Below are 57,537 nucleotides of genomic sequence, written 5' to 3'. Positions count from 1 at the left end.
CTTCTTCGGCCTCGGCGCCTCGGCCTCGGTGGCGCTGGACGCGCAGCACAAATTCTTCCGCTTCAACCTCGCCGTCACCGCCCATGCCGACGTGCTGATGCAACGCATGCTCGCCTCGGTGGCCCATACCGGCGATTTGTTCGTGATCATTTCCTACACCGGCCGCACCCGCGAACTGGTGGAAGTGGCACGCGTGGCCCGCGAAAACGGCGCCTCGGTGTTGAGCCTGACGGCAGCCAATTCGCCGCTGGCCAAGACCAGCACCTTGAGCGTGGATATTCCCCTGCCGGAGGACACCGACATTTACATGCCGATGACCTCGCGCATCATCCAGCTCACCGTGCTCGACGTACTCGCCACCGGCGTGACCCTGCGCCGAGGCGTGGATTTCCAGCCGCATTTGCGCAAGATCAAAGAGAGTTTGAACGCCAGCCGGTATCCGAATGAGGATGACCCGGGTTAATCACGCGCTGCTTTTGTAGGAGCGCGCTTGCTCGCGAACCCTGTGAACGGCGATCACCCGGCAAACCGCATCGCCCCCTTCGCGAGCAAGCTCGCTCCTACAGGAGGCGTGCGTGAAGCCTTAGCTCCGCCTCTTCCCCCGGCCCAATCGTCACGCTGTCTTCCCGGCAACTCGCCGCCTGCACTGACACAAACCCCAGCGCCTCATGCCAACCGACATCGGCCAGCGGCCTTGCGCCCGGGTGCCAGACCACGGTGTTGGCGCCGCCGCTGGTGTCGATCTGTAACCGGCGCCGCCACAGGTGATCATCCAGGTCGATGCGCCCTGCCCGCCGGTACACGCGGTGGCAGCCGTTGTCCAAACGCAGTGGGCTGTTTTGCTGGAAGTCGTCGCGCAGTAACAGGTCGTAGCCGTGGGCGCGCTCCAGGCCGCGAATCGCCACTTGCGCCATGTCGCCCACGCGCCAATAGCCGTGCAAGGCATGGCTGAGCTGGCACGGTTCGCTGTCTTGATGCTGTGTGACCAGGCGCAATTTCAGCTCGGCGCCCAGTTCGGCAAACAGCTCCACTTGCCACTCGCACAAGTCCAACCGCCAATGCAGGCGTACGCCAGTGGCGTCGGCTTCGTGGGCTATCAGCTCCCAGTCGCTGAGCCGCGCCCAACCATGGGACGGCCAGCCGCTTTCGGTCGGGTGGCGACTGAACCACGGCCAGCACACCGGCACACCGCCACGAATGGCGCCATGTTTGGGCCAGCGCGCAGCGCACCACAACCAGGGCCGTTGGCCGCGCGGTTGGAAATGCAGCAGCTGCCCGCCCTGCCGGCTGAACACCGCCTCGCAGGTGGGATGGCTGATTAGAAAAAGGTCGCGCTCCTGATGGCGCGTCCAACTGAAAAGGGGCTTGCCGGCGTCAGCCAGCAGCGCGTGCAGAGGGTTGTCCTCTATGCGCATCTGCTCGCTGGCCGCCACAAGTTCCGGGCGCGGCACGATAGGCCTGATGGTTTTCCGGCTCATCGACCGCGCTCAGGCATCACTTCCACCAGTATTCGACTTGCGCACCAAAGTTGGAGCCGTGCAGATCGGTGCCAAAGGCGCCGGTGTCAGACAGTGCCGAACCCGCTGCGACCATGCTCGCCGAGCGCTGTGCCGCTTCGTTCCAGCTTGCGTAGGTGTAGTACAAGCGGAATTCAGGACGGGTGGTGAAGCCCGGGCCCATCGGCGACCACGTCGGGGCGATGGTGAATTTGGTCAGCTTGCGCGTACCGCCAGGGGCTTCAACCTGGTCGCGGCCCAGTTCGGTGACGAACTTGAAGGTGTCGGTAATTGCATACACCGGACGCACGCCAACGGAGAGCCAGTTCTGGTCCTGGCCGTCTTCGCGCTTGTCTTTTTCGTAGACGATTTCGAACTGACCGCCGAAATGTTTGGTCACCTGCCAATCGAAGAATTCCACCACGCGCCAGTTGGTTGCACTGTCGTCCAGCGTCGGATCGCCGGTGTAGCCCAGACCAGTGCCGGGGCCGACGCCGTATTGGAAGGCCAGGGTGTTAACGCCGCCGAGGAATTCTTTCTGTTTGTGCTGCACGGTTACCGAGTAACCGCTGTGGGCGTCGGTGCTGTCGGGCTTGTCGATGTAGCTGACGCCCACTTGCACAGTGCCGTTAGGGTTGGTGTTGAAGCCGTCGACGTTGAAGTCGTGACGGTTGATGTACGGTTCCTGGTCGTAGTTGTCTTTACGCGAGAACACGTAGCTGTACTTCAGGTCACCGATCTGAACTTCGTCGAAGCCGAAACCGGTGGCGCTCTGGTTCCAGTAGTAGAAGTCGGAGATATGGATGTCGTTTCGTTTGTAGAAACGACGACCGGCCCAGAACGAACCGCCATTGAGCGCGGGCATGTTGCTCCACTCGGCGTACATCTGGTTCATGCGGGCGAAGCCGTAGTCGCCAGTGTATTTCGGGGTTTTGTCGTACTGGTTGTAGAGCTGGGCCATGCCCTCAACGCTCAACACCGAACCGTCGTCGAGCTTGAACAGGTCCTGACGCAGGTCCAATTCAGTGTATTGCTCGCATTCGTTACCCAACCGGTATTTGGACTTCGCGCCTTGCAGCTGGAAGCACTGCTGGCCGGAACTGTTTACCGAGGTGCCAATACCGTTACGGGTATAGCCGCTGAACTCCAGGGCCTGGGCCGACCACGGGAACATTGCCAGGGCGCACGGCAGTGCCCAGAGACTTTTTTTCATTGTGCTCATATCCACTCCACTGATTTTTATTGTTGTTGCGCTTCGGATAACGGTTGCGCGTCGGTACATATCAAGGGCCCCGCCTTGCGGTGGGGGTACTGCTTAAATCGGTGTTTGCCCTATCGCGGCTAAAGCCGCTCCTACACGGTTTTGTAGGAGCGGCTTTAGCCGCGATGCTTTCAGCCTTCGCGCGGAATCAACCGCGTCACACGCCCTGCTTTCTCAGCAGGTTGCGACTTTCCCAGCAGCCCCAGGCGCTCTCCGCTTTTGGCGTCGAACAGCAGCACTTTGTCTGGGTCGAATTGCAGCTCTAGGGTGTCGCCCACACGCGGCGCCATGTCCGGTGCCAGGCGGCAGCAGACTTTGGTTTGGTTGAGGTTGACGAACACCAGGGTGTCGGGGCCGGTCGGCTCGATCACTTCCACTTCGGACAAAATGCTCGGCAGGCTGGAGCCGGCCGCAGCCAGGCAAATTTGCTCGGGGCGAATACCCAAAATCACTTCGCGGTTTTCCAGGCCTTCGTCCTGCATGGCCAGCGGCAGCTCGCAACGCGCCTGGCCGGAATCCAGCAGCGCCAGCAGGCGACCGTCGCGACGCTGCAGGCGCAGGGGAATGAAGTTCATGGGCGGCGAACCAATAAAGCTCGCCACGAACAGGTTGGCCGGGTCGTTGTAAATCTGTTGCGGGGTGCCGAATTGCTGCACCACGCCATCTTTCATCACCGCCACTTTGTCGCCCAGGGTCATGGCTTCAATCTGGTCGTGGGTGACGTAAACGGTGGTGGTTTTCAGGCGCTGGTGCATCAGCTTGATTTCGGTGCGCATCTCAACGCGCAGCTTGGCGTCGAGGTTCGACAGCGGTTCGTCGAACAGGTAAATCTTCGGCCGCCGTGCCAGCGCTCGGCCCATGGCCACGCGCTGTTGCTGGCCGCCGGAAAGCTGGCCCGGTTTGCGCGCCAGCAGGTGTTCGATTTGCAGCAGCTTGGCCACGCGGGACACTTCTTCCTCGATGGCCGCCGCGCTCATCTTGCGCATCTTCAACCCGAACGCGATGTTCTCGCGCACGTTCATGGTCGGGTACAGGGCGTACGACTGAAACACCATGGCAATGTCACGGTCTTTCGGGCTCATGCCGCTGATGTCGGCGCCGTCGACGAGAATCTCGCCACCGGTGATATTTTCCAGGCCGGCGATGCAGTTCATCAGGGTCGATTTACCGCAACCCGACGGGCCAACCAGAATCAGAAACTCGCCGGACTCGATCTTCAGTTCGATGTCTTTGAGGGTGTCCGGCAAGCCGCTGCCGTAGGTTTTCTTGACGTTTTTAAGTTCGAGAGTTGCCATGTTTCACCCCTTGACCGCGCCGGCCGTGAGTCCACGCAGGAAGTACTTGCCCGCGACGATGTAGACCAGCAGCGTTGGCAGGCCGGCGATCATCGCCGCCGCCATGTCTACGTTGTATTCCTTGGCCCCGGTGCTGGTGTTCACCAGGTTATTGAGGGCCACCGTGATCGGTTGGGCGTCGCCACTGGCGAACACCACACCAAAGAGAAAGTCGTTCCAGATCTGGGTGAACTGCCAAATGAGGCAGACCATGATGATTGGCACCGACATGGGCAGCAGAATCCGCCCGAAGATGGTGAAGAAGCCGGCGCCGTCCAGGCGCGCGGCCTTGACCAGGGCATCGGGAATCGCCACGTAGAAGTTGCGGAAAAACAGCGTGGTAAAGGCCATGCCGTAGACCACGTGAATCAGCACCAGGCCGGTGGTGGTGTTGGCCAGGCCGAGTTTGCCGAGGGTGAACGAGGCTGGCAGCAGCACGGTCTGGAACGGCAGGAAGCAACCGAACAGCAACAGACCGAAGAACAATTGCGAACCGCGGAAGCGCCACATCGACAGCACGTAGCCGTTCATGGCGCCGATAAAGGTGGAGATCAGCACCGCTGGCACGGTGATTTTCACCGAGTTCCAGAAGTAGCCGCCGACGATGTCCCAGGCCTTGATCCAGCCGATGCCGTCGATCATTTGCGGCCAGCTCAGCAGGTTTCCGGTGCGAATGTCGTCGGGGCTTTTGAAACTGGTCAGCAGCATCACCACCAGCGGCACCAGGTACACGGCGGCGGCGCCGAACAAGGTGACGTAAATCGCCAGGCGGCTGAAGCTGAACGACGTTTTACCGTACGGGCGGGCCATTGGGCTTACAGCAATGGAATCAGTCATGGCGTTTGTTCCGCAGCTCGGAGTACAGGTACGGCACCAGAATGGTCAGGATCGCGCCCAGCATCAGCATGGCGCTGGCTGAACCGATGCCCATCTGGCCGCGGCTGAAGGTGAAGGAATACATGAACATCGCCGGCAGGTCGGACGAGTAACCAGGACCGCCAGCCGTCATGGCCGCCACCAGGTCGAAGCTCTTGATCGAAATGTGCGCCAAAATCATAAAGGCGCTGAAAAACACCGGCCGCAGGCTCGGCAACACGATGCGCAGGTAGATGGTTGGCAGGCTGGCGCCGTCGACCTGAGCCGCGCGAATGATCGATTGGTCCACGCCGCGCAAACCGGCGAGGAACATCGCCATGACAAAGCCGGAGGCCTGCCACACGGCAGCGATCACCAGGCAGTACACCACGCGTTCCTGATCCACCAGCCAGTCGAGGCGGAAGCCTTCCCAGCCCCAGTCACGCAGCATTTTGTCCAGGCCAAGGCCCGGGTTAAGCAGCCATTTCCAGGCAGTACCGGTGACGATCATCGAGAGCGCCATCGGGTACAGGTAAATGGTGCGAATGAAGCCTTCTTTGCGAATGCGCTGGTCCAGCAACACCGCGAGGAACACGCCGAGTATCAGGCTGATGGCGATAAACATGCCGCCAAACAGCACCAGGTTTTTACTCGCGACCCACCAGCGGTCGTTGTCGAGCAGGCGCACGTATTGCTGCACGCCGACCCACTTGTAGCTCGGCATGAAGCTGGAATTGGTAAAGGACAGAATGAACGTCCAGAGGATGTATCCGTAGAAGCCCACCAGAATCAGCAACATGCTTGGCGCGACGACCAGTTTCGGAAGCCAGCGCTGCAAGGTGTCGAACGGTGAGGCCTTGTTAAATACCGCCACGGTGCTCATCGGCATAACCCAGTCTTAGAGAAATTCAGTCCAAACGCTCCCCGCGACGCAGGCATGGCCGTTGTCGAGGGGCTGCCGAGGCAGCAGAACGTTGGAGGTAAAGCTGCCGGCGAACCGGCAGCGGTCAAGCACTTACATGGCGGCCTTGATAGCCGAAGCCATCTGCGCACCGGCCTTGGTTGGGTCGGCGTTCTTGTCGCTCATGAAGTTGGTCACCACATCGAAGATCGCCCCTTGTACCGCCAGGGAGGTCGCCATGTTGTGGGCCATGCTTGGCTTCAGGGTGCCGGCTTTGTCGGCGGCCTTGAAGTCGGCCATAGCGGCCTGGCCACAGCTGTCGAACTTGCTCATGTCAAGGTCGTCACGCACCGGGATCGAGCCTTTGTTCTGGTTGAACACGTACTGGAATTCAGGCTCGAGAATGATCTTCGCCACTTCGTTCTGCGCAGCGATGTTGCCCGGCGTGTTGTTCTTTGCCGAGAGCTTGAACATGGCCAGCGAGTCGATGTTGTAGGTGAAGCTGCCTTGCGTACCTGGGAACGGAACGCACTCGAAGTCGGTGCCGGCTTTCTTGCCCGCCGCGCTCCACTCGCTCTTGGCCCAGTCACCCATGATTTGCATGCCGGCTTTGCCGTTGATGACCTTGGCCGCTTCCAGGTTCCAGTCCTGGCCGGTGCCGTCCGGGTCCATGTAGCCCTGGAGTTTTTTCAGGGCTTTGAACACTTCGGTCATTTTGGCGCTGGTGAGGGTGTCTTCGTCTTGCTCGATGAACGCTTTGGTGTAGCCGTCAGCACCCATGATGCTCAGCACCAGGTCTTCAAAGACGGTGCTGTCTTGCCACGGCTGACCACCGTGAGCCAACGGAATGAAACCGGCGGCCTTGAATTTTTCAGCGGCGGCGAACAGTTCGTCGAGGGTGGTCGGCGCCTTGTCGATGCCGGCTTTTTTCATCGCGACAGGGTTGATCCACAGCCAGTTAACGCGGTGAATGTTCACCGGAACGGCCACGTAGTGATCGTCGTACTTCATGGTATCGGCGACGGTTTTGGACAGCAATTTGTCCCAGTTATTGGCCTTGGACACATCGTCCAGCTCGGTCAGCAAACCGAGGGCGCCCCAGTCTTGCAGGTCAGGGCCTTTGATCTGGGCGGCGGAAGGTGGGTTGCCGGAAACGGCGCGGGTTTTCAGTACGGTCATGGCAGCAGCACCACCACCGCCGGCAACGGCGCTGTCTTTCCAGGTGTAGCCGTCTTTTTCCACCAGTTTGCGCAGCACGTCGATGGCTTTGGCTTCACCGCCAGACGTCCACCAGTGCACCACTTCTACAGTGCCTTTGGACTCTGTAGGGGCATCGGCGGCAAGGGCGCTGAGGGGGAATAGGGAGGCGAGGGAAATAACAGCGGCGAGTCGGTTGATCGCGTTCATCTGAAGTACCTTCTTGTTGTTATACAGGCAAGTCGGAAGCTTGCGTTGCGATGGATTCTAATCAAGCGTTTTAGCTCCTGAGGTAACGAAGGGACGCGTAAATGTCACAGCTCCGTGACAAAACTTTTAGGTTCGTGGCACTAGCCTGGAAAGCTCGGCCAGCGCGGCTGTGAGGCTCGGCGCCAGGCCAATTTGCGGCAGGCAAACTGCCTGATACGCGTGATACAAATCCGGTTTTCCGGCCCAAATAGTGGCCGATGGCACGTTGTGAACATCCAGCTCGTGGTGCCAGCTGCCCTGCTCGCGGTCGATGAAATAAGCCTCGATAAAATCCCAGAACCGCCGGTACCACACTTCATAACGCTGCTCGCCGGTGCGCTTGAGCAGCGCCGCCGCCGTGGCGCTCGCCTCGGCATGCACCCAATGCAAACGCGGGCGCACCACCGGCTTGTTTTGCCAATCGAGCGTGTAGACCAACCCCGGCGCGCCATCGACATTCCAGGCATAGCGGCACGCCGCGTCGAACAAACCCACCGCGTCATGCAGCAGCCAATCGGGCGCTGCGTAGTTGGCGCGTTGCAGCGAAGCTTCCAGGTGCAGCACCAACCGGGCCCATTCAAATGCATGGCCGGGCGTGGTGCCGTATGGGCGAAAACCATCGGCTGGATTGGCCAGGTTGTAATCCAGTTGCGGCTGCCATTGGCGGTCGAAATGTTCGATGACGCCGTAGCCGTTGTCGGCCGCGTGGCCATGAATCAGTCGCTCAACCATCCGCAGCGCGCGCTCTAGCCAGCGGGTTTCGCCGGTGGCGTCGGCCAGGGCGAGGAATGCTTCAGTGCCGTGCATATTGCTGTTGGCACCGCGATACGCTTCTTCGTCAGTCCAGTCGCGAGCGAAGGATTCGCGTAGCGCGCCCTCCTCCTCGCTCCAGAAATGTTCATCAATTATCTGCACCGCCTGCGCCAACAACTGCCCGGCACCGGCAGCGCCCGCTTGCAGCGCTGAGCTGGCGGCCAACGCCACGAACGCATGCAAATAAGCGGCTTTGCCAGTGTTGCCGTCGCGGTGTTCAGCCACCGCAAACCAGCCGCCATGCTCGGCATCGCGCAACGGCCCGAGCAACGCGGCGACGCCGTGCTCGACCAGCTCCAGACACCCCGGAATGCCCTGCACATGGGCCATGGCGAAACTGTGGGTCATGCGCGCCGTGTTCATGGTTTCGGCCACCGCATCGGCCGGCAAACGGCCCTGCGCATCGAGGTTGGCGAAGCCCTGCTCAACCCGAGCGGCCTTGGCAAAACTCAGCAAGCGCAGGCCCTCGGTTTGCAACCAAACATGGTGCGCGGGGGCGTGCAGCCAGCTGGAAAAATTCGCGTCGATGCGGTCGCCGGTCATGGGCGTTCCCTGTGTAAGAGGGTTGGCGTTGAGGTGCGCCAAATTCTACGCAGCGTATGAGCGAGAAATTTCGATTCAGTGCCAAGAAAAGTGTCACGGGTCTGTGACAAATGCCCGCGCTAGAGGCGCTGCGCGGATGTGGGGCGGGAATGTAAGGCGGGGTTGGTAGCTGTGCGGGGATTACGATAAACGCCGTCCGGCGCACCCTCTCCCCTAGCCCCTCTCCCCAAGGGGAGAGGGGAACTGAGCGGCGACTCGCTGGGCTCCCCTCGCCCGTTTACGGGAGAGGGGCTGGGGGAGAGGGCCGGGATCACTGACCCGCAGGCTGACTTTGCGCCGTGGCTTGGGTGACGTTGCTGCCGGCCGGCACGCTGCGCGTGAGCCAGACGTTGCCGCCGATGGTCGAGCCTTTACCCAACGTAATGCGCCCCAGAATGGTGGCGCCGGCGTAAATCACCACGTCGTCTTCCACAATCGGGTGACGCGGCTGACCTTTGTGCAGTTGGCCATTTTCGTCGGCGCTGAAACGCTTGGCGCCCAGGGTCACGGCTTGGTAAATGCGCACGTGGTTGCCGATGATCGCGGTTTCGCCGATCACCACGCCGGTGCCGTGATCAATGAAAAAGCTGTGGCCAATTTGCGCGCCCGGGTGAATGTCGATGCCGGTCGCCGAGTGCGCCAGCTCGGCACTGATACGCGCCAACAATGGCAAACCAGCGCGGTACAAATGGTGCGCCATGCGATGGTGAATCACCGCCAGGATGCCCGGATAGCACAGCAGCACTTCGTCGACGCTGCGGGCCGCCGGGTCGCCTTGGTAGGCAGCGATCACATCGGTGTCGAGCAAGCGGCGAATGCCGGGCAAGGCGCTGGCGAAATCCCGAACGATGGCCACTGCCGCCGCCTCGCCATTGGGCTCTTCGCCGCGTTGGCGCGCCGCGTAAGCGAGCTCCAGGCGCACTTGAATCAGCAGGCAGTTAAGGGCGTTGTCGAGGGTGTGGCCGACGTAGAAATCTTCGCTTTCCTGACGCAGATTGCTCGGCCCCAGCCGCATGGGAAACAGCGCGCCGATCAGGCCTTCGAGAATCTTCGCCATGGCCTGACGCGACGGCAATTCGCGCCCCACCAACTCCCGCGAACGGCCCGTGCTGCTGCGCCACTCGGCGCGCACGGCATGCAGTTCGCCGACGATTTTCTCCAGCTGCCAATTCACCGGTTGGCTGACGGCCTCGGTGGGCGTTGGCGTCAGCTTATCGAGGCCGGCATTGAGCTGTTCAGACATGGCAATCCCAAGGCACGAGGCCGAATTAGACGGGATGGCTACTCTAAGTCGCGGCTCAGATGGCGCCTAAATAATTAATTCGTTTAGGCATAGAACCAAATGAAAGGACCAGCCTTTTTGATTTTCGTAGGAACGAGCTTGCTCGCGAAGCGTTTGATTTTAAAAGCTTCGCGAGCAAGCTCGCTCCTACAAGGGCGGATCGTCGTTCGCTGCGCCATGCCCCTGCGCCATCGCCACGATCACTTTGCGTTTGCCGGTGAAGGTCGAGCGGGCGTGGGCGGCGAGCATGTTGTCGAGCATCAGCACATCGCCGGGTTGCCAGGGGAAACTGATGGCGCAACCGTCTAGCACGCTGCGGATTTCGTCGAGCAGGCTGTCTTCGATCCGGCTGCCGTCACCGTAGTAGACGTTTCGCGGCAGGTCTTCTTCGTCGACGATGTCCAGCAGGTTTTCGCGGATGTCGGCCGCCAGGTTGGAGAGGTGAAACAGGTGCGCCTGGTTGAACCATACGTCCTCCCCTGTCACCGGATGCCGCGCCACGGCTTGGCAAACCTGGCGGGTGCGCAGCTCGCCGTCGTCTTTCCATTCACAGGTGATGGCGTGGCGCGCGCAATAGGCTTCGACCACGGCTGGGTCGTCGCTGTTGAACACTTGCTCCCACGGCACGTCGAGGCCATTGCCGAAATTGCGCACGTACATCAGGCCGTGGCGGTTGAAGCGTTCGTGAATGCGCTGGGGAATGCGGCGGAAAATCTCGCGGCTGTCGGCAATTGGCGTTTCGCCACCCGTCTCGGCGGCGATCATGCTGTAGAACCAGATCTTCATCGGCCATTCACGGGTGTAGGCCTGCTCGTTGTGCAGCGGAATGCGTTGATGGGCCGGGTATTCGGTGGAGGTGTAAACGCCCTGCGTCACGTTGCTGCGCGGCGTGGAGCCGAATTCGTAATTGAGCAGGTCGTGACCAAAGCCGGCGGCGAAGGCGCGGAAACGCTCGGCGTCGCCGACCTCGAAACCGCGAAACAAAATGCCGCCCGCCTTGAGCAAATGGCTGTCCACCAGCGGCCTGATTTGCCCAAGCATTTCCAGCAAATCCAAGCCCGGTGCGGGCGCTTGAATCAGCAATGGCAGCGCACCGCCGCCGCTGAGCAGCGGCCTGATCGTCAGCGCCTGGGCAATGGCGTTCATGCCAGCGCATCCACGGCGGCGGCGAACGCCCGGGCGAAACGCGCGGCCACTTCATCGATCTGTTCGGCGCTGATTATCAGCGGCGGCAGAAAGCGCACCACGCTGCCATGGCGGCCGCCGAGTTCCAGAATCAGCCCGCGTTTGAGGCATTCCGCTTGCACCCGCGAAGCCAGCGCCGTGAATGCGGGCGGATGGCCGAGGTTATCGACGGCGCCGCGCGGGTCGACCAGCTCGACGCCAAGCATCAGGCCACGGCCACGGATGTCGCCCATCTGCGGGAAGTCGCCTTGCAGCGTGCGCAAATGCTCGCTCAGGCGTTCGCCCATGGCCGTGGCGTGGCTGGCGATGTCGTGTTCACGCAGATAGCGCAGCACGGCGGAACCCGCCGCCATGGCCATTTGGTTGCCACGGAAGGTGCCGGCATGGGCGCCGGGCGCCCAGGTGTCGAGCCACTCGCGATACACCACCACAGCCAACGGCAGGCTGCCGCCGATGGCTTTGGACAGCACCACTACATCGGGAAGGATGCCGGCGTGCTCGAAGGCAAACATTTTCCCGGTGCGGGCAAAGCCACTTTGAATTTCATCAACGATCAGGGCGATGCCGGCGCGTTCGGTGATCCGTCGCAGGCCTTGTAGCCACGCAATGTCGGCAGGAATGACACCGCCCTCGCCTTGCACCACTTCAACAATGACGGCGGCCGGCAACAGCACGCCGCCTTCGGGATCGTTGAGCAGGTTTTCCAGATAATGGAGATTGACCTGCACGCCCTGCTCGCCGCCGAGGCCAAACGGGCAACGGTAGTCGTAGGGATACGGCAAAAACTGCACGCCATTGCCGAGCACCGCCCCCAGTGGTTTTTTCGGGCCGTGGTTGCCCATCAGATTCAGCGCGCCGAGGCTCATGCCGTGGTAGCCGCCCTGGAACGACAGAATGCCGCTACGGCCGGTAGCCGTGCGCACCAGCTTCAGCGCGGCCTCCACCGCGTCGGTGCCGGTTGGGCCGCAGAACTGGATTTTCGCCTCGCGGGCTAGGGCCTCGGGCAGCACGGCGAAGAGGTCTTGCACGAACTGGTCTTTGACTGGCGTGGTCAGGTCGAGGGTATGCAGCGGCAGTTCGTCGTTGAGCACCTGGCGAATAGCGTCGATCACCACCGGATGGTTGTGACCCAACGCCAGGGTTCCAGCGCCCGCAAGGCAGTCGATAAAGGTGCGGCCTTCGACGTCTTCCACGTAGATGCCACGGGCGCGCTTGAGCGCCAGTGGGATGCGCCGCGGGTAGCTACGGGCGTTGGATTCCTGGCGCTTTTGCCGCGCCAGCAGTGGGCTTTCTTCGAAGTGGTAAAGCGCTTCTTCCGGGGCGGTTACACGCGAGGCGGCGACTTGCATGGGGTGTGGAACTCCGTGGGTAGGCAGCGACGCAACCAAAGGCGCGCCCGCGCGTTCGGTGGCTGTTGGAAGAAGGGACGTGTGGGTGGGGGGGGAAATTTAGGCGGAAAGGGTTTTCCGCTGGGGAAAAGTGGGCAGGTATTCAGACCTGACTCATCAGTCGAAAAAAACCTCCGTCATCCTCGCGCAGGTCCAGAATTTCCAGTCGTACACCGTGTGAAGTGCGGCGCTATTCGTTACCGCGCGTGCTGATCTGACTCATCACTCGAAAAAAACCTCCGTCATCCTCGCGCACGCGGGGATCCAGAGTCTCAAGCCGTACACCGGTGTGAAGTGCGCAGGTATTCATTACCGCGTGTGCTGAACGTTTTTGTTTCGCGCCTTACGCGCGAGTCCCTTTTTTCAGTCGCCAAAAAAGGAACCAAAAACGCTGCCCCTACCTTGGCCTTCCGCTGCGCTCCAGGTCCCCTCACTCCGTCGCCGCTCCGGGGGCACGGCGAGACGGGCCATCCATGGCCCGACACGCCTTTCGCGGCTCCCGGCCGCTCAACCCCCTCCGCGTCGACTCCATTCGGCCTGCGATGAATGGGGCGGGTAGATCACAAGCCAGATCACAATCAAAAGCCTGTAAAGCGAGATCAACAACATCGCGGCTAAAGCCGCTCCCACAGATCGCATCAGACCCGTGGGAGCGGCTTTAGCCGCGATCCCTGGAAACGGTGTTCTTGGAGCCGGCGGCTCCCTTGAGATCACAAGCCGCGATCCCTGAAAACACCAATCTCAAAACGGCCGACTCCCCGCCAAGCTGATCCGTTTGAGGTTGCGCCGCTCTTTAGCGTCGAAGGCGTTGCGGGCATGCAGGGTGGCTTGGTTGTCCCAGTAGACGATGTCGCCGACTTGCCATTTGTGGGTGTAGTAGAGCGCGGGGTTTTGCAGGTGTTGGCGCAGACGGGCGATCAGTTCTTGGCCTTTTTCGGGGTCGTAGCCGGGAATTTCTACTTCGGTATGGACGCTGAGGAAGAGCAGTTTTTTGCCGCTGTCGGGGTGCACGCGCACCAGCGGATGCTCGGTGCCTTGGATGGGTTCGATGTCGGGCGTTCGATAGGTGACGAAGGTGCCGCCGTAGCCACCGCTTTTCAGGCGTACGAAGGGGTTGTAGTTGATCAGGCGCAGGCCGTCGATTTCGGCTTTGGTGGTTTCCGGCAGCGTTTCGTAAGCCAGGGCCAGGTTGGTCCAACTGGTCTCCCCGCCTTTGCTCGGCACCTCCAGGGCGTAGAGCAACGAGCCGGCTGAGGGCGTTGGCGTCCATTGGTGGTCGCTGTGGGCGGGCAAGGCGAAGTTGCCCAGTTCGCCGCCTTCGGTGTTGGCCACACGAACGATGGCCGGCGCTTTGCCGTCGGCGCCGGAGGACAGTACGGGAATGTCGGCTGGCGGCTGGAATACCGAGCCGAAGTAGCTGGTGAAGTGCAGGTACTGCGGGTCGTCCAGTTGCTGATTTTTGAAGATCAGAATGTGGTGATCGCGCAGGGCTTGTTTCAGCGCCAGCACCTGCTCGGCGGTCAACGGTTGGCGGGCGTCGAGGCCGTGCACTTCGGCGCCCAGCGGGGCGCCTTGCAGTGGCACGATGGCGAAGGCGGGTTCGGTGTGGCGCAACGCGGTGGCGGCGTGGCTCATGGGGCAATTCTCCAGGTGAAAAGGCCCGCCGCGCTCGACGGGCCAGGAACGGGCTCAGGCTTTTTTGATGGTGTGGCTGCGCTGACCGTTAACGCCGTAGGGCACTTCGCCGTGCAGGGTCACGCGGCGCACGATGCGCGACTGGTTGCCGTAGTCGTCGACGGCGTAATGCTGGGTGGAGCGGTTGTCCCAGATGGCCACGTCGCCCACTTGCCAGGTCCAGCGCACGGTGTTTTCCAGGCGCGTGACGTGGCTTTGCAACAGGTTGAACAGGTGCGCCGAGTCTGGCGCGCTGTAGCCTTTGATGCGTTTGACGAAATGCCCGAGCAACAAGCTGCGCTCGCCGCTGACCGGGTGCACGCGCACCACTGGGTGCTCGGTTTCGTAGACGGTGGAGGTGAACACCTGGCGGTAGTGCTCGGCCGCTTCGACCTGGGCGTTGGGCTTGATGGCGGCGTAGTCGTATTCGTTGCTGTGGATGGCCACCAGTTTGTCGGCCAGCTCTTTCAGCTCGCTCGGCAAGTGTTCGTAGGCGGTGGCGGTGTTGGCCCAGGTGGTGTCGCCGCCGTATTCGGGTACGACTACCGAACGCAGAATCGAGGCTTTCGGGTAGGCGTCGACGAAAGTGACGTCGGTGTGCCACGAGCTGGCGCGCGCGCCTTTGGCGGAGTCCAGTTCAAGCAGGTAATGGGTGCCGTCTACCACCGGCACGGTCGGGTGTGCCACGGGTTCGCCGAGCAGTTTGGCGAAGGCTTCCTGGCTGGCGTCGTCGAGATGAGTCTGGCCACGGAAGAAGATGACTTTGTGTTCGACCAGTGCTTGCTGGATGGCGGCGACGGTGTCGGCATCCAGGTCGGCGGACAATTTCACGCCGCGAATTTCGGCGCCGATTCGGCCGGCCACGCGGCGAATGTCCAGGTGCAGGGTGTTGCTCAGGGGAGTGGCCAGTGCTGCATTGCTCATGGGTGGTTCCTCGCTTTCGGCTTGGTTTTTTTGGGGGGCAGGCTCGGGGTTAAAAGTCGTAACGCAGGGTCACGCCGGCAGTGCGCGGCTGACCCACTGACGCGGTGTAGGCGCCGTTCAGGTAGGCAAAGGCGCTCAGGTAATACTCTTTGTCGGTGGCGTTTTTCAGCCACAAGGAGGCGTCGAGCTGGCCGTCGCCGAGGTCGGTGCGCACCCCGGTCGAAAGGTTGACCAGGCCGTAGCCGTCGATTCGCGAGAGGTCGGAGTTGTCCAGCGTGCCTTCGGCTTCGGAGCGGTACGAATAGCTGGCGTTGACGTACGGTTCGAAGCCGCCGTCGGTTTGCCATTTGTATTCACCGTTGATGTTGCCGATCCACTTCGAGGCGCCGACCACGGGCTCGCCGGTGAGATCGCACGTGGCTGGCGCACCGGGTGCCGTGGACACTTCGCCAGGGCATGGGGCGTTTTCGAACGACAGGTAGGTGACGTCGTTGTACGAGCCGTTGACGTTCACGGTCAGGCCGCGCGTCAGCAGCGCGGTGGCTTCGAATTCCACGCCACGGCTGCGCACGCTGCCGGCGTTGGCGAGTACTTGTACGAGGTTGGTGCTGCCGGCCGGTTGATAGAGCGTGGTGGCCTGGTAGCCGTGGATGCCGGTCCAGAACAGGTTGGCGTTCAGCAACAGTCGGCGGTCCAGCAATGTGCTTTTGAAGCCCAACTCGGCATCGTTGGCGCGCTCAGGGCCGACCAGCAAGGAGTCAGCGCCAGCCGTTGGCGCGCTGGCGACAGCCAGGTTCACGCCGCCGGATTTCTCGCCATGGGACAGGCTGGCGTAGCCCAACACTTCGTCGCTGAATTTGTAGCTCAGGCTCAACAGCCCCGATGGCGACGCGTTGTGCAGGCTCAGGTCGCCAGAGTCGTAGGCGCCCAATTGACGGTTGCGCACGGTCAGCCCGGCACCCGTAACAGGCGCCCCGCCCTCTGACGCGAAACGTTCGACCTTGGCTTGTTTCTCTTCATAGGTGCCGCGTAACCCGGCGGTGAAGTCCAGGCGGTCGGTGAGGTGGAAGGTGCCCTGGCCGAACAGCGCGTAGCTGTCGGTAACCACTTTGCCGTTGGCTTTGGTCGACACGTTATTCAGCGCGCCCAAGCTGTTCTGCGGGCTTGGTAGCAGGAAACGGTCGGCGTCGGGGCCGTAGTCGGTGAAGGTTTTGTTGCCCAGGTTCGAATTGAAAACGTAGGCACCGACCACGTAATCGAAGAAGCCGCCGGTGGGCGATGCCAGGCGAAATTCCTGAGAGAACTGGCGGTCGTGAACTTCCACGCCGGTGTTGTTGATGGCCGACACGTCGAGGCTTTCGTCGTTGGCCGGGGTGAAATGCCAATAGCGGTAGGCACTGACCGAGGTGAGCGTGTAGCCGCCATTGAGGTTCCAGTTCGCCTCTACCGAACTGCCGCCCTGGTGCACGCTAACGTTTTGCCGACCATTGATATTCACCACCTGGCGATCACGGTCGTACACCGGCGAGGCGCCGACCAGCGCCGCACGGCTGCGGTACAGCGCCGGCGCGCCGTAGACGACCATGGTGCCGGTGCTGGAATCCTCCTCGTTGTAGTCGTTGATCCAGCGCAGGCTGAAATCGTCGTTGGGCTGGAACAACAACTGCCCGCGCACGCCCTGGCGCTCGCCGCCGTTGAGGTCGTCGCCGTTATAAATGTTGTGGGTGTAACCGTCGTCGCGGGTGCGGTAGGCCGACAGGCGCCCGGCCAGGGTGTCGGTCAGGCCGCCGGATACGGTGCCCTTGCCTTGGAAATAGCCGTTCTCGCCGCCCGACACTTCCACCGTGCGCTCGGGGCTGAAGGTGGGTTTTTTCGTGCTGATATTGAGCACGCCGGCCGTGGTGTTCTTGCCAAACAACGTGCCTTGCGGGCCGCGCAGCAGTTCGATTTGTTCGATGTCGAGCATGTCGAACACGGCCATGCCGGGGCGGCCCAGGTAGACGTTGTCGAGGTAAATGCCGGCGCTGCCTTCCAGGCCGTCACTGGCCGGGTTATTGCCGATGCCGCGCACCGCCACGCTGGATTGGCGCGCATGAATAAAGGCGACGTTGACGCTGGGCAGCACTTGCTGCAAATCCTGCACGCGGTAGATGCGCTGGGTTTCCAGAGTCGCGCCGCTGAGGGTGGTGATCGGTGTGGGCACGTCTTGCGCGTCTTCTTCGCGGCGTCGGGCGGTGACGGTGACTTTCTGCAGGGCCGTATCGCTTTTTGCGGTTTTGCCGGCAGTCGCCGTGGCAGCGGCGCCCTCCTCGCTGGCGGCGGTATCGACGGTTTCGCTGGCCCAGGCACCGGCACTGCTCAGGGCCAACATCAGGGTCAGGGCATAGTCCGGCGTGGCCAAGCGGCTCAGGTTCAGGGGCCGCGCCAGGCGCTGGGTAAACGGGTGACGGGTCGAACGCATCGTGTACATCCTTATTTGCTCGTTTGCCCGAATAGCGGGCAAAACGATCCCCCACCGCGCAATCGCGGTGCTCGAAAAATTGGCTGGGTTAACGGGGCGAGTACGTGGGGCGCGAAGCCTACGTCTGCCGGTTTTTCAGGCCTGGCAACACATGCACAGGCGAGCGGCGCGGTCGTCGCGGGCTAGACGCGAACGGTGATAAAGCGAATTGCAGTGCTGTGTGGCCATGCGGCTCCCCTTGTGCGTCGCCATATTCATATTCGTTTATGTTCTAACCAATACAAACATGCTTTGTTGACGGAATAAGAGCCTGCATTTAAAACCAGCACCCATACAGCAGCAAATGCCTTCGACTTATTTTTTCGATGCCAGGAAAGCATATGGATCTCAGACAACTGCGCTATTTCATAGCCCTACTGGAGCACCGCAGTTTCGTGCGCGCAGCCGATGCCATCGGCATTACGCAGCCGGCGTTCAGCCGCAGCATTCAAGGCTTGGAACAGGAATTCGGCTGCGCCCTGGTGGACCGTGGCAACAAAGACCTGCGCCCCACGCCCGAGGGCCAGGTGGTGTTGCAACACGCGCTGCGCCTGGTGCAAGGCGCCGCCAACCTGAGCAGTGAAATTGAGCAGATGACCAAGCTCGACGCCGGCGATTTGCGCTTCGGCTGCGGCCCGGCGCCGGCCGTGCAGTTGGTGCCGTCGGCGGTGGCGCGGTTTCTTCAGCTCTACCCGCGCGTGAACCTGGGTTTCGAAGTGGATAACTGGGAAAAGCTGGGGCGCAGCCTGGCCCGCGATGAAATCGAGTTTTTCATCGCCGACATCACCCAGTTTGAAGCCGACCCGAATTTCCAGACGCAAGCCATCACGCCGCGCCGGGGCATGTTCTTTTGCCGGCCGGGGCATCCGTTGCTGGCCAAGGAAAGCCTGTCGACCAATGACATGTTCGACTACCCGCTGGCGGCGCCGAAAATTCCCGCTGGCGCGCGCAAATTCATCGCCAACCTGAGCGGGCGCAGTGACTTCGCCCCCAGTGTGACCTGCGAGCATATTCCGGCGCTGGTGCAGATCGTGCGGCACACCGATGCCATCGGCATTGGCACCGAGGAAGCGTTCCATCAGGAGTTGCAACGGGGCGAACTGCTGCCCCTGTATTGGCGCAACCTGCCGACCGATATCGACAGCCTGCAAGCACGCTGCGGCGTGGTCAGCCGCGCCGGTTATCGGCTTTCAGCAGCGGCGCGGGCAATGATCGCCATGCTGGTGGACGTTGACGCCGAGCTGGGCCAGGCGCCGCGTTTTCAGGCAAACGCCTGCGCGTGAGGACTGGCGGTAATGGCATCGACAGCGCCGACGGCGCCGCTGAAAGTGTGCAGGTCGATTTCGCGAACCAGGTACTCGCGGATCAAGCCGCCCAGCACTTGCAGCGGCGGTTGGCACAGGTAGGCGTTCAAGGCATCGGTGGACTGCCAGGTGCCTTGCAGCAGCCACAGTTGTTGATCGGTGAGTGAACGTTGCAGCGAATACGCCAGGCAGCCAGGCTGGCCGCGCGACTGGCTGACCAACTGTTGCAAGCGGCCTTCCAGCTCGGTGCGGGCGCGTGGGGTTTCACTGGCTTTGATAAATACCAACGTGCTGACTTGCTCAGACATGAGTCGTTCTCCTTGAAAGTCAGAAACAGAAGCGCGGGACGCTGGCCGGGCGGCCTTGCGTGATTTCCACGCTTGCCAGATTACGCAGTGGCGCGCCGGGGAGTTATCCGTTTCCTGCTTTCGTTTTGCCTAATCCTGCAAATGTCTGTCGAGCACTGAGCCGCGCTTGCGCAGGCTAAGGCCATGGGGATTACGGCGTTTATCCAATCCTGTCTTATGCTTGCCTAATCCTGCTCAAACACGCCGCGGACGCTAGGCAAACGGCGCTCGCGTGCGCAAGCTGCGCGGCAGGATCGAATCACCCTCGATTCAGGTGCTTGTTTATTGAAGGAGGCCCGTATGGAAACCGAAGTCCAGCAACGCCAACACGAATTGGCGACGTTGATTCAACGCTTCACGCCTGCGCAAGGCCCCTTTCAAACCGCCATCGGGCCGCTGAGCCTGATTCGCATCGACGAGCCCACGCCCATGGCGCGCGGCGTGCACAAACCGGCGTTGTGTATCATTGCCCAGGGCCGCAAAGAAGTGACCCTGGCGGGCGAAAGTTTTGTGTATGACGCGCTGAATTTTCTGGTGGTGTCGGTCACCTTGCCGATCACCGGACGCGTCACCGAAGCCTGCCCGGACAAGCCTTACCTGTGTTTGCGCCTGGACCTCGACCCGGCCGAGATCACCCGCATGATCACCGACGCCGGCCCCGTGGGCTTGCCGGCGCGCCCTGCCAGCCGGGGCATGTATGTCGACCGCATCGACGCCTCGTTGCTCGACACCGTGCTGCGCCTGACCCGCTTGCTGGACACGCCACGGGACATCGCCATGTTGGCGCCCCTGGCCCTGCGGGAAATTTACTACCGCTTGCTGCGCAGTCCGCAAGGCCAGCAATTGATTGAAATCGCAATGGCCGACAGCCAATCCCACCGTATTACCCGCGCCGTCGAATGGCTGAACTGCAACTTCGACCAGCCGCTGCGCATTGAAGACCTGGCGCGCGTGGCCAACCTCAGCGTCTCGGCCCTGCACCATCGCTTCAAAGCCGTCACGGCCATGAGCCCGCTGCAATACCAGAAGCAACTGCGCTTGCAGGAAGCGCAGCGCCTGATGATGAGCGAAGGCTTGGAGGTGGCGGCGGCCGGTTACCGTGTCGGCTATGAAAGCCCGTCGCAGTTCAGCCGCGAATACCGCCGCCTGTTCGGCGCGCCGCCGTTGAAAGACCTGGCGCGTCTGAAAAACATCGCCTAGCTACGGCGCCACTGGCGGTGTGTACTGCAAGGTGGTGCCCAGCGCCCAGAGCAGAAACAGCACCAACGGCGTGTGCACCAGCAATTGCACAAACGAGAAGCCGATCAGGTCACGCGCGCGCAGGCCCAACACGCCCAGCAGCGGCAACATATAGAACGGGTTGATCAGATTCGGCAGCGCCTCGGCGGCGTTGTAAATCTGCACCGCCCAGCCGCGGTGGTATTGCAGATCGTTGGCCACTTGCATCACGTACGGCGCCTCGATAATCCACTTGCCGCCGCCCGAAGGAATAAAGAAACCCAGCACTGCGGAGTAGGTGCCCATCAGCAGCGCGTAGGTGTCGTGCGAGGCAATCTGCACAAAGAAGGTGGAAATGTGGTGCGCCACCGTCTGGCCGTCGCTGCCGTTGACGGTGGTCATCAGCGCGGCGATGGAGCCGTACAGCGGGAACTGAATCAGCACGCCCGTGGTGGTCGGCACCGCGCGCGCCACGGCATCAAGAAAACTGCGCGGCCGCCAATGCAGCAACGCACCGACCATCAGGAACAGCAGGTTGTACGTGTTCAAGCCAGAGATGGCGACGATGGCGGGCTTGCTGGCGAATTCTTGTGCCAGCCAACCGGCGGCCAACAGCACCAGCAGAATAATCAGCAACGGGCTGTGCTCCAGCCACTCGCCGGGGCGGCTTGGCTTCTCCAGCTTGGCGACCGTGAAGCTGGGGTCGATGCCGCACGCTTTGGCATCCCGCGCACTGGTGGCGCTGGGCGCGGTGACGTAAGCGATCACCAGTGACACCACCACCAGCGCCAGCAACAACACGCCGGACTGCCAGAGAAAAATGGTTTCGGTAAACGGAATGACGCCGGTGATCGCCAGAATGGAAGGCGGCAAGCTGGTGGGGTTGGCTTGCAATTGCGCCGCTGACGACGACAGCCCCAACGCCCACACCGCGCCCAACCCCAAATAGGCCGCCGCGCCGGCTGCGCGGTAGTCCATGTGCAATTCTTCGCGACGCGCCAGCGCACGCACCAGCAAGCCGCCGAACACCAGGCTCAGGCCCCAATTGAGCAACGAGGCGGCCATGGAAATCAGCGCCACCCAGGCCACCGCCGAACGCCCGTTTTTCGGCACGCGGGCCAGCACGTCGATCAACCGCGATGCCGGCCCGGAACTGGCCACCACATAGCCACCGATGACCACAAAGGCCATCTGCATGGTGAACGGAATCAAACTCCAGAACCCATCGCCAAACGCTTTCGCCGCCTGTGCCGGCGGCGCGCCCAGGGCCAACACCGCCACGGTAACCAATAGCACCGCCAGGGTGGCGAACACCCAGGAATCCGGGAACCAGCGCTCCGCCCAATTGGAACAGCGCATGGCGAAACGGGCGTAGCGGCTTTCTTCGACTTGAGTATTCACGGCGAACCTCATGTTTGTTGTTTTGGTGGCTGGTTATTGGGTGCCTGTGCGGGCGCGATGCTTTTCCCGCCAGATGCTCTAGGCCGCACAGTGTGGTAGTTCCACGCCGCTGCGTTTAGTTCCACCTGTATGCGTGCGCGCGGGTTTTCTGGCACGCTGGCGCCCTCCTCTGCAGCAAGGCCCACGCCCATGAAAGACGCCGACAACCTCAAGGACTACAAGCAGGTACGCCAACTGGCGATCCGTTCGTTGTTCGAGATCGTTGAGCAGTCGAGCGAGGGCACGGTGATTGTCGATAAAGAGGCGCGCATCGTCTGGATGAACGAGCGCTACGCGCGCCGCTACGGCCAGCCGAATGCCAAAGCGGCGGTCGGCCAGGAAGTGGAAAAAGTCATTCCCGGCAGCCTGATGCGCCAGGTGGCGGAAACCGGCGAGCCGATTTTGTTGGACATGCTCGACACGCCGAACGGCCCGTTGGTGGTGATGCGTTTGCCGATTCACGATGCGGCGGGCAAGGTAATCGGCGCCATTGGTTTCGCCCTGTTCGACCAACTCACCCGCCTGGCGCCGCTGGTCACGCGCTTCACCCAGATTCAGAAAGAACTCGCCTCGACCCGCTCACTGCTGCAAGCGCGGCAGGCGAAGTACAGCTTCTCGAACTTCATCGGCACCAGCGCCCGCAGCCTGGAAGTGAAGCGCCATGCACGGCGGGCAGCCGGCAGCGAAAGTCCGGTGCTGCTGCTGGGCGAAACCGGCACCGGCAAGGAACTGCTCGCCCATGCCATTCACAGCGCCAGCGCGCGGGCTTACAAACCCTTTGTCAGCGTTAACTGCGCGGCCATTCCTGAGACGCTACTGGAAGCGGAATTCTTCGGCACCGCCCCTGGGGCCTTCACCGGCGCCGACCGCAAAGGCCGCTCCGGCAAGTTGCAACTGGCTGAAGGCGGCACGCTGTTTCTCGACGAAATCGGCGACATGCCGTTGGCGCTGCAGAGCAAACTGCTGCGGGTGTTGCAGGAGAAAGAATACGAACCGGTGGGCTCGAACCAGATGTTGCGCAGCGACATCCGCCTGATCGCCGCCACCTCGTTGGACTTGGAAACCGCCGTGGCCGACGGCCGCTTTCGGGCTGACTTGTACTACCGCCTGAACGTGCTGCCGATTCAGGTGCCCGCCTTGCGCGAACGGCTGGATGATTTGCCGGCGCTGTGCGATGCGATTCTCGATGAGCTGCTGTTGCGCGACGGGCGCGGGCATTACGAACTGAGCGCTGACGCGCTGGGATTGCTGGCCAGCCATGCGTGGCCCGGCAATATTCGCGAACTGCGCAACGTGCTGGAGCGGGCGGCGTTGTTGAGTGATGAGCCGCTGCTGACGGCTGCGGCGTTGCGCACGGCGATTGGGCGGTTTAGTCCGGTGCCGGCTGCCCATTCAGCGCCGCGGGCATTGGGCGAGCAGGATTTCTACCGCGCCCGTGCGGCGTTTGAGCGCGAGTTGATAGAACAGAGCCTGGCCGCGCATAACGGCAACGTGATTGAAGCGGCCAAGCGACTGGGGCTGGGGCGGTCGACGTTGTACAAGAAGATGGTGGCGTTGGGGATTGGCGGGAATTAACGCAGATAGGCTCCCCTCTCCCGCTTGCGGGAGAGGGGCTGGGGGAGAGGGCTGCGGCGAACGCTGATGCAGTTCCTTGTTCGGCAACCACGTTGGGCCTGCCCCCTCACCCCAGCCCTCTCCCCGGAGGGGCGAGGGAGCGGATTGCGTAAGCCTTTAAAACGTCAAACCTTCAACAACCGATCGCGCAATTTCTGTATCTCGTCGCGCATCTGCGCTGCCGCTTCGAATTCCAGATCCCGTGCCAGTTGGTACATCTTCTCCTCCAACTGACGAATCCGTTTGTTGATTTCACTCGGCGAACGCAACTCGGCTTCATAACGCGCGCTTTCTTCAGCGGCCTTGGCCATGCCTTTGCGTTTGTTGCTGCGCGAACCCGGCACCACGGCGCCTTCGAGGATGTCTTGCACGTCCTTTTTCACGCCTTTGGGGGTGATGCCGTTGGCCAGGTTGAAGGCGATCTGCTTGTCCCGGCGCCGTTCGGTTTCGCCAATGGCGCGTTCCATGGAACCGGTCATGCGGTCGGCGTACAGAATGGCGCGGCCGTTGAGGTTACGGGCGGCGCGGCCGATGGTCTGGATCAGGGAGCGCTCGGAGCGCAGGAAGCCTTCTTTGTCGGCGTCCAGAATCGCTACCAGCGACACCTCGGGCATGTCCAACCCTTCACGCAGCAGGTTGATGCCCACCAGCACGTCGAACGCACCAATGCGCAGGTCACGGATGATTTCCACCCGCTCGACGGTGTCGATGTCCGAGTGCAGGTAACGCACCCGCACGCCGTGGTCGGAGAGGTAGTCGGTGAGGTCTTCGGCCATGCGTTTGGTCAGGGTGGTGACCAGCACGCGCTCGTCGATGGCGCTGCGTTTTTTAATTTCCGAGAGCAGATCGTCCACTTGCGTGGTGGCCGGGCGCACTTCGATTTGCGGATCGACCAGGCCGGTTGGGCGCACCACCTGTTCGATCACGCGGCCGGCGTGCTCGGCTTCGTAAGGGCCGGGCGTAGCGGAAACGAAGATGGTCTGCGGGCTGATGGTTTCCCACTCGTCAAAGCGCATCGGTCGGTTGTCCAGCGCCGACGGCAGGCGGAAACCGTATTCCACCAGGGTTTCCTTGCGCGAACGGTCGCCTTTGTACATGGCGCCCACCTGCGGCACGCTGACGTGGGACTCGTCGATCACCAGCAAGGCGTTGGCCGGCAGGTAGTCGAACAAGGTCGGCGGCGCCTCGCCTGAGCCGCGACCGGAGAGGTAGCGTGAGTAGTTTTCGATGCCGTTGCAGTAGCCCAGTTCGATGATCATTTCGATATCGAAGCGGGTGCGCTGTTCCAGGCGCTGCGCTTCCACCAGTTTGTTGTTGGCGCGCAGGTAGTCGAGCCGCTCTTTGAGCTCGACCTTGATGTTTTCCACGGCGCTCAGCAGGTTTTCCCGTGGCGTGACGTAGTGGCTTTTCGGGTACAGGGTGTAACGCGGCAACTTGCGCAGCACTTCGCCGGTGAGCGGGTCGAACGAGGCGATGTTTTCGATTTCTTCGTCGAACAGCTCAATGCGGATGGCTTCCAGGTCCGATTCCGCCGGGAAGATGTCGATCACATCGCCGCGCACGCGAAAGGTGGCGCGGGCGAAGTCGATGTCGTTGCGGGTGTATTGCAGGTCGGCGAGACGGCGCAGCAGTTCGCGCTGGTCCATGCGGTCGCCACGGTCCAGGTGCAGGACCATTTTCAGGTACGACTGCGGATCACCCAGGCCATAAATGCACGACACCGTGGTAACGATGATGGCGTCCGAGCGCTCCAGCAGCGCTTTGGTGGCGGACAGGCGCATCTGCTCGATGTGGTCGTTGATCGAGGCGTCTTTCTCGATAAAGGTGTCCGAAGACGGCACATACGCTTCGGGCTGGTAGTAGTCGTAGTAGGAGACGAAGTACTCGACCGAGTTGTTCGGGAAGAAGCTCTTGAACTCGCCGTACAACTGCGCGGCCAGGGTTTTGTTCGGCGCCAGCACCAGCGTCGGGCGCTGCACCTGGGCAATCACGTTGGCGATGCTGAAGGTCTTGCCCGAACCCGTTACGCCCAGCAGCGTTTGATGGGAAAGCCCGGCTTCCAGGCCTTCCACCATTTGTCGAATCGCTTCTGGCTGATCGCCAGCCGGTTGAAAACGGGTCACTAATTGAAACTGCGACATTACCTACCTCGACAAAAGGCTGTGACGCAGCGAAAAACCCTACGTCATACCTGGCGAAATGCGTGTGACGTTATCGCCCCACGCAACCTTGGCCGCTATACTAGCGGCCCACTTGCGCAACCCCTAGCACCGGGGTTGTTTTGGTTTACCACCCTCTTCTTCGAGCTCCCGCATCATGAGTTTGTTCTCTGCCGTCGAAATGGCTCCGCGTGACCCTATCCTTGGTCTCAATGAAGCATTCAACGCCGACACCCGCACCACCAAGGTAAACCTTGGCGTGGGTGTGTACTGCAACGAAGAGGGCCGCATTCCGTTGTTGCGTGCCGTGGCCCAGGCTGAACAGGCGCGTATTGCGGCACACGCACCGCGCGGCTACCTGCCGATCGAAGGCATCGCTGCCTACGACCAGGCCGTGCAAACCCTGATTTTCGGCGCCGACTCGGCGCTGCTCGCCGAAGGCCGTGTGGTCACTACTCAAGCATTGGGCGGCACCGGTGCGCTGAAAATCGGCGCCGATTTCATCAAGCGTCTGCTGCCAAACGCCGTGGTCGCCATCAGCGACCCGAGCTGGGAAAACCACCGCGCGCTGTTCGAATCCGCTGGCTTCCCGGTCCAGAACTACCGCTACTACGACGCCAGCACCCATGGCGTGAACCGTGCCGGTCTGCTCGAAGACCTCAAAGCCCTGCCCGCCCGTTCCGTGGTGGTGCTGCACGCTTGCTGCCACAACCCGACCGGTGTTGATCTGGGCACTGACGATTGGCTGAGCATTCTCGACGTGTTGAAAGAGCGCGAGCACGTGCCCTTCCTCGACATCGCCTACCAGGGTTTCGGCGATGGCATTGAAGAAGACGCCGCCGCCGTTCGCCTGTTCGCTAAATCGGGGCTGACCTTCTTCGTTTCAAGCTCGTTCTCCAAATCGTTCTCGCTGTACGGCGAGCGTGTAGGCGCGTTGTCGATCGTCACCGAGTCGAAAGAGCAAGCTGCCAAGGTGCTGTCACAGGTTAAACGCGTCATCCGCACCAACTACTCCAACCCGCCAACCCACGGCGCCACCGTGGTTGCTTCCGTGCTCAACAGCCCGGAACTGCGCGCGTTGTGGGAAGAAGAACTGGGCGAAATGCGCAGCCGTATTCGCGACATGCGCGTGGCGATGGTCGAGCAACTGGCCGCCCTCGGCGCCAAGCGCGACTTCAGCTTCGTGGCACAGCAACGCGGCATGTTCAGCTACTCCGGTCTTACCGCCGAACAAGTTGAACGCCTGAAAAGCGAATTCGGCATTTACGCCGTGAGCACCGGCCGCATTTGCGTGGCAGCGTTGAACAAAAGCAACCTCAACGCCGTGACCCAGGCCATCGCCGCCGTCCTCTGAAAAACCACCAAGGGAAGCTTGCGCAGGCTTGACTTCCCTTTTTGAATCAGTAGGATACGCACCGTTGCCGCAAGGCAGCTGTTCCGCGATAGCTCAGTTGGTAGAGCAAATGACTGTTAATCATTGGGTCCCTGGTTCGAGTCCAGGTCGTGGAGCCAAATTACAGTTTCAGGCTGTCTCGATAAGTCTACGAAACGACCTGAAAAGCCCGCCTTGTGCGGGCTTTCTTGTTTCTAGCTGACTACCTCTGTTTACGCCTATATCTTCCCACCGTGTATGCCAGCTTGTATGCTGCGATAAAAATCGAACCCGAGGCATACACGGCGTGAAGCGTAGCGAAATTAAGCGGCGTCCATTGGCCGACACCACCCTGGCGGGACTTGATCCAGAAAGCGCTGCCTACAGAGAGCACGACGGTCAGGGTTTGTATTTTCGCGTGAAGCCAAACAGAGGGAAATCCTGGGAGCTTCGCTATAAGAAGCCGGATGGAAAGTGGTCATGGCTCGGGCTGGGTAGTTACCCTGAGGTGAACGGAGCTGCCGCCAGGTCTAAGGCTGCAGAGCTCCGTGCAGATGCTGCGGCCGGGATAAATCCGTTAACAGCCAAGCATGCTCGGAAAGCAGCCGTGATCGAAGCCGCCAACAACACCTTTGAATCACTGGCCCGCGAGTGGATTGAAATTCGCCGCCCAGGATGGGCTGCCAGTACAACCAAGCGCACTGTTGGCGGCCTGGAGCTCCATGTCTTTCCAGTGTTCGGGAAGCGTGTCTACACCGAAATACTGCCCATAGAGTGGATGGAGTTTCTTCAGGGAATGGAGAAGCTGGGCATCATCGAGCAGATGAGTCGTGTTCGGCGTTCCTGCAAAGAAATTTATGATCTTGCCCGAGTGACAGGGCGTGCCGTCCACAATCCGCTTGAAGGATTGAGCCGTTTTCTCAAGTCCAAGGCCGCTGAGAATCACCCGCACGTCACAAGCAAAGATTTACCGAATCTCCTGCGCGCTATAAGCGCATACCCGCATGCTCACGACGTTCGCTTAGGGCTACGCCTTTTGATGCTGACCGGAGTTCGGCCGAGCGAACTGAGGGAGGCATCGTGGGACGAGCTCGACCGACAAGCCGGCACCTGGGTAATTCCTGCAAACCGAATGAAAAAGCGTCGAACACATACAGTCCCGCTCTCCTCCCAGGCGCTAGCCGCGCTTGAGCAGCTATTCACCATCACAGGCGCGTACCCCTTACTTTTCCCCGGCAGAAACGACCGAACAAAACCAAGAAGTAACATGGCGTTCAACATGGCCCTTCGCCGGATGGGCTACGGGGGCCTGCAAACTGGCCATGGCTTCCGCCACATCGCGTCCACAACGCTACGAGAAAACGGCTTCGCCAAGGATCACGTCGAGGCCCAGCTATCCCACCTGGAGGAGGGTGTTGCGGGTGTCTACAACAAGGCGATCTATTTGGAGCAGCGTCGCACCATGATGCAGTGGTATGCCGATCACCTTGACGGACTTGAGAAAGGAACTACGTCGACGCTAAAGCCAGGTGCAGCATGAGCTTCTCAACCGACACCATCAAAAATTGCGGTGTTCTTTGCGTTCCTCGTGTTCCAAAAGGTGAAAACGCGAGTAGAAACGGGAGCTTCAGCATAGGAACACCATTCAAATCAGAACGGAACACGGGGCGTTTTGAACGCCCTTCGTGTTCTTCCGCAAAGGATCTGCGAGGCAATAAAATGCAAACTTTCGCGAGACTGATGGCAGCTTGGTGGGGCTCGGGGGTATGAAAGGTAAACGAACCTCAGAAGGAGTGTCCGTGGACTTGGAAAGCCTTCGGGGTCTAATTTACGCAATTGAGGGTCACTGGGATGCCCTTTGCGGCGAGCAACCTGACGAGGAAATTCGGCGAGAGTGGTTAAGCAATCCGAAGTTTGTCAGCCCCGCTCGACACATTGTTGATGCGTTATGGCCGCTTTATGCATCCGGTCGCGCGGAAGCTAACGAGGGATTTGACGCGAAGAGCGCGGCCATTAGCTCAGCATTTGTCAGTGCTTATCGGGCGTGCAGAGAGCCGCTGACGGAGGGCGAACTGATGAAGCTTGGGTGGGATTTGGCCGCTTTAGTCGCACTAGATCTTCAACCAATCAAGGAGGCGCTTAGCCAGGCCAGAAAAGCTGGCGGGGATGCGGCTGGCCGTGCGGCCCGTGAAGAGTCCGGCGTGCGAGCAGAAGATACATGTAGGGCGGCGCGCCGGATAAAGGCCGGGCGGGAGGCTGAAAATAGGAAGGTTTCAGACGCACAGCTCGTTGGTCTGTTGGTCGCTCAAGGTTTAGGCAGCGCGCCGACAATTCGAAGCCATTTGAGAACACAGGGGTTATACCCCGCTCCGAAAGAAAAAAAGAAAGCCGGGTAAGCCCGCTTTTTTCCTGCTCCGTAGTGTTTGTCTTGTCTCAATCAGGATACAGGACGCCACTTATGGACACTGCAAGCCATCGCGACAGCATTGCTCTGCCGCTATCCCCTTCCGATCTACTCACGCCAGACCAGGTTGCCGCAACTCTGGGGCTTTCTCACCGCACCTTAGCGGCCTGGAGAAGCTCCAAGCGAAGCCCTATTCCTTACGTAAAAGTGGGCAGTCGCGTGCGCTATCGCCGGCAGGACGTGACAGCCTGGCTGGAAAACCAAACCCATCGCCACAGCGAAGCGTAAGGAGCGAACATGACTCAGCTCAACCGCTCCATTAGCCCTGTTGGCCAGCTCGATCCGGCTACCACATTGATTCGAATAACTGAAGTGGTAGCGATTGTTGGCCTGGCACGTCCCACTATCTACAAGCTGATGCGCCAACCAGATAGCGCCTTCCCATTGCCCGTTAAATTGAGCGATAGCGCGGCGCGCGGAGCTCCGGTGGCCTGGGTCTTGGGTGAAGTTCAGGAGTGGGTGCGGGCGCGCATCGCGATGCGCGGGGGGCGTGCGGCGTGAATCCGATCTTTCTCCCACATACAGCTCTTGATTACCTCGATGCGTTTATGCCCGAGGAAACCGGCAAGAGCAGCGGGCGACTGCGCCAATTGCGCGACATGGCAATTGCGGATGGCGCTCAGGTGCTTCTTTTGGTTTGGCCGAGCTTGGATTGGGTGTTGTTGGCCGTCGAAGTGCCGGCAGGCGTAGTTGTCAAAGACGCCTCCCAACTAATTCCCAACCTGATGGCCAACCCTCTAGCCCTGACCCAGATGCAGCGGCAGTCCATGGAAGGCCAGCACCTTAGCTGGCTTCAACTCGAACGCCCAAGTACCACAGTGACCCACTAATAAAAACGCCCCTGGCGGCAACCGGGGGCGTTAAAGGTGAATCCAATATGTGCATTAAATTTATTCCCACGCGGCCGACCTTGCAACCCCATTGCCGGCCTGGTTCGCTTGCCGTTTACACAGAGCGGCGTTATTCTTTTCCCGTCGCTGCAAATTCAGCGACCGACCTTGGCCGGTCGAACATCTCTAGGCGCACAAGCGCCCACCATCCGAAAGCAGGCGCTTTTTTTGTGTCCGCTTTTTCGTGTTATGGCGGCTGTGCGTGGGACACCTTCGGGTGTGCCGGGTGCCTAGAGTCCCGGTCGGCCAACCCGCGTACAGCTGCCACCCCAATTCGCTTGGTCGCGAACGGTGACAGCTCCTCAACTCTAGGAGCCGTACCCATGAAACATCTGCACGCCCTCAATCCGTCCCGCCTCCGAGCGGCTGCGCATCGCCGCATGGCGTTCGCTGCTCTCCATGCAGAGTCATCTGCGTCAGTCCGTCTCTCTCGCTATAAGCACCACATGGGCAAAGCTCGCGCCTTAGAAGCGCAGGAGGTGACCCATGGCTAATCAACTGAACCGTTGGGACCTTACAGATATTCGCCAGCGCGCTGATGGAATGGCCGCAGCTGGCGTAGGACTTGAGCGTATCGGGCTCATGCTTAGCGAGGCCGAGTTAAACGACGGCGAACGCCGCGGATTAACTCACGCGGTGATAGCTCTCGGGGATTACGTACGTCGCTCAGGCCACGCAATTTATGCGGAGATCGAAACGATTGAAGGGGGTGCCAAATGAGCCGCCGGGGCGCCGTAACCAATCCAGTCGAATTCTGTGGTGTACCGACAGGTAGGCTGTTCTCCGTAAAAGCAGGCACACCAGTCAATTCTGCGCTGGAGCAAGCCTCCAACTTGCTCGCTTGCGTTGACAGTTTGGTTTCCCAAATCGGAGCTGAGGGTATCCGGGGGTCTGAGATATTCGCTATTCAATACCTCGCCGAGATGGCTAAGGCGCTAGTCGATGCCAGCACCGTATATGAGTCGGAGGGTGGCCGATGACAACTTCCCACCATGACAAACCAAAATATCCAAGCTTTGCAGAAGTGAAGCGCGCCGCGCTAAATGCTATCGACCGAGTTCTATCGCGCTGGCTGCCCGGCGGTAAGCGCGTGGACGGCGGTAAAGAGTACACCGCCACCAATCCGACCCGGGCCGACAAACATGCAGGGTCGCTGAAGGTGAATCTGGCAAAGGGCACCTGGTGCGACTTTGCCAATGGTGACAAGGGCGGCGATCTAATCGACCTCGTGCGATACCTTGATGGAGTTAGCGAGATACAGGCCTGTAACAAGCTCGCCGACTTCCTGAGCGTGACAGCAGGTAACGCAAATGCAGGGCCTATTGGCCCTCCGCAAAAACAGCCGGAATGGCGCCCCGTACTTCCCATTCCAGAGAGCGTAATGGGGAAAGTGCCTCACAGGCACCGCCAGAACGGCAAACCGTCGAAGGTGTGGATTTACCGTGACGCCAGCGGTGCGGCCTTAATGGTTCTGTATCGTTTCGATTTGGGGGCGGATTCGGCGGGTGTGATTCGAAAAGCCTTTGCGCCGCTTACCTGGTGCGAGGGTGTCGATGGCGCTTTGTCTTGGCGATGGCAAGGTCTACCGGAAGCAAGGCCGTTACTACGGCTTGACCAGCTGGCTGGCCGGCCTGCTGCACCGGTCGTTGTTTGTGAGGGAGAAAAAGCGGCGGACGCTGCCGGCGAACTAATGCCGGGGCGTGTGGCTACTTGCTGGCCGAATGGGACTAACTCTTGGCAAAAGGCCGATTTTACGACACTCATTGGGCGAGACGTCTTGTTGTGGCCGGATAACGACGCTCCCGGCGTTAAGTGCATGGATGTCCTCGCTCATCATCTGCGCCAGATCGGGGTGGCTCACGTTCGAGTTGTAGACTTGAGCGCTTTCTCCCAGCGTCCGAGTTTTGATGGCGACAGCGCTATTTTCTCACCTGGCGGCGAGTGGGGCGAAGGTGACGATGCCGCCGACGCATTGGCCAAGGGCTGGACGTCGGCTCATCTGGCCGAACTGGAGCGTACTGGGAAGCTGTTCGCGCAAGAACCGGCAACGCCCCCGGTCAGGGCCAACCAAAGTGGCGGCAAGCAAGTGCAAGGCGAGAAAGGCTCATGCCTACCGGCCGGTTTCATTTCGAAGCCTGACGGCGTGTATTTTGCCGGCGAGGACGGCGAGGCGCGTAAGGTTTGTTCCTGGCTGGAAATAAAGGCGCGCACCCGAGACGGTAGCGGCGGGAGCTGGGGCCTGCTGGTGGAGTTCGACGACCCGGACGGCGAAAGGAAGCGACTAAACATTCCCGCCCGCGCCATGGCGGGCGACTTCGGCAAGGAAGTGGTCGGCCCGCTCGTTGATATGGGCCTGCGCCTGGCGCCCGTGCGTTCCGCTCGCAATGCTCGTAACGACCTTCAGAGCTACCTTCAGGGCTTCGATAGTGCCGATCGCGCACGCCTCGTCACTCGTCTGGGCTGGCATGGCAGCGCCTACTTGCTCCCGGACCGCCAAGTAGGGCAAAGCATTGAGCATCTGCACTTCTACGATGCTGGCGCCCAGCTTCCGCCGATTGCTCAGGCTGGCACTTTGGAGCAGTGGCAAAAGCAAATAGGAGCGCTGTGCGTGGGAAACCATCGCCTTGCGTTCGTGGTGTGCAGTGCTTTCGCTGGTCCGGTGCTTAACCTCTTGGGGGGTGAGTCTGGAGGCTTCCACCTATATGGCGACAGCTCAGGTGGTAAGACCACTCACCTGCAGGTAGCTGCCTCGGTTTGGGGCGGCCCTCGGCTGGTCCGCTCGTGGAGGTCGACGGATAACGCCCTGGAGTCCATTGCGGCTGCGCATTCCGACGGATTGCTTGTGTTAGACGAGATAGGCATGTGCGATCCACGCATCATCGGCGAGACCGTCTACATGCTTGGCAATGGTGCTGGCAAGGCGCGTGCAAATGATCGAGGTCAAGCAGGCCGGGCCGTGCAGGAGTGGCGCTTGTTGTTCCTTTCCACCGGAGAAAAGACGCTCGCACAGCATATGGCGGAGGCGCACAAGGACCTTAAGGCTGGGATGGAAGTACGACTTCTTGCCGTACCGGCGGACGCTGGTCGCGGCCTGGGTCTATTTGAGGAGCTGCACGGTTTTACCGATGCGGCCGCCCTCTCCGACGCTCTCAAGGCGCGGGTTACTAAGTATTACGGCTCCCCGGCCCTAGCCTTTCTCTCTGCACTATGTGCGCCCGGTAAGTTACAGGGCTACGCATCGATCCTTCGGGGCACCGTAGAACGCTTCATCGCTACAGCTCTACCACCCGGGGCGAGCGGGCAGGCGCAGCGGGCGGCTGGGCGCTTTGGCTTAGTTGCGGCGGCTGGGGAGTTAGCGACCGCCCTTGGGGTAACTGGCTGGCCGGACGGTTTGGCGGAGGATGCAGCTCGCAGCTGTTTAGCGGCGTGGCTGGCAGAACGCGGTGGCTCCGCAAACTTAGAGGGCGATGCGATTGTTAATCGGCTTCGACTGACGGTTGAGCGGTTTGGTGAAAGCAGGTTTACCAGGTGGGAAAACGTTTCGGCGAAGGCGGACGACCACGCCCCTAGAACGAATGACCGGTTGGGTTTTAGGCGAACAATCCAGCACGGATATGGGGACGAGCTCTACACGACAGTGACCTATTACTTTTTGCCCACTGCTTGGCGTGACGAGGTATTCAAAGGACTCAGCCTGCGGGCGGTGAACCGCGAGCTGATAGCTAGGGGGATTCTGGACGCAACGTCTGACGGCCGTGGTGCCCAGGCCATCTCCCTTCCGGGCGTACCTAAATGTCGGGCCTATGTCGTTAGCGGTGCGGCTTTGTTGGGTGCTGAACAAACGGATGAGTCGCACTCTGAGGCGGCCTGAGGCTATCAGGAGTTAATAAATGAATACTCGTTTTCTGTATGCCCGGGCTGTGGAACAAGTTCTACGGTCGAGCGGAGTTTCTAAATCTCAATCCATACGGATTGTAGGAAAGCTGTCCGACAACACGTTGCGAAAAATTTTGCCGTGGCATGCGAATGTTTGGATTTCAATCCAGCTTTTTTGGATTAAAGTAACCGGGTCGGGGCGCCGTATCGGCCCCGTCGCGAAAACTCTTGAAACTGTGTCGGCGCGAGGCCAGACGCAGAATTTAGAGGCCAGTTCCGGAGTGAGTCCGGCGGGACGCGAAAGCAAGCAAAAGCGCTCAAGGCACCGCATTCGCAGTGTCAGCGCGTCCCCAAATCGGAACTGAGGAAATACCATGCATAACGCTATGAGCAACTCTGCTCGCAATTCCCTGCAAACTAAAAATCGCTCTTTTAACGAAGAAGATTTAACGACGGTTTTAAAGTCGCTGGATGATCGAGACAAAGAAATTAGGGAATTCGCCGAGCAGGCCAAAAAAAGCATTCTAGGCGTTCAAGATCGGCTTCTAGAGCTGGAACAGAAAGGTGCTCGGCGCGGCCGTTCGGGTGGTGGTAGTGGTGAAGATGCCGTTGGCAAGATGGCCGACACATTCACCAAATCCACACAGTTCGAAATGCTTAAGTCCGGTGCGCCGACTACTGGTCGAGTGACAGTTGAGGGTGTCGGCATCAAGGCTCTAACAAACTTAGGGCAAGGCGTCACGGGTTCGACTGGCTTTGGCGCTGCACCCCAGCGCCACACCGGCTTGTTCAACGACCCTCGGCGTGACCTCTCCTTGCTGGACTATCTTCCATCGCTTCCGGCAACTTCTAGTTCGTTCGAATATGTCCAGTTGAAGGACTACGACAACAATGCCACCGAGCAGGAAGAAGAAGGCCAACCCAAAGCAGAATCCGGTATTGATACCGAACTTGAAACGGCGAATATCGCGACGGTGGCGCACTGGGTGCGTGCATCTAAACAGGTGCTCGACGATGCCCCTGCTCTTGGCCAGCAGATTGGTGGGCTATTGAACTATGGGTTGCTGGAAAAACTTGAGGCGCGGCTCGTCGCGGGTGTGGGTGGAAAGGGGAAAATCAAAGGCCTGCTTGGATATGCTGTCGCGCACACAGTGGTGGGTGACCTGGCTCCTGTAGATGCTATTGGTCAAGCTGTTACAGCGATGAAAACCAGCGGATGGCAGGCGCGTTTGATTGTGATGAATCCGAACGATTGGTTCGAGATTTCCAGCGAGCGCGACGCAGATGGTCAGTACGTCCTTGGCTCTCCTCGTGACCCGGCGCCGCCTGTTCTCTGGGGTGTTCCGGTGGTAACGAGTGGCTCACTGCCTGCGGGCAAAGTCCTGCTGCTTGACACCACCCAGGTTGCGCTGCTGGATCGTGAGCAGCCCACTTTGATGGCTAGCGCAGAGGATGGCACCAACTTCACCAGTAACCTGGTTACGCTGCTCGCAGAGCTGCGGGCGGGGTTGGCGGTGTTCTCGCTGGGTGCCGTGCGGTCGGTAGATATTACCCCGGCTTCGGGCGGCTAATACCGATACGCGATGCAGAAGAGCCCGCCTCCTAGGCGGGCTTTTTATTGCCCGGCGGAACACGGAACACGACAAAGATGCCCCCCGCAAGGAAGTAGGTCGTATGTGTTCTTACTCCTAACCCTTTGTTATTTATAGACTTATAGCCACAAAGAACACAAAGAACACAAAGAACACAAAGAACACGTAAATAATGCGTGTAGATTAACTACCGCCCCGCTCCCCCGCTTGAAGCGATGCCGTCAGCGGCGAAAGTCTGCCGGGGTCGGATTTGGGAATTCTGCGCCTTTGGGGGTGGGTGGGTCCAAACTCCCGACCCTTAAGGCTCCGAACGACGGGGGGAGCCATGTTTCACGCACGGGGTGATTTGCATGTAGGGGGGGGTCAGCAGAATTAACCGTGTATGCTCCCGTGTATGCCAGATGACAATTCAATTATTTAAATCAAGCTAATTCATATACTTACAGAACAGGTTAGACGAAAGGTCGTGGAGCCAAATTCAAAGCCTCGGTTTAACCGGGGCTTTTTTATGGGTGGTACAAAAGATCAAAAGCATCGCGGCTAAAGCCGCTCCCACAGTAAAAGCACGCTCCTGTGGGAGCGGCTTCAGCCGCGATGCTCTAAGCGGCGCCGCAAGCGATACACCCGCTCATCCATCCGACTTAACCCGCGCTGCAAAAACTTCCAGTTCTCTTCGGCCTGCAAGCCGTTTTCGATGTGCAGCAGCTGCGGCTGCCAATCGCCAAGCAAATTCAGCACCTCTTCATCCGGCACCGAAAACGGCGGGCCGTCCATTTGGCGTTGTTCGTAGTCGAGGCTAACGAGCAGTCCCTGGCAGCCACTCGGCACGATGCGGGTCAGGTGCTGCGCATAGGCTTCGCGCATAGCCGCTGGGAAGGCGATCAAGGCGGCGCGGTCGTACAGGGCGGTGCAGTCGCGCACGTCTTCGGCGGTCAGGGCGAAGATGTCCCCGCACCAGAGTTCAAGGTTGCCGGCCTGATAAATACGAAACGCGCCCTGCTCGCGCACTTGCGGTTGCAGCTGCTGCTCGCTGAAGAAGTCTTGCACCGCCTGCTCGACCAGTTCCACGCCGAGTACCCGCAAGCCCTGCCCCGCCAGCCACATCAGGTCCAGACTTTTGCCACACAGCGGCACCAACACCTGCGCGCCGGCCGCTACGTTCAGCTGCGGCCAGTACTGCTGCAAGTACGGGTTGGCCGTGGCGGCGTGGAAGCCAATCTGGTTGTTTTGCCAGCGTCGTAGCCAGAAGTCGGGCTGCATGGATTGCCTCGCTTTTTCGATCAAAGTGCTCGAAATTTTATACTGGTTTTCGATAGATCCAAGCTCGAAGATGCGCCCATGTTTATCGAGGACTCAACCATGTCGTTGCCCAGTCTGTTTATCTCCCACGGCTCGCCCATGCTCGCGCTGGAGCCCGGCGCCAGCGGGCCGGCGTTGGCACGGCTGGCGGCTGAGTTGCCGCGCCCGAAGGCGATTCTGGTGGTGTCGGCGCACTGGGAAACCAATCAGTTGCTGGTTAATAGCAATCCCCAGCCGGACACCTGGCACGACTTCGGCGGCTTCCCGCCTGAGCTGTATGCCGTGCAGTACCCGGCGCCTGGCGCGCCGGATATCGCCGAAGCCGCCCTGAATTTATTGCTGGCCGCCGACCTGCCGGCCCAGCTGGATGCCACCCGCGTGCTCGACCACGGCGTCTGGGTGCCGCTGTTGTTGATGTACCCCAACGCCGATATTCCGGTGGCGCAGGTATCCATCCCTACCCGCCTCGGCCCAGCGTTTCAGCACAAGGTTGGCCGCGCGCTGGCGAGCTTGCGCGAGCAAGGCGTGCTGCTGATTGGCTCGGGCAGCATCACCCACAATCTGGGCGAACTGAATTGGCGTGCCGGCCCGGAGGTGATCGAGCCGTGGGCTAAAGCGTTTCGCGACTGGATGGTGGAGCGCCTCGCAGCCGACGACGAAGCGGCCCTGCTGGATTACCGCAGCCAGGCGCCGTTTGCGGTGCGCAGTCATCCACGCGACGAACACTTGCTGCCGCTGTACTTCGCCCGTGGCGCCGGCGGTGCGTTCAGCATCGCGCACCAGGGCTTCAGCCTCGGCGCGCTGGGCATGGACATCTACCGCTTCGATTAATCGCCCGGCCATAAAAAAGGTGCGCTCGTGGCGCACCTGGGGGTGAAGCGAACAGCTCTATGGGAAACGCACCCTCGCTTGTGACGGGGGCGCGGTTGGCGGGCGAACCCGCGAACATCACAGCGGCGTCAGCAACTCGCCGCGCTCAGCAAAGGCCTGCAAGTTGGCCAGCACCAATTCTTCCATCTGCAAACGGGTTTCCTCCGTGGCGCTGCCAACATGGGGCAGCAACATGACGTTATCCATCTCCAGCAACGCCGCCGGCACCTTGGGCTCGGCTTCGAACACGTCCAGCCCTGCCCCGCCCAGCGTGCCGTTTTGCAACGCCGTCACCAGCGCCTGCTCGTCAATCACCGAACCCCGGGCGACGTTGATGACGATGCCTTTCGGCCCTAACGCCTCCAGCACCTGTGCGTTGACGATATGGTGCGTCGCCGCCCCGCCTACGCAGGTGAGCACCAGAAAGTCGGCCCAGCGCGCCAACTCCACCAAGCTGGCTTCGTAGGCGTAGGGGCTGTCTTTGAGTGGCGAGCGGTTGTGGTAACGCACGTCCATGTCGAACCCACTGGCGCGCTTGACCACTACTTGGCCGATGCGCCCCAAGCCGACAATACCCAAGCGCTTGCCACTCACCCGACGGGCCAAGGGGAAGTTGCCCTTCAGCCAACCGCCGGCGCGCAAGAAGCGCTCGGACGCGGCGAGTTTGCGCGAGGTGTCGATGATCAGGCCCATGGCCAAATCGGCCACGCAATCGTTGAGTACATGCGGCGTGGTGCTGATGGCGATGCCACGGTCGCGGGCAGCGTCGACAGCAATCGAGTCGTAGCCAACGCCGAAGCTGCAGATGGCTTTCAGGTTGGGCAAGGCCGCAAGCTGCTCAGCGGAGCAGCCGAAGCGGGCCGAAGTGGCGAGCAGTTCGAACTCGGCGCCGTGGCGTTGTAGAAACGCCTTGGGGTCGGCTTGTTGCCACAGCGCGGTGACGTCGAAGCGCTCGGCGAGGTTGTGCTGGAAACGCTCGGTCAGCGGGCCGACCTGGAGAACCTTTTGGGTGGTCATGCGTGCTCCTGGCAGATGTTCTTTTTCAGGAATCGAGGCTGAAGCCTCTCCCACACAGATCGCGTCTCCTGTGGGAGAGGCTTTAGCCTCGATGCTTTAAACCGCCGGCTCTCAGGTAATCGGCGCCGGGTTGAACAGGGTAATGTCGTTGTGCAGTTTGTGCTGCTCGGCCCAGGTTTTTTTCTTGCCGCTGGCGACATCCAGGTAGTAGTGGAACAACTCCCAGCCCAACTCTTCGATACTCGCCCGGCCCGTGGCGATGCGGCCGGCGTCGATGTCGATGAGGTCGGGCCAGCGCTGGGCCAGTTCGGTGCGGGTCGATACCTTTACTACCGGCGCCATGGCCAAGCCGTACGGCGTACCCCGGCCGGTGGTGAACACGTGCAGGTTCATGCCGGCGGCCAATTGCAGCGTGCCGCAGACGAAGTCACTGGCTGGCGTCGCGCAAAAGATCAGGCCTTTTTTCTCGAAGCGCTCGCCTGGGCCAAGCACGCCGTTGATGGCGCTGTTGCCGGATTTGACGATGGAGCCCAAGGACTTCTCAACGATGTTCGACAGCCCGCCTTTCTTGTTGCCCGGCGTGGTGTTGGCGCTGCGGTCGGCTTCGCCTTTGGCCAGGTAGCGGTCGTACCAGTCCATTTCGCGCACCAGTTCTTGCGCCACTTCCTTGGTTTGCGCCCGCGAGGTGAGCAGGTAGATGGCGTCACGCACTTCGGTGACTTCCGAGAACATTACCGTGGCGCCGGCACGCAGCAGCAGGTCGCTGGCGTAGCCCAACGCGGGGTTGGCGGTGATGCCGGAAAAGGCGTCGCTGCCGCCGCATTGCATGCCCAGAATCAGCTCGGAGGCCGGCACGGTTTCGCGGCGGCGCTGGTCGAGTTTTTTCAGGCGCACTTCGGCCAGGTCCATGATCTGTTCGATCATTTCGGTGAAGCCGTGGCTGGAGTCCTGCAGGCGGTAGAGCCACGGTTCGCTGAGGTCTACCGAGGGGTCGTTTTCCTGCATCACCTGCCCGGCTTGCAGCTTTTCACAGCCCAGGCTGATGACCAGCGCTTCGCCGCCCAGGTTGGGGTTGCGCGCCAGGTTGCGCACGGTGCGAATCGGGATGTACGCGTCGGTGGCGGTAATGGCCACGCCGCAGCCGTAGCTGTGGGTCAGCGCCACGACATCGTCGACGTTCGGGTACTTGGGCAGCAGCTCGTCCTTGATGCGTTTCACCGCGTGGTCAAGCACGCCGGTGACGCACTGCACGGTGGTGGTGATGCCGAGAATATTGCGCGTGCCCACGGTGCCATCGGCGTTGCGGTAGCCCTCGAAGGTGTAGCCCTCAAGTGGCGCCGCCTGCGCCGGCACTTCGGTGGACAGCGGCAAGCTGTCCAGAGGCGGCGCGGTGGGCATGCGCAGTTGGTCTTCCTGTACCCAACTGCCACGGGGGATCGGCTTCAAGGCGTAACCGATGGTTTGCCCGTAGCGAATGATGCGCCCGCCTTCGGGAATATCTTCAAGGGTGATCTTATGGCTTTGCGGCACGCGCTCGAGGGTGGTCAGGCCATCGGCGAAGGTGGTGCCTGCTGGCACCCCTTGGTCGTTGACGACGATCACCACGTTATCCAGCTCGTGCAAACGGATGTAGCGCGGCGAGTCGGAATGTTCAATTAACTGCATGACACTCGCTCCTCAGGAGTGGGCTGGTGTGAGTTCTGCGCTGCGTTGAGCGCCGCCGCTGGTAGGCGGCTCTTTGAGTTCAACGCGCTGAATCTTGCCAACGATGACCAGGTAGCTGAACACCGCCAACACGGCATTGGCACCGACGAACACCAGGGCCCATTTGAACGAGCCGGTAGCGGCAATGATGTAGCCGATGACGATGGGCGTGGTGATCGAGGCGATGTTGCCGAAGGTGTTGAACAGGCCACCCGACAAGCCGGCTATCTGTTTCGGCGAGGTGTCGGCCACCACGGCCCAACCCAATGCGCCGATGCCTTTGCCGAAGAACGCCAGGGTCATAAACCCTACCACCATCCAGTCGGCATCGACGTAGTTGCAGAACACCATGGTGGTCGACAAGGTCAGGCCGCAGACGATGGGCAGCTTACGGGCGAAGGTCAGCGAATGGCCTTTGCGCAGCAGGTAGTCGGAGATCAAACCGCCGAGCACGCCACCGATAAAGCCGCAGATGGCCGGCAGGCTGGCGATAAAGCCGGCTTTGAGAATGGTCATGCCGCGTTCCTGCACCAGGTACACCGGGAACCAGGTGAGGAAGAAGTAGGTAATGGCGTTGATGCAGTACTGGCTCAGGTATACGCCGAGCAACATGCGGTTGGTCAGCAGCTGGCGAATGTAGTCCCAGCGCGGGCCATCGTTTTTGCGGGTCTGGTCCATGTCGACCAGGCCGCCGTTGCTTTCGATGTGATCGATTTCCGCCTGGTTGATGCGCGGGTGTTCCTTGGGGTTGTAGATGGTCTTCATCCAGATGCCGGAGAAGATGATGCCCAGCACGCCCATGACCACGAACACGTGCTCCCAGCCCATGGCGTGCACGATCCAGCCCATGATCGGCGCGAACAAGGCGGTGGCGAAGTATTGCGCCGAGTTGAAGATCGCCGAGGCCGTGCCGCGTTCGGCGGTGGGGAACCAGGCCGCCACAATGCGCGCGTTACCAGGGAACGACGGCGCTTCGGCAAAGCCAACCATAAAGCGCAGCACGAACAAGGTGGTCACTGCCCAGGCCACCGGCAACCCGCCGACGAAGCCTTGCAGTAAGGTGAACAACGACCAGATGAAAATGCCAGCCGCATAGACTTTTTTCGAGCCGAAACGGTCGAGCAACCAGCCACCGGGAATCTGCCCGAGCACATAGGCCCAGCCAAAGGCGGAGAAGATAAAACCGAGGGTGACGGCGTCAATGCCGAGGTCTTTCTGCAAGCTGGAGCCGGCGATGGAAATAGTCGCGCGGTCGGCATAGTTGATGGTGGTGACCAGAAACAGCATCAGCAGAATCAGGTAACGCACGCGAGTCGGTTTGGTGTCATGCATGGCAAGTTGCTCCCACGTTTTTTTGTTTTCGAGCGAGGCGCGCAATCAGCGCACCAGGCAAGGTCGCTTGTTATCAAAGGTCCAGTTGGGAATCAGGAACTGCATGGCCACGGCATCGTCGCGGGCGTTCAAGCCCATGCCCTGATACAGCTCGTTGGCTTTGGCCAGCGCGTCCCAATCCAGCTCGACACCCAGGCCCGGCGTCTTCGGCACCTGCACCAGACCGCCTTCGATTTTCAGCGGGTTGCGGGTCAGGTGCTGGCCGTCCTGCCAGATCCAGTGGGTGTCGATGGCGGTGACTTTGCCCGGCGCGGCGGCGGCCACGTGGGTGAACATCGCCAGGGAAATATCGAAGTGGTTGTTGGAGTGCGAACCCCAGGTCAGGCCCCAGTCGTTGCACATCTGCGCCACGCGCACGGAACCTTGCATGGTCCAGAAATGCGGGTCGGCCAGCGGGATGTCGACCGATTGCAATTGAATGCAGTGGCCCATCTGGCGCCAGTCGGTGGCGATCATATTGGTGGCGGTGAGCAGGCCGGTTTCGCGGCGGAACTCGGCCATTACTTCACGACCGGAGAAACCGTTTTCGGCGCCGCACGGGTCTTCGGCATAGGCCAGCACGCCGTGCAGATCACGGCACAGGCTGACCGCCTCTTCCAGCGACCAGCCGCCGTTGGGGTCCAGGGTGATGCGAGCATCGGGAAAGCGCTCGGCCAGGGCACGAATCGCTTCCACTTCGGCCGCGCCGGTTTGCACGCCGCCTTTGAGTTTGAAGTCGTTAAAGCCATAGCGCGCATGGGCGGCTTCGGCTTGACGGACGATGCTTTCGGGGTCGAGCGCGGGCTGGTTGCGCACGCGAAACCAGGCGTCGTCGGCGTCGTCTTCGCTGCGGTAGCCGAGGTCGGTTTTGTTGCGGTCGGCGATGTAGAACAGGTAGCCGAGCATTTCCACCGCATCGCGCTGCTGGCCTTCGCCGAGCAGTGCCGCCACGGGCACGCCGAGGAACTGGCCGAGCAAGTCCAGCAGTGCCGACTCCAGTGCGGTAACGGCGTGAATGGTGATGCGCAGGTCGAAGGTCTGCAGGCCGCGGCCGCCGCTGTCACGGTCGGCGAAGGTCTGGCGAACCTGGTTGAGCAAACCGTTGAAGTTGCCGATGGACTGCCCCAGCAACAGGCTGCGGGCATCTTCCAGGGTCTGGCGAATGCGTTCGCCGCCCGGCACTTCGCCAACGCCAACATGGCCAGCGCTGTCTTTGAGAATGAGGATGTTGCGGGTAAAGAACGGACCGTGGGCGCCGCTCAGGTTGAGCAGCATGCTGTCGTGGCCGGCAACCGGAACCACTTGCAGCTCGGTAATTACGGGCGCGCTGGCGATCGCCTGCGCTGGGCTTGCTGTGCTCATAACCGTTTCCCTATTTATTTTTATGCGGGGACTGGCTGAATTTCGTGTGTATCGGGCGAACGCGTCGCCTGGTTCGCGAGCGAGCTCGCTCCTACAAAAGACGGAGCAGCATGCACTGCCCCGTCTTCGGGGTTAGCCGATGTAGGTGGTTTTAACGGTGGTGTAGAACTCGGCCGCGTAACGACCTTGCTCGCGCGAACCGTATGACGAGCCTTTACGGCCGCCGAACGGAACGTGGTAATCCACGCCAGCGGTAGGCAGGTTGATCATCACCATGCCGGCCTGGGCGTGACGTTTGAAGTGGTTGGCGTACTTCAGCGAGGTGGTGGCGATACCGGCCGACAAACCGAATTCGGTGTCGTTGGCCATCGCCAGTGCTGCTTCGTAATCCGCCACTTTCACCACGTTGGCCACTGGGCCAAAGATTTCTTCGCGGCTGATGCGCATCTCGGCCGAGCTGTCGGCAAACAGCGTTGGCGCCAGGAAGTAGCCTTCGGTGTCGCAGGTAACCAGGCCGCCGCCAGTCACCAGACGGGCGCCCTCTTCCTGACCGATGCCGATGTACTTCATGTCTTGGTCGAGTTGGGCCTGGGAAACCACCGGGCCGATGTCGGTGCCGGCTTTCAGGGCGTGACCGACTTTGATCGACTTCATGCGCTCGGCCATGGCCTCGACGAATTTGTCGTGAATGCCGGCGGTAACGATCAAGCGGCTCGACGCGGTGCAACGCTGGCCGGTGGAATAGAAGGCGCTTTGAACCGCCAGCTCCACGGCCACTTTGAGGTCGGCGTCATCAAGGATGATTTGCGGGTTTTTGCCGCCCATCTCCAGCTGCACTTTGGCGCCACGGGCCACGCACTGAGCCGCAATGTTACGGCCCACGCCCACGGAACCTGTGAAGCTGATGCCGTCCACTTTAGTGTTCTGCACGATGGTTTCGCCGACCACACGGCCAGCGCCCATCACCAGGTTGAACACGCCAGCCGGGAAGCCGGCGCGCGAAATGATTTCGGCAATCGCCCAGGCGCAGCCCGGAACCAGATCGGCGGGCTTGAGCACCACGCAGTTGCCGTAGGCCAACGCCGGCGCCACTTTCCAGGCCGGAATGGCGATGGGGAAGTTCCACGGGGTGATCAGGCCAACCACGCCCAGCGGCTCGCGGGTGACTTCTACCGATACGCCGGGGCGTACCGAGGCCAGCACTTCGCCGGCCTGACGCAGGCATTCGCCGGCGAAGAATTTGAAGATGTTGCCAGCGCGGGTCACTTCGCCGATGGCTTCGGGCAGGGTCTTGCCCTCTTCACGGGCCAACAACGTGCCGAGCTCTTCACGACGGGCAAGAATTTCGCTGCCGACTTTATCCAGCGAATCGCTGCGCGCTTGAATGCCGGAAATCGACCAGGCCGGGAACGCGGCGCGGGCCGCTTCGATGGCTTCGTTTACCTGGGCGGCATCGGCCTGGGCGTATTCGCCGATCACATCGGCAAGGTCAGACGGGTTGACGTTTTTCGAGTAGCTGGCACCGGCCACCCATTGGCCGCCGATGTAGTTGTCGAAACGCTGTTGTTGATTGGCCACGAGGAAAGCCTCCTTTAAAGAAACGGCAGCCGCTGGAGAGCGGCTGGCTGTTTTTGAACCCGACTTATTGCGGGCCTTGGGCGTGGATCAGAGCGGCGAGTTGTTCGTACTCGTCTTTGCTCAGGTCGGTCAGCGGTGCGCGAACCGGGCCGGCGTCGTAACCGGAAATCTTCGCACCGGCTTTGACGATGCTCACGGCATAACCGGCGCGCTTGTTGCGGATGTCGAGGTACGGCAGGAAGAAGTCGTCGATGATCTTGCCGACGGTTTCGTGATCGTCACGGGCGATGGCGTGGTAGAAATCCATGGCCGTTTTCGGGATGAAGTTGAACACCGCCGAGGAATAAACCGGTACGCCCAGTGCTTTATAAGCAGCGGCATACACTTCTGCGGTCGGCAGGCCGCCGAGGTAGCTGAAGCGGTCGCCAAGGCGACGACGGATCGAGACCATCAGTTCGATGTCGCCCAGGCCGTCTTTGTAGCCGATCAGGTTCGGGCAGCGCTCGGCCAGTTGCTCCAGCAGTGCTGGCGTCAGGCGGCAGACGTTACGGTTGTAAACCACCACGCCGATTTTTACCGACTTGCACACTTGCTCAACGTGCAGGGCCACGCCGTCTTGGCTGGCTTCGGTCAGGTAGTGCGGCAGCAACAGCAGACCTTTGGCGCCCAGGCGCTCAGCTTCTTGCGCCATCTCGATGGCTTGGCGAGTCGGGCCACCGACGCCAGCCAGAATCGGCACGCTGCCGGCGCAGGTGTCTACTGCGGTTTTGATAACGGAGGAATATTCGCGGTTGGTCAGCGAGAAGAACTCGCCGGTACCACCTGCTGCGAACAAGGCCGACGCACCGTATGGCCCGAGCCATTCCAGGCGACGGATATAGGATTCGGGGTTGAAATCGCCAGCCGCGTCGAAGTCAGTCACTGGGAAAGACAGCAGGCCGGAAGAGAGGATGGACTTCAGTTCTTGTGGATTCATTATTCGAACACCCTGTAAAGCGCGTAGTGGATTAACGCGTGGCAGACCGATTGCCCTGATGCAAAACGAAAACAACGGGATCAATCGCAAACGCAGAGTTACGTTATCGTACAACTGTTGAGACTGTCATCCTCTTTTCTTAGCCGCTCATCTACGACTATAGGCGTACTGGTGTAGGAAACGTTCGCTGCCTTAGCCTAGAAAGGCGCCCTCTACTCGGCTATAGCCATTGACCTAGAAGGGTTACTACCAAAGGCGCGTGACTCGCCGGTCGCTTTTTCGGGTGAGCGTTTGTGTAGTCTAACGAGCAACCGAGGTGAGGAATTTTCTACCTAAGTCGCGTTGACAAACTTTGCGGGGGCTGTTGATAATCGAGCCCAAGTCATACGACAACCGATAACAGCGCACCTCCCCTGGGTCTGTTATCCGAACGAAAAAACCCATAAAAACAAACACAAGAATTTCAGGGACCAGTCATGACCACTCCAACTCCCTTCAATCGCCTTCTACTCACCGGTGCCGCTGGCGGCCTGGGCAAAGTGCTGCGCGAAACCCTGCGTCCTTACACCAAGGTGCTGCGCCTTTCCGACATCGCCGACATGGCCCCGGCCGCTGGCGAGCATGAAGAAGTGCAGCGCTGCGACCTCGCCGACAAACAAGCCGTGCACGATCTGGTTGAAGGCGTCGATGCCATTCTGCATTTCGGCGGTGTGTCGGTTGAGCGGCCGTTCGAAGAAATTCTCGGCCCGAACATTTGCGGCGTGTTCCACATCTATGAAGCCGCTCGCCGCCATGGCGTGAAGCGCGTGATCTTCGCCAGCTCGAACCACGTGATCGGCTTCTATAAGCAAGACGAGAAGCTCGACGCCGCCTCCCCTCGCCGCCCGGACAGCTACTACGGTTTGTCCAAATCCTACGGCGAAGACATGGCCAGCTTTTACTTCGATCGCTACGGCATCGAAACCGTGAGCATCCGCATCGGCTCCTCGTTCCCGGAACCGCAAAACCGCCGAATGATGCACACCTGGCTGAGCTTCAACGACCTCACGCAATTGCTTGAACGCGCGCTGTACACGCCTAACGTCGGCCACACCGTGGTCTACGGCGCCTCGGCCAACGCCACGCAATGGTGGGACAACCGCCTGGCCAGTCACTTGGGCTTTGAGCCCAAAGACAGCTCGGAAGTATTCCGCGCCAAAGTCGAGGCGCAGCCGATGCCGGCCGCTGATGACCCGGCAATGGTTTACCAGGGCGGTGCGTTCGTAGCGGCTGGTCCATTCGGCGACGACTGACCCGCCCTGCTCTACTGCTGTAGCTGTTCTCATAAAAACAACACAAGAGAATGCGCTGTCATGGAAGCTGAACTGATTGTCGACGCCCGCAATGCCACCGGCGAAAGCCCGGTGTGGAGCGTGGCCGAACAAGCCCTGTACTGGGTGGATATTCCCGCCCAACGCCTGCATCGCTGGGCTGCCAGCGATGGCCAGAGCACCAGTTGGCAAGCGCCGGAAATGCTCGCCTGCATTGCCCGCCATGTGGACGGCAGCTGGATTGCCGGCATGCAAAGCGGCCTGTTTCGCCTGAGCGCAAAAGACAACGGCAGCCTCGCCAGCAGCCCGCTCGCGGCGGCCAAACACGCCCACGCCGATATGCGCTTCAACGACGGCCGCTGCGACCGCCAAGGTCGCTTCTGGGCTGGCACCATGTTGCTCGACATGGCAGCCGGTGCACCGGTTGGCGCGTTGTACCGCTACAGCGCCGAGCAGACCGAACCGCTCACTGCCCAGCTCACCGATTTCATCGTGCCGAACGGCCTGGGCTTCAGCCCGGATGGCCGCACCATGTACCTCTCCGATTCGCACCCTAGCGTGCAGAAAATCTGGGCCTTCGATTACGACATCGACAGCGGTACGCCGCATAACCGTCGCCTGTTCGTCGACATGAATCATCACCTGGGCCGCCCCGATGGCGCCGCCGTAGACGCCGACGGCTGCTACTGGATTTGCGGCAACGATGCCGGCCTGGTGCACCGTTTCACCCCCCAGGGAAAGCTCGACCGTTCCCTTGCCGTACCGGTGAAAAAACCGGCCATGTGCGCCTTTGGCGGCGCCGGGCTGGACACCTTGTTCGTCACCTCCATCCGCCCCGGCGGCGACCTCAGCGACCAGCCGTTGGCCGGTGGCGTGTTCGCCCTGCAGCCCGGAGTAAAAGGCCTGGAGGAACCGTTGTTCGCCTGCTGAACAACACCCCTGCGTCCCGATAACAAAGCGTCACCCAAGCCACCCGCAAACAAAAACAAAACCGGAGCTTTACGATGAACTTCAAACGTACCTTGCTGACCGCCGCCCTGCCCCTGGTGTTTTGCCTGTCCAGCAGCGCCCACGCCCTGAACATCAAATTCGCCGAAGTGCACCCGACCGGCTACCCACCTGTCGTGGCTGAGCAAGCCATGGGCAAAAAACTCGAAGAACAATCGGGTGGCGAAATCACCTTCAAAATGTTCGCAGGCGGTGTGTTGGGTTCGGAAAAAGAAGTGGTTGAACAGGTGCAGCTCGGTGCCATTCAGATGACCCGTGTAAGCCTGGGCATCGTCGGCCCGGTTGTGCCGGATGTGAACGTGTTCAACATGCCGTTTATCTTCCGCGACCAGGCGCACATGCGCGCCGTGATCGATGGCCCGGTTGGCCAGGAGATTCTCGACAAGATCACCAACTCCGACTTCAACCTGGTGGCCCTGGCGTGGATGGATGGCGGCACCCGCAACCTCTACACCAAAAAGCCGGTACGCAAGATGGCCGACCTCAAAGGCATGAAAATTCGCGTACAAGGCAACCCGCTGTTTATCGACACCATCAACGCCATGGGCGGTAACGGCATTGCCATGGCCACCGGCGAAATCTTCACCGCCCTGCAAACCGGCGTGATCGACGGTGCAGAAAACAACCCGCCAACCATGCTTGAACACAACCACTACCAGAACGCCAAGTTCTACACCCTCACTGGCCACTTGATTCTGCCGGAGCCGGTAGTGATCTCGAAAACCACCTGGGAAAAGCTTTCCCCCGAGCAGCAAGCCCTGGTGAAAAAACTGGCCCGCGAAGCGCAGTTTGAAGAACGCAAACTGTGGGATGAAAAATCCGCCAGCAGCGAAGCCAAACTGAAAGCGGCCGGCGTGGAATTCATCACCCTGACCGACGCTGAGAAGAAAGAGTTCGTCGACGCCACCGCGCCAGTCCGTGCGCAATACGGCGCGCCGTACGCCGAGCTCATCAAACGCATCGAAGCCGTTAAGTAATCGCGTCCATCTGCAATCCCTGTGGCAGCGGCTTCAGCCGCGATGCTCTTGACCTCAACAGCATCGCGGCTGAAACCGCCCCCACGGTTACCGCAAACAGAAACACTCCCTCACCCTGACAACGCTGCTGGTGAAGTCCCATGAGAAACACGCTGTTGAGCATTAATGACCAGCTGTATCGACTCTGCATCGGCATTGCCGGGCTGTCGATTCTGGTCATGACTTTGATAATTCCCTGGGGCATCTTTGCCCGTTACGTGCTTGGCAGCGGTTCCAGCTGGCCTGAGCCCACCGCCATTCTGTTGATGGTGGTGTTCACCTTTTTCGGCGCCGCCGCCAGCTACCGCGCCGGTGCCCACATGGCTGTGAACATGGCCACCGAGCGCATGCCGCCGGCTGTGCGTCAGGTGTTGTCGGTTGTGGTGCAGCTGCTGATGGCGCTGATCTGCGTCTTCATGATCACCAAAGGCGCCAAGCTTTGCGCCGGCACCTGGAACCAGTTTCTGGGTGAAATGCCCGCATTGCGCGTTGGCATCTCCTACCTGCCGATTCCAATTGGCGGCGTGATCACACTGATTTTTGTCTTGGAAAAACTCTTCCTGGGTGACCAGAGCAAGCGTCGCGTCATGAGCTATGACGTTGAAGAACCGATGGAGGCCAAATAATGGACGCGCTCATACTGCTCGGCAGTTTTGTTGTGCTGATCATGATCGGCATGCCGGTGGCGTACGCCCTGGGTTTGTCAGCGCTTATTGGCGCGTTCTGGATCGATATTCCGTTCGATGCCCTGATGATTCAGGTCGCAGGCGGCGTGAACAAATTCTCCCTGCTGGCCATTCCGTTCTTCGTCTTGGCGGGCGCAATCATGGCCGAGGGCGGCATGTCCCGGCGCCTGGTGGCCCTGGCAGGCGTGTGCGTCGGCTTTGTTCGCGGCGGTCTGTCGCTGGTCAACATCATGGCCTCGACGTTCTTTGGCGCGATCTCTGGCTCGTCGGTTGCCGATACCGCGTCGGTCGGTTCGGTACTGATTCCGGAAATGGAAAAAGCCGGCTATCCGCGCGAATACTCCACTGCCGTAACCGTCAGCGGTTCGGTACAAGCGCTGCTCACTCCGCCCAGCCACAACTCGGTGCTCTACTCGCTGGCCGCCGGTGGTTCGGTATCCATTGCCTCGCTGTTCATTGCCGGTATCGGTCCGGGCCTGCTGCTTAGCGCCGTGATGATGGTGCTTTGCATGGTGTTCGCCCGTAAGCGCAACTACCCGAAAGGCGAAGTGATCCCGCTGCGCCAGGCCATTAAAATTGCCGTTGAAGCGCTGTGGGGTTTGATGGCCATGGTCATCATTCTCGGCGGCATTCTGTCGGGCGTGTTCACCGCGACCGAGTCCGCTGCCATTGCGGTGCTGTGGTCGTTCTTCGTGACCATGTTCATCTACCGCGACTATAAATGGCGCGATCTGCCGAAACTGATGCACCGCGCTGGCCGGACCATTTCCATTGTGATGATCCTCATCGGCTTCGCCGCCAGCTTCGGTTACATCCTCACGCTGATGGAAATTCCGACCAAAATCACCACCGCGTTCCTGACCCTGTCGGACAACCGTTACGTCATCCTCATGTGCATCAACGTGATGCTGCTGATGCTGGGCACCGTAATGGACATGGCGCCGCTGATCCTGATCCTCACCCCGATTCTGCTGCCTGTGGTAACCGGTATCGGCGTCGACCCGGTGCACTTCGGCATGATCATGCTGGTGAACCTGGGGATCGGCTTGATTACGCCGCCGGTGGGCGCGGTGCTGTTTGTGGGCGCCGCGGTGGGCAAGGTGTCCATCGAGTCGACCGTGAAAGCGCTGCTGCCGTTCTACGCCGCACTGTTCGCCGTACTGATGGCAGTCACGTACATCCCAGCGATCAGCCTCTGGCTGCCAAGCGTGGTGTTGTAAGAAACCGATCTCCTGATCGTCGGCCAGGCGGCGTTGCGTCCTCGCTTTTAATGCTCACGTACTGCAGTACGCTGCGCTTAAAAGCTGCGGGGCGCCTTGCCTGGCCTTAGCTCAGGAAATCTCGAATGCAGCAGTTTCGCTAACGTTTTTGGGCGCCACGCGCCCTTTGTTTTAAGCAGCATTGGCCGCACCCGTTTTCTTAGGTGCGGCCTTTTTTATAAGGATGGTCATGCCTAGCTCCGCCCTCTTCCCCCGCCATATCGCCGTGTTGATTCTGGCCTTGCTGGCCAGCAGCTTCGCCGGCAACCACATCGCCGCGCGCATCGCCTTCGATCACGACACCGGTCTGTTGTTGGCAATTCTCTGTCGCTCGGGCGTGACCACGTTGGTGCTGGCCGGATTGGTGTGGTGGCGGCGTGATTCGTTGCAGCTGCCGGCCGGCACCTGGCCGTGGCAGTTGGTGTTGGGGCTGTTGATCGCCACTCAGAGCTTTTGTGTGTATTCGACCGTGGCGCGTATTCCGGTGGCGCTGGCGCTGCTGATCGTCAATATCGCGCCCATTCTGTTAGTGCTGCTGACCTGGGCACTGGGCGGCGCACGGCCGACGCCACGGGCCATGTTGCTGATGGGCGTAATTCTGTTTGGCCTGGTGTTCGCGCTGGATGTGCCTTCGCGGCTCAACGGCGTTGACGACGGTATCGAGTGGGTCGAAGGCGTGCTGTTCGGTATTGGCGCGGCCATGGTGTTTGCCGTGGCGCTGTGGATTACCGACCACAAACTCGCCGGCCTGGTCGGCACCGTGCGCAGCATGTTGACCATGCTCATCGTGTTTTCCAGCGTGGCCATTGCCGGCGTCAGCGGCGTGATGCCAGGCGGCCTCGGCTTGCCCTCGGCGCCGACCGGCTGGGTCGCGCTGGCGTGTTTGGTAGTCCTCTATGGCGTGGCGTTTTCCACGCTGTTCATCTGCATGACGCGCCTGGACATGGCGCGAAACGCGCCGGTGATGAACGTCGAACCGGTGGCCAGCCTGGTGTTCGGCTGGCTGATTCTGGGGCAGTTGCTCAGCCCCGGACAGATCATCGGCGGGCTGATTGTGGTCAGTGGCATTGTGCTGCTGACCTACCGGCGCAGCGGTCCGCGCCGTGTCTGAGGCCGGTTATTCCTGGCCGGCTTGGGCGGCTTCGTGGGCCTGACGCAGCCGTTCGCGGCTGTTGGTCAGGTGCAAGCGCACAGCAGCGCGAGCTGCATCGGAATCCTGGCGGGCAATGGCTTCGAAAATCTGCTCGTGTTCACGTTCAAGCCGGGCCATGTAATGGCGCTGATCATCATGGGCCAGGCGCGCCGAATTGATCCGGGTCCGCGGAATGATGCTGGTACCCAGGTGGCTCATGATGTCGGTGAAATAGCGGTTGCCGGTGGCTTCGGCAATCAGCAGGTGAAACTGGAAATCCGAGGCCACCGCATCGCCCGAATGGGCCGCGCTTTCGCGCAAGGCATCCAGCACTTCACGCATGGCTTGCAGCTGCGCCGCGGTACGACGCTGCGCCGCCAGGCCAGCGGACTCCACTTCCAGGCTGATACGAAATTCGAGAATGGCCAACACGTCGCGCAGGGTGACGATGGTCGCCGGGTCGATGCGAAAACCGCTGGGGCTTGGGGTGTCGAGCACAAAGGTGCCGATGCCGTGACGGGTTTCCACCAGACCCGAGGCCTGCAGACGCGACAAGGCTTCGCGCACCACGGTCCGGCTAACGCCCTGCGCTTCCATGATGGCCGACTCGGTGGGCAGTTTCTCACCCCGCTTGATCAAGCCATCGCGAATCTGCTGCGACAACTCGGTCACCAACTCTTGAGCGAGGCTGCGATGCTTGCGGCGCACACGTGGCTGGGGGCTTGGGATTTCCATGTCGACGGTCTTTCTCGGCTAACGGGCAGGCGGCCATCATATCCCAGCGGTTGTACGATGACACCCCTGCAAATGCGGCAAATCTGCGGCATAACGACACCAATGCGCACAGCGACGTGCGCCCTTCCCTACAGGCTGATGACCCCATGAATGCTAGCGATTTCGTCAGTATCGAAGACGCCCTCACCCGCCTCACCGTAGCCCCTTCCATTGGCGGCAGCCTGGTGGTCTGGAAGCGCCTGAGCGATCAGCTCGATTTGCTGCGCCCATGCCCGCCGGATATCGAAGGTCCACGGCAACTAGGCTGCTACCCACTGGCGCCTTGGTCCAACCGCATCAGCAACGGCGGCTTCGATTGCCCCCAAGGCTGGCTTTCGCTGGAACCCAACGCCGCCAACGATCCCCTACCCATCCACGGCAGCGCCTGGCAGCAAGCGTGGCAGGTGGTGGAACACGGTCCATCGAACCTGGTGCTGCGGCTGGACAGCAGCGTGCCGTTCGCCTACCGCGCCGAACAACATATTCGCCTGAACAACGGACGCCTAAGCATTCAGCTTCACGTTACTCACCTGGCCGAACAGCCGTGCTGGCATGGCCTGGGCTTGCATCCGTATCTACCGCGCACGGCGGGCACGCGCTTACAGATTCATGCAGACCAGGTATGGCTGTGTGATGAAGGACGGTTGCCGACCGAACTGACTGAGCTGCCGCCAGCGTGGAATTTCCGCGACGGCGCCTCGCTACCGAACGAGCTGGTGGATAACGGCTTTACCGGCTGGGATGGTCGCGCGTTGATCAGCCAGGCGGATGCCGGCTATGAACTGGAAATGCAGGCGACGGGCAGCGAATTCTTTCTGCTGTTTTGCCCGGTCGATAAACCGTTCTTTTGCGTTGAGCCGGTGAGCCATCCGGTGAACGCGCACCACCTGCCAGGGCGGCCAGGGTTGCGGTTGTTGGCGCAGGGGGAGTCGTGCGAGTTGGGGTTTAGCCTTCAGTATCGGGCGCTGGCTTAGGCCGGCCACCGGACACGTTGTAGGAGCGAGCTTGCTCGCGAAGCTTTCAAACATCACAAGCTTCGCGAGCAAGCTCGCTCCTACGGGATTGGCGGTCATTCGCGGTCATTCGCGAGCGCGGCTTTCGCCGCGATGAATCAAACCCCAATCAAATGGCAGTCGACCCACCATCCACCGCCAACGAGTGGCCCGTGGTAAACGCGGCGTTGTCGCTGCACAGGTACATCACCGCGGCGGCAATTTCCTCAACCTTGCCGATACGGCCGACCGGGTGCATGGCGGCGACGAAGTTGGCTTTGGTTGGATCAGCCTCGTGGGCACGGCGGTACATGTCAGTGTCGATCACGGCCGGGCACACGGCGTTCACGCGAATTTTCTTCTTCGCATATTCGATCGCTGCCGATTTGGTCAGGCCGATAACGGCGTGTTTGGACGCCGCGTAAATGCTCATCTTCGGCGCGGCGCCAAGGCCAGCCACCGACGCGGTATTGACGATCGCGCCGCCACCTTGCGCCATGATCAACGGCAGTTCGTACTTCATGCACAGCCACACGCCTTTGACGTTGACGCCCATGATCGCGTCGAACTCGGCTTCGTTGCCTTCAGCCACGCGGCCTTTTTCGATCTCGATGCCGGCGTTGTTGAACGCGTAATCCAAACGGCCATATGCCTCGACCACACCGGCCATCAGCGCTTGTACTTCCGCGTCTTTGGTTACGTCGCAGCGGATAAACGTGGCGTCGCCGCCGGCCTCGCGAATCAACTGCACCGTGCCTTCGCCGCCCGCCACGTCCACATCCGACACCACTACTTTCAGGCCTTCGGCCGCGTAAGCCTGCGCTGTGGCTCGGCCAATGCCGTTGGCACCGCCGGTGACCAGAGCAACCTGGCCGGAGAAAGTCATGCCCATTCCCTTATCCCTCTTTAGTGGTATCGAATTGTTCTGGCTGGCAAGTCTAGCCAGCCCCACGCGCCGCGCGTCAGCACTATTTAAGGCCGCGAGTAGCCGTAATCCAGCGCAGTGATAAAGCGCGGCGGCCGACCATTTAGCAGATGGATAAGCCTGCATTCCGCGAACGATCAAACCTTGCCCTTGGGCCGTCGGAGGTCTATCACCACTGTTTCCCTGCCACGAGTGAATGCCATGACCACCCAACTCAATCGCCAATTCCTGCTCGCCCAACGTCCCGTGGGCCTGCCGAGCCGCGACACGTTCAGCTATGTGGAAAACGCAGTCGGCGAGCCCGGCCCTGGTCAGATTCTGGTGAAAAACGAATACCTGTCTCTGGACCCGGCCATGCGCGGCTGGATGAACGACGCCAAGTCGTACATTCCGCCGGTGGGCATTGGCGAAGTGATGCGCGCGCTGGGCGTGGGCAAAGTGATCGCCTCGCAAAACGACAAATTCCCGGTCGGCACTTACGTAAACGGCGCACTGGGTGTGCAGGACTATTTCCTCGGCGAGCCCAAAGGCTTCTATCCGGTAGACCCTAACCGCGCGCCCCTGCCGCTGTATCTCTCGGCGTTGGGCATGACCGGCATGACCGCCTACTTCGCGTTCCTGGATGTCGGTCAGCCAAAAGAAGGCGACACCGTGGTCATTTCCGGCGCGGCCGGTGCGGTGGGTAGCGTGGTCGGCCAGATCGCCAAGATCAAAGGCTGCCGCGTGGTCGGCATCGCGGGCGGTGCCGAGAAGTGCAAGCTGCTCATAGACGAGCTCGGTTTTGACGGCGTCATCGACTACAAAAACGAAGACCTGCACGCGGGCCTGAAACGTGAATGCCCGAAAGGCGTCGATGTGTATTTCGATAACGTCGGCGGCGAAATTCTTGACGCCGTGCTCACCCGCATCGCGCCAAAAGCACGCATCGTCATCTGTGGTGCCATCAGCCAGTACAACAACAAAGAAAACGTAAAAGGCCCGGCCAATTACCTGTCGCTGCTGGTCAACCGTGCACGTATGGAAGGCTTCGTGGTCATGGACTACGCCAGCCAGTTCGCCGACGCCGCCAAGGAAATGGGCGGCTGGATGGCAGCCGGCAAGTTGAAGAGTAAGGAAGACATCGTCGACGGTCTGGAAACATTCCCCGAGACCCTGTTGAAGCTGTTCAGCGGTGAGAACTTCGGCAAGCTGGTGTTGAAGGTTTAATAAAACCTGCGTTAAAAAAAGGCCGTTCCCTTGTGGGGAACGGCCTTTTTTATTGCCTCCGTTCAGCGTTCGGAGTTACCACCTGCTCGACTGGCTTTATTGCGGACGCTTTTGCACAGGTGTTTTTGCTGCCTCCTTCGTCACCGCATCTCTGCCGGTTTGCGCGCCCCCACGATTCGGCCACGCACCTCGCTGCGCTTTAACGACGCGTGCAGGGGTCAGATAACCGTCCTCATCTCTGGCAATCGCCCTGGCGGAGCGAGCGTCGTCGTAATCGGCAAAGGGGTTTCCAAGCGCGCCCACATCAACATAAACATCCTTCGCTTTCAGGTAGCCATCGTCATCCTTAGCGATAGCCCTGGCGCTGCGCGCGTCGTCGTAGTCAGCTTTTGCGGCGTTTCGCCGAGCATTTTTTCTATCAACAGCAACGCTCTTGGCGGTCAGGTAACCATCTGCGCCTGCTGCAATGGGTTTGCTTCCAGGCGCATCGGCATAATCCGGGCGGGGGATCGTGCGCGCAGGTTCATCTCGATTGGTACGCTCACCCGGCACGACTTGATAACCCTCGGCGTCGGTCTCGCTGGGTGCCAGGTTTAGCTCGTCGATAGTGGCGTAGATTCTGTCCAGTTCCGCACTGCCATACGAATTGTCCACCACATCCTTCGCCCGCAAATAACCATCCGCGTCCGCTGCAATAGGCCGCATGCTCCACGCATCGTCATAGTCAACGTCTGGCGTGTGGCGTCCCGTTGCGTCTATATCCACATACCTATCGGATGCTTTCAGATACCCATCGGCACCTACTTCGATGTTGCCGAAAAGCGGCGCGTCAATGGTGTCGTAGAGGCCGTCGCGGTTCGCGCCAATGCCGACAGCGTCTACCACATCCTTCGAATAGAGGTAACCGTCATCACCGGTGCGGATTGGCTTGGAGCTGGTCGCGTCGTTATAGATGGGCGTCTTTTTCGGATTCCAAACCTGCTCCCCGATCACATATACATCGTCCGGACGCAGGTAGCCATCTGCGCCTTCCCTGATTGGGCGAGCCCCGGGTTCGGTGATCGTGTCGTAGGCGCTGTCGCGGTTCAGGCCGGCGCCTGCCACATCCTTCGAATAGAGGTAACCGTCATCACCG

49 protein-coding genes and 1 tRNA gene (1 of these 50 only partly in view) are annotated in these 57,537 nt (G+C 60.7%); 24 read left to right on the top strand and 26 right to left on the bottom strand.

Going from position 1 to position 57,537, the window contains the following annotated elements:
• Positions 1-463, top strand: partial view of a MurR/RpiR family transcriptional regulator gene (locus AC0IW7_RS23105; protein ID WP_205898642.1) — the 3' portion only. It extends 398 nt beyond the left edge of the window; only the last 463 of its 861 coding nucleotides appear in the window; its start codon lies beyond the left edge, outside the window; the stop codon is at positions 461-463.
• Between the two features lie 97 nt (positions 464-560).
• On the opposite strand, the gene AC0IW7_RS23100 is transcribed toward AC0IW7_RS23105, so the two are convergent.
• From AC0IW7_RS23100 to AC0IW7_RS23040, 13 genes are all read right to left on the bottom strand, one after another.
• A complete protein-coding gene (locus AC0IW7_RS23100) occupies positions 561-1,409 on the bottom strand; it encodes a D-hexose-6-phosphate mutarotase (protein ID WP_471821126.1) in 849 nt (282 codons plus the stop codon).
• Positions 1,410-1,494: 85 nt separating this feature from the next.
• Positions 1,495-2,709: a carbohydrate porin gene (locus tag AC0IW7_RS23095; protein ID WP_471821124.1), complete on the bottom strand. Its 1,215-nt coding sequence runs from the start codon at positions 2,707-2,709 to the stop codon at positions 1,495-1,497.
• 179 nt (positions 2,710-2,888) lie between these two features.
• On the bottom strand, positions 2,889-4,052 hold the full coding sequence (locus AC0IW7_RS23090; RefSeq protein ID WP_463382901.1) for an ABC transporter ATP-binding protein: 1,164 nt from the start codon (positions 4,050-4,052) through the stop codon (positions 2,889-2,891).
• A 3-nt stretch (positions 4,053-4,055) separates the two neighbouring features.
• Positions 4,056-4,901, bottom strand: coding sequence for a carbohydrate ABC transporter permease (locus tag AC0IW7_RS23085; protein WP_122496522.1), 846 nt, complete (start codon positions 4,899-4,901; stop codon positions 4,056-4,058).
• Between the two features lie 19 nt (positions 4,902-4,920).
• Positions 4,921-5,829, bottom strand: coding sequence for a carbohydrate ABC transporter permease (locus tag AC0IW7_RS23080; protein WP_122495602.1), 909 nt, complete (start codon positions 5,827-5,829; stop codon positions 4,921-4,923).
• Between the two features lie 132 nt (positions 5,830-5,961).
• The gene (locus AC0IW7_RS23075; protein ID WP_471821114.1) at positions 5,962-7,254 is read right to left on the bottom strand and encodes an ABC transporter substrate-binding protein; all 1,293 of its coding nucleotides are present in this window, start codon (positions 7,252-7,254) and stop codon (positions 5,962-5,964) included.
• A 126-nt stretch (positions 7,255-7,380) separates the two neighbouring features.
• Positions 7,381-8,649, bottom strand: a complete 1,269-nt coding sequence (locus AC0IW7_RS23070; protein ID WP_471821112.1) for a D-mannose isomerase — start codon at positions 8,647-8,649, stop codon at positions 7,381-7,383.
• A gap of 310 nt (positions 8,650-8,959) precedes the next feature.
• The gene (gene epsC, locus AC0IW7_RS23065) at positions 8,960-9,931 is read right to left on the bottom strand and encodes a serine O-acetyltransferase EpsC (protein WP_471821110.1); all 972 of its coding nucleotides are present in this window, start codon (positions 9,929-9,931) and stop codon (positions 8,960-8,962) included.
• Between the two features lie 186 nt (positions 9,932-10,117).
• Positions 10,118-11,116, bottom strand: coding sequence for a TauD/TfdA family dioxygenase (locus AC0IW7_RS23060; RefSeq protein ID WP_471821108.1), 999 nt, complete (start codon positions 11,114-11,116; stop codon positions 10,118-10,120).
• Entirely contained in the window at positions 11,113-12,504 is a 1,392-nt protein-coding gene (locus AC0IW7_RS23055) for a diaminobutyrate--2-oxoglutarate transaminase (protein WP_471821106.1), read from the bottom strand. The genes AC0IW7_RS23060 and AC0IW7_RS23055 overlap by 4 nt, the downstream gene beginning before the upstream one ends.
• A gap of 780 nt (positions 12,505-13,284) precedes the next feature.
• A complete protein-coding gene (locus AC0IW7_RS23050) occupies positions 13,285-14,178 on the bottom strand; it encodes a TauD/TfdA dioxygenase family protein (RefSeq protein ID WP_471821104.1) in 894 nt (297 codons plus the stop codon).
• A 54-nt stretch (positions 14,179-14,232) separates the two neighbouring features.
• Positions 14,233-15,141, bottom strand: coding sequence for a TauD/TfdA dioxygenase family protein (locus AC0IW7_RS23045; protein WP_471821103.1), 909 nt, complete (start codon positions 15,139-15,141; stop codon positions 14,233-14,235).
• 49 nt (positions 15,142-15,190) lie between these two features.
• Positions 15,191-17,602, bottom strand: a complete 2,412-nt coding sequence (locus tag AC0IW7_RS23040; protein WP_471821101.1) for a TonB-dependent receptor — start codon at positions 17,600-17,602, stop codon at positions 15,191-15,193.
• A gap of 380 nt (positions 17,603-17,982) precedes the next feature.
• Here AC0IW7_RS23040 and AC0IW7_RS23035 point away from each other — a divergent pair, with 380 nt between their 5' ends.
• Positions 17,983-18,924, top strand: coding sequence for a LysR family transcriptional regulator (locus tag AC0IW7_RS23035; RefSeq protein ID WP_471821099.1), 942 nt, complete (start codon positions 17,983-17,985; stop codon positions 18,922-18,924).
• Here the strand turns inward: AC0IW7_RS23035 and AC0IW7_RS23030 are convergent.
• On the bottom strand, positions 18,903-19,253 hold the full coding sequence (locus tag AC0IW7_RS23030) for a putative quinol monooxygenase (RefSeq protein ID WP_471821097.1): 351 nt from the start codon (positions 19,251-19,253) through the stop codon (positions 18,903-18,905). The two genes, AC0IW7_RS23035 and AC0IW7_RS23030, sit on opposite strands and share 22 nt — an antisense overlap.
• Before the next feature lie 339 nt (positions 19,254-19,592).
• On the opposite strand from AC0IW7_RS23030, the gene AC0IW7_RS23025 reads away from it, so the two are divergent.
• A complete protein-coding gene (locus AC0IW7_RS23025; protein ID WP_122495582.1) occupies positions 19,593-20,492 on the top strand; it encodes an AraC family transcriptional regulator in 900 nt (299 codons plus the stop codon).
• Here the strand turns inward: AC0IW7_RS23025 and AC0IW7_RS23020 are convergent, their stop codons facing one another.
• Positions 20,493-21,923 (bottom strand): short-chain fatty acid transporter, encoded by a 1,431-nt coding sequence (locus tag AC0IW7_RS23020; protein ID WP_471821095.1) that lies wholly within the window; start codon positions 21,921-21,923, stop codon positions 20,493-20,495.
• A 177-nt stretch (positions 21,924-22,100) separates the two neighbouring features.
• On the opposite strand from AC0IW7_RS23020, the gene AC0IW7_RS23015 reads away from it, so the two are divergent.
• Entirely contained in the window at positions 22,101-23,525 is a 1,425-nt protein-coding gene (locus AC0IW7_RS23015) for a sigma-54 interaction domain-containing protein (protein ID WP_471821093.1), read from the top strand.
• 164 nt (positions 23,526-23,689) lie between these two features.
• Here the strand turns inward: AC0IW7_RS23015 and uvrB are convergent, their stop codons facing one another.
• Positions 23,690-25,705, bottom strand: a complete 2,016-nt coding sequence (uvrB, locus tag AC0IW7_RS23010) for an excinuclease ABC subunit UvrB (RefSeq protein WP_471821092.1) — start codon at positions 25,703-25,705, stop codon at positions 23,690-23,692.
• 175 nt (positions 25,706-25,880) lie between these two features.
• Between uvrB and AC0IW7_RS23005 the strand changes: the two genes are divergently transcribed.
• From AC0IW7_RS23005 to AC0IW7_RS22955, 11 genes are all read left to right on the top strand, one after another.
• The gene (locus AC0IW7_RS23005) at positions 25,881-27,077 is read left to right on the top strand and encodes an amino acid aminotransferase (RefSeq protein ID WP_463539112.1); all 1,197 of its coding nucleotides are present in this window, start codon (positions 25,881-25,883) and stop codon (positions 27,075-27,077) included.
• 82 nt (positions 27,078-27,159) lie between these two features.
• A tRNA-Asn gene (locus AC0IW7_RS23000) sits at positions 27,160-27,235 on the top strand.
• 167 nt (positions 27,236-27,402) lie between these two features.
• On the top strand, positions 27,403-28,635 hold the full coding sequence (locus tag AC0IW7_RS22995) for a tyrosine-type recombinase/integrase (protein WP_471821090.1): 1,233 nt from the start codon (positions 27,403-27,405) through the stop codon (positions 28,633-28,635).
• A gap of 259 nt (positions 28,636-28,894) precedes the next feature.
• The gene (locus AC0IW7_RS22990) at positions 28,895-29,491 is read left to right on the top strand and encodes a hypothetical protein (protein WP_471821089.1); all 597 of its coding nucleotides are present in this window, start codon (positions 28,895-28,897) and stop codon (positions 29,489-29,491) included.
• Between the two features lie 62 nt (positions 29,492-29,553).
• On the top strand, positions 29,554-29,787 hold the full coding sequence (locus tag AC0IW7_RS22985) for a helix-turn-helix domain-containing protein (RefSeq protein ID WP_471821087.1): 234 nt from the start codon (positions 29,554-29,556) through the stop codon (positions 29,785-29,787).
• 9 nt (positions 29,788-29,796) lie between these two features.
• Positions 29,797-30,060 carry a helix-turn-helix transcriptional regulator gene (locus AC0IW7_RS22980; RefSeq protein ID WP_471821085.1) on the top strand — a complete coding sequence of 88 codons (264 nt, stop codon included), beginning with the start codon at positions 29,797-29,799 and terminating at the stop codon, positions 30,058-30,060.
• Positions 30,057-30,389 (top strand): hypothetical protein, encoded by a 333-nt coding sequence (locus AC0IW7_RS22975; RefSeq protein ID WP_471821084.1) that lies wholly within the window; start codon positions 30,057-30,059, stop codon positions 30,387-30,389. Before AC0IW7_RS22980 ends, AC0IW7_RS22975 begins: the two co-directional genes overlap by 4 nt.
• Before the next feature lie 546 nt (positions 30,390-30,935).
• The gene (locus tag AC0IW7_RS22970; protein ID WP_471821082.1) at positions 30,936-31,169 is read left to right on the top strand and encodes a hypothetical protein; all 234 of its coding nucleotides are present in this window, start codon (positions 30,936-30,938) and stop codon (positions 31,167-31,169) included.
• Positions 31,166-31,429 carry a DUF3077 domain-containing protein gene (locus AC0IW7_RS22965; RefSeq protein WP_471821080.1) on the top strand — a complete coding sequence of 88 codons (264 nt, stop codon included), beginning with the start codon at positions 31,166-31,168 and terminating at the stop codon, positions 31,427-31,429. Before AC0IW7_RS22970 ends, AC0IW7_RS22965 begins: the two co-directional genes overlap by 4 nt.
• Positions 31,426-34,320 carry a DUF927 domain-containing protein gene (locus tag AC0IW7_RS22960; RefSeq protein WP_471821078.1) on the top strand — a complete coding sequence of 965 codons (2,895 nt, stop codon included), beginning with the start codon at positions 31,426-31,428 and terminating at the stop codon, positions 34,318-34,320. Before AC0IW7_RS22965 ends, AC0IW7_RS22960 begins: the two co-directional genes overlap by 4 nt.
• Positions 34,321-34,699: 379 nt before the next feature.
• Entirely contained in the window at positions 34,700-35,896 is a 1,197-nt protein-coding gene (locus tag AC0IW7_RS22955) for a phage major capsid protein (RefSeq protein ID WP_471821076.1), read from the top strand.
• A gap of 606 nt (positions 35,897-36,502) precedes the next feature.
• Here the strand turns inward: AC0IW7_RS22955 and AC0IW7_RS22950 are convergent.
• Positions 36,503-37,177 carry a thiopurine S-methyltransferase gene (locus AC0IW7_RS22950; RefSeq protein ID WP_471821075.1) on the bottom strand — a complete coding sequence of 225 codons (675 nt, stop codon included), beginning with the start codon at positions 37,175-37,177 and terminating at the stop codon, positions 36,503-36,505.
• A 99-nt stretch (positions 37,178-37,276) separates the two neighbouring features.
• Here AC0IW7_RS22950 and AC0IW7_RS22945 point away from each other — a divergent pair, with 99 nt between their 5' ends.
• Entirely contained in the window at positions 37,277-38,047 is a 771-nt protein-coding gene (locus tag AC0IW7_RS22945) for a DODA-type extradiol aromatic ring-opening family dioxygenase (RefSeq protein ID WP_471821073.1), read from the top strand.
• 117 nt (positions 38,048-38,164) lie between these two features.
• Here the strand turns inward: AC0IW7_RS22945 and AC0IW7_RS22940 are convergent, their stop codons facing one another.
• The 6 genes from AC0IW7_RS22940 to kdgD form a co-directional block, all read right to left on the bottom strand.
• Positions 38,165-39,103, bottom strand: coding sequence for a 2-hydroxyacid dehydrogenase (locus AC0IW7_RS22940; protein WP_471821071.1), 939 nt, complete (start codon positions 39,101-39,103; stop codon positions 38,165-38,167).
• 111 nt (positions 39,104-39,214) lie between these two features.
• On the bottom strand, positions 39,215-40,768 hold the full coding sequence (gene garD, locus AC0IW7_RS22935) for a galactarate dehydratase (protein ID WP_122495570.1): 1,554 nt from the start codon (positions 40,766-40,768) through the stop codon (positions 39,215-39,217).
• Positions 40,769-40,780: 12 nt separating this feature from the next.
• The gene (locus AC0IW7_RS22930) at positions 40,781-42,184 is read right to left on the bottom strand and encodes an MFS transporter (RefSeq protein WP_463382915.1); all 1,404 of its coding nucleotides are present in this window, start codon (positions 42,182-42,184) and stop codon (positions 40,781-40,783) included.
• A complete protein-coding gene (gene gudD / locus AC0IW7_RS22925) occupies positions 42,185-43,540 on the bottom strand; it encodes a glucarate dehydratase (RefSeq protein ID WP_471821069.1) in 1,356 nt (451 codons plus the stop codon).
• Positions 43,541-43,672: 132 nt separating this feature from the next.
• Positions 43,673-45,118: an aldehyde dehydrogenase family protein gene (locus tag AC0IW7_RS22920; protein WP_471821068.1), complete on the bottom strand. Its 1,446-nt coding sequence runs from the start codon at positions 45,116-45,118 to the stop codon at positions 43,673-43,675.
• Positions 45,119-45,182: 64 nt separating this feature from the next.
• The gene (gene kdgD, locus AC0IW7_RS22915) at positions 45,183-46,094 is read right to left on the bottom strand and encodes a 5-dehydro-4-deoxyglucarate dehydratase (protein WP_122495564.1); all 912 of its coding nucleotides are present in this window, start codon (positions 46,092-46,094) and stop codon (positions 45,183-45,185) included.
• Between the two features lie 476 nt (positions 46,095-46,570).
• Here kdgD and AC0IW7_RS22910 point away from each other — a divergent pair, with 476 nt between their 5' ends.
• The 6 genes from AC0IW7_RS22910 to AC0IW7_RS22885 all read left to right on the top strand — a co-directional run bounded on the left by AC0IW7_RS22910 (position 46,571) and on the right by AC0IW7_RS22885 (position 52,484).
• Positions 46,571-47,386 (top strand): NAD-dependent epimerase/dehydratase family protein, encoded by an 816-nt coding sequence (locus AC0IW7_RS22910; RefSeq protein WP_471821067.1) that lies wholly within the window; start codon positions 46,571-46,573, stop codon positions 47,384-47,386.
• A gap of 60 nt (positions 47,387-47,446) precedes the next feature.
• Entirely contained in the window at positions 47,447-48,334 is an 888-nt protein-coding gene (locus AC0IW7_RS22905; protein ID WP_471821065.1) for a glucurono-1,5-lactonase, read from the top strand.
• A 74-nt stretch (positions 48,335-48,408) separates the two neighbouring features.
• On the top strand, positions 48,409-49,389 hold the full coding sequence (locus AC0IW7_RS22900; protein WP_463382917.1) for a TRAP transporter substrate-binding protein: 981 nt from the start codon (positions 48,409-48,411) through the stop codon (positions 49,387-49,389).
• Between the two features lie 140 nt (positions 49,390-49,529).
• Positions 49,530-50,054 (top strand): TRAP transporter small permease, encoded by a 525-nt coding sequence (locus tag AC0IW7_RS22895; RefSeq protein ID WP_463382918.1) that lies wholly within the window; start codon positions 49,530-49,532, stop codon positions 50,052-50,054.
• Entirely contained in the window at positions 50,054-51,334 is a 1,281-nt protein-coding gene (locus AC0IW7_RS22890) for a TRAP transporter large permease (RefSeq protein WP_471821062.1), read from the top strand. Before AC0IW7_RS22895 ends, AC0IW7_RS22890 begins: the two co-directional genes overlap by 1 nt.
• 229 nt (positions 51,335-51,563) lie before the next feature.
• Positions 51,564-52,484 (top strand): EamA family transporter, encoded by a 921-nt coding sequence (locus tag AC0IW7_RS22885; protein ID WP_471821060.1) that lies wholly within the window; start codon positions 51,564-51,566, stop codon positions 52,482-52,484.
• Between the two features lie 6 nt (positions 52,485-52,490).
• On the opposite strand, the gene AC0IW7_RS22880 is transcribed toward AC0IW7_RS22885, so the two are convergent.
• Complete coding sequence (locus tag AC0IW7_RS22880) at positions 52,491-53,240, bottom strand: FadR/GntR family transcriptional regulator (protein WP_463382921.1); 750 nt, start codon at positions 53,238-53,240, stop codon at positions 52,491-52,493.
• Between the two features lie 146 nt (positions 53,241-53,386).
• On the opposite strand from AC0IW7_RS22880, the gene AC0IW7_RS22875 reads away from it, so the two are divergent.
• Positions 53,387-54,253 (top strand): aldose 1-epimerase, encoded by an 867-nt coding sequence (locus AC0IW7_RS22875; protein WP_471821059.1) that lies wholly within the window; start codon positions 53,387-53,389, stop codon positions 54,251-54,253.
• A gap of 148 nt (positions 54,254-54,401) precedes the next feature.
• Here the strand turns inward: AC0IW7_RS22875 and AC0IW7_RS22870 are convergent, their stop codons facing one another.
• The gene (locus AC0IW7_RS22870; RefSeq protein ID WP_463382923.1) at positions 54,402-55,163 is read right to left on the bottom strand and encodes an SDR family oxidoreductase; all 762 of its coding nucleotides are present in this window, start codon (positions 55,161-55,163) and stop codon (positions 54,402-54,404) included.
• Between the two features lie 234 nt (positions 55,164-55,397).
• Here AC0IW7_RS22870 and AC0IW7_RS22865 point away from each other — a divergent pair, with 234 nt between their 5' ends.
• On the top strand, positions 55,398-56,402 hold the full coding sequence (locus AC0IW7_RS22865; protein ID WP_471821058.1) for an NADP-dependent oxidoreductase: 1,005 nt from the start codon (positions 55,398-55,400) through the stop codon (positions 56,400-56,402).
• Between the two features lie 96 nt (positions 56,403-56,498).
• Here the strand turns inward: AC0IW7_RS22865 and AC0IW7_RS22860 are convergent.
• Positions 56,499-57,537: hypothetical protein (locus tag AC0IW7_RS22860; protein ID WP_471821056.1), on the bottom strand; the 1,039-nt coding region annotated here is incomplete at its 5' end.

It is taken from the genome of Pseudomonas sp. AC229, assembly GCF_979254655.1.
The sequence above is the reverse complement of the archived record's forward strand: the minus strand, read 5'-3'. Positions and strand labels throughout refer to the sequence as shown.

Bases quoted from the DNA above. Each gene is read 5' to 3' on its own strand.
- AC0IW7_RS23085 (WP_122496522.1), bottom strand. From the start codon at position 4,901: ATGGCCCGCCCGTACGGTAAAACGTCGTTCAGCTTCAGCCGCCTGGCG.
- AC0IW7_RS22960 (WP_471821078.1), top strand. From the start codon at position 31,426: ATGACAACTTCCCACCATGACAAACCAAAATATCCAAGCTTTGCAGAA.
- AC0IW7_RS23040 (WP_471821101.1), bottom strand. From the start codon at position 17,602: ATGCGTTCGACCCGTCACCCGTTTACCCAGCGCCTGGCGCGGCCCCTG.
- AC0IW7_RS23025 (WP_122495582.1), top strand. From the start codon at position 19,593: ATGGAAACCGAAGTCCAGCAACGCCAACACGAATTGGCGACGTTGATT.
- uvrB (WP_471821092.1), bottom strand. From the start codon at position 25,705: ATGTCGCAGTTTCAATTAGTGACCCGTTTTCAACCGGCTGGCGATCAG.
- AC0IW7_RS23045 (WP_471821103.1), bottom strand. From the start codon at position 15,141: ATGAGCAATGCAGCACTGGCCACTCCCCTGAGCAACACCCTGCACCTG.
- AC0IW7_RS23055 (WP_471821106.1), bottom strand. From the start codon at position 12,504: ATGCAAGTCGCCGCCTCGCGTGTAACCGCCCCGGAAGAAGCGCTTTAC.
- AC0IW7_RS22945 (WP_471821073.1), top strand. From the start codon at position 37,277: ATGTCGTTGCCCAGTCTGTTTATCTCCCACGGCTCGCCCATGCTCGCG.
- kdgD (WP_122495564.1), bottom strand. From the start codon at position 46,094: ATGAATCCACAAGAACTGAAGTCCATCCTCTCTTCCGGCCTGCTGTCT.
- AC0IW7_RS23005 (WP_463539112.1), top strand. From the start codon at position 25,881: ATGAGTTTGTTCTCTGCCGTCGAAATGGCTCCGCGTGACCCTATCCTT.
- AC0IW7_RS23050 (WP_471821104.1), bottom strand. From the start codon at position 14,178: ATGAGCCACGCCGCCACCGCGTTGCGCCACACCGAACCCGCCTTCGCC.
- AC0IW7_RS22955 (WP_471821076.1), top strand. From the start codon at position 34,700: ATGCATAACGCTATGAGCAACTCTGCTCGCAATTCCCTGCAAACTAAA.
- AC0IW7_RS22965 (WP_471821080.1), top strand. From the start codon at position 31,166: ATGAGCCGCCGGGGCGCCGTAACCAATCCAGTCGAATTCTGTGGTGTA.
- AC0IW7_RS23035 (WP_471821099.1), top strand. From the start codon at position 17,983: ATGGATCTCAGACAACTGCGCTATTTCATAGCCCTACTGGAGCACCGC.
- AC0IW7_RS23080 (WP_122495602.1), bottom strand. From the start codon at position 5,829: ATGAGCACCGTGGCGGTATTTAACAAGGCCTCACCGTTCGACACCTTG.
- epsC (WP_471821110.1), bottom strand. From the start codon at position 9,931: ATGTCTGAACAGCTCAATGCCGGCCTCGATAAGCTGACGCCAACGCCC.
- AC0IW7_RS22870 (WP_463382923.1), bottom strand. From the start codon at position 55,163: ATGGGCATGACTTTCTCCGGCCAGGTTGCTCTGGTCACCGGCGGTGCC.
- AC0IW7_RS23020 (WP_471821095.1), bottom strand. From the start codon at position 21,923: ATGAGGTTCGCCGTGAATACTCAAGTCGAAGAAAGCCGCTACGCCCGT.
- AC0IW7_RS22980 (WP_471821085.1), top strand. From the start codon at position 29,797: ATGACTCAGCTCAACCGCTCCATTAGCCCTGTTGGCCAGCTCGATCCG.
- AC0IW7_RS22985 (WP_471821087.1), top strand. From the start codon at position 29,554: ATGGACACTGCAAGCCATCGCGACAGCATTGCTCTGCCGCTATCCCCT.
- AC0IW7_RS23060 (WP_471821108.1), bottom strand. From the start codon at position 11,116: ATGAACGCCATTGCCCAGGCGCTGACGATCAGGCCGCTGCTCAGCGGC.
- AC0IW7_RS22950 (WP_471821075.1), bottom strand. From the start codon at position 37,177: ATGCAGCCCGACTTCTGGCTACGACGCTGGCAAAACAACCAGATTGGC.
- AC0IW7_RS22875 (WP_471821059.1), top strand. From the start codon at position 53,387: ATGAATGCTAGCGATTTCGTCAGTATCGAAGACGCCCTCACCCGCCTC.
- AC0IW7_RS23090 (WP_463382901.1), bottom strand. From the start codon at position 4,052: ATGGCAACTCTCGAACTTAAAAACGTCAAGAAAACCTACGGCAGCGGC.
- AC0IW7_RS22905 (WP_471821065.1), top strand. From the start codon at position 47,447: ATGGAAGCTGAACTGATTGTCGACGCCCGCAATGCCACCGGCGAAAGC.
- AC0IW7_RS22970 (WP_471821082.1), top strand. From the start codon at position 30,936: ATGGCTAATCAACTGAACCGTTGGGACCTTACAGATATTCGCCAGCGC.
- AC0IW7_RS22890 (WP_471821062.1), top strand. From the start codon at position 50,054: ATGGACGCGCTCATACTGCTCGGCAGTTTTGTTGTGCTGATCATGATC.
- AC0IW7_RS23095 (WP_471821124.1), bottom strand. From the start codon at position 2,709: ATGAAAAAAAGTCTCTGGGCACTGCCGTGCGCCCTGGCAATGTTCCCG.
- AC0IW7_RS23030 (WP_471821097.1), bottom strand. From the start codon at position 19,253: ATGTCTGAGCAAGTCAGCACGTTGGTATTTATCAAAGCCAGTGAAACC.
- AC0IW7_RS22900 (WP_463382917.1), top strand. From the start codon at position 48,409: ATGAACTTCAAACGTACCTTGCTGACCGCCGCCCTGCCCCTGGTGTTT.
- AC0IW7_RS23015 (WP_471821093.1), top strand. From the start codon at position 22,101: ATGAAAGACGCCGACAACCTCAAGGACTACAAGCAGGTACGCCAACTG.
- AC0IW7_RS22885 (WP_471821060.1), top strand. From the start codon at position 51,564: ATGCCTAGCTCCGCCCTCTTCCCCCGCCATATCGCCGTGTTGATTCTG.
- garD (WP_122495570.1), bottom strand. From the start codon at position 40,768: ATGCAGTTAATTGAACATTCCGACTCGCCGCGCTACATCCGTTTGCAC.
- AC0IW7_RS22895 (WP_463382918.1), top strand. From the start codon at position 49,530: ATGAGAAACACGCTGTTGAGCATTAATGACCAGCTGTATCGACTCTGC.
- AC0IW7_RS23070 (WP_471821112.1), bottom strand. From the start codon at position 8,649: ATGACCGGCGACCGCATCGACGCGAATTTTTCCAGCTGGCTGCACGCC.
- AC0IW7_RS22910 (WP_471821067.1), top strand. From the start codon at position 46,571: ATGACCACTCCAACTCCCTTCAATCGCCTTCTACTCACCGGTGCCGCT.
- AC0IW7_RS22865 (WP_471821058.1), top strand. From the start codon at position 55,398: ATGACCACCCAACTCAATCGCCAATTCCTGCTCGCCCAACGTCCCGTG.
- gudD (WP_471821069.1), bottom strand. From the start codon at position 43,540: ATGAGCACAGCAAGCCCAGCGCAGGCGATCGCCAGCGCGCCCGTAATT.
- AC0IW7_RS22940 (WP_471821071.1), bottom strand. From the start codon at position 39,103: ATGACCACCCAAAAGGTTCTCCAGGTCGGCCCGCTGACCGAGCGTTTC.
- AC0IW7_RS22880 (WP_463382921.1), bottom strand. From the start codon at position 53,240: ATGGAAATCCCAAGCCCCCAGCCACGTGTGCGCCGCAAGCATCGCAGC.
- AC0IW7_RS23075 (WP_471821114.1), bottom strand. From the start codon at position 7,254: ATGAACGCGATCAACCGACTCGCCGCTGTTATTTCCCTCGCCTCCCTA.